At 68.3% G+C, this 56163-nt stretch carries 54 protein-coding genes (1 of these 54 only partly in view); 28 read left to right on the top strand and 26 right to left on the bottom strand.

Annotation, left to right across the window (positions count from 1 at the left end):
• The 4 genes in view from BN2660_RS11910 to trxB are tightly spaced (at most 2 nt apart) and all read right to left on the bottom strand, a layout consistent with a single transcriptional unit that may run on beyond the window.
• Nucleotides 1-672, bottom strand: partial view of a metalloregulator ArsR/SmtB family transcription factor gene (locus BN2660_RS11910; protein ID WP_091232126.1) — the 5' portion only. It extends 321 nt beyond the left edge of the window; 672 of the gene's 993 nt are visible here — the first part of the coding sequence; the start codon lies at nt 670-672; its stop codon lies off the left edge, out of view.
• Between the two features lie 2 nt (nt 673-674).
• Nucleotides 675-1769 carry an ACR3 family arsenite efflux transporter gene (arsB, locus tag BN2660_RS11905; RefSeq protein WP_091232122.1) on the bottom strand — a complete coding sequence of 365 codons (1095 nt, stop codon included), beginning with the start codon at nt 1767-1769 and terminating at the stop codon, nt 675-677.
• Nucleotides 1766-2092 carry a thioredoxin gene (gene trxA / locus BN2660_RS11900; protein WP_091232119.1) on the bottom strand — a complete coding sequence of 109 codons (327 nt, stop codon included), beginning with the start codon at nt 2090-2092 and terminating at the stop codon, nt 1766-1768. The genes arsB and trxA overlap by 4 nt, the downstream gene beginning before the upstream one ends.
• On the bottom strand, nt 2089-3066 hold the full coding sequence (trxB, locus tag BN2660_RS11895) for a thioredoxin-disulfide reductase (protein ID WP_091232116.1): 978 nt from the start codon (nt 3064-3066) through the stop codon (nt 2089-2091). Before trxB ends, trxA begins: the two co-directional genes overlap by 4 nt.
• A 126-nt stretch (nt 3067-3192) precedes the next feature.
• On the opposite strand from trxB, the gene BN2660_RS11890 reads away from it, so the two are divergent.
• On the top strand, nt 3193-3594 hold the full coding sequence (locus BN2660_RS11890; RefSeq protein WP_091232114.1) for an arsenate-mycothiol transferase ArsC: 402 nt from the start codon (nt 3193-3195) through the stop codon (nt 3592-3594).
• 51 nt (nt 3595-3645) lie between these two features.
• Here the strand turns inward: BN2660_RS11890 and BN2660_RS11885 are convergent, their stop codons facing one another.
• Nucleotides 3646-4947 carry an NAD(P)-binding domain-containing protein gene (locus BN2660_RS11885; protein WP_091232111.1) on the bottom strand — a complete coding sequence of 434 codons (1302 nt, stop codon included), beginning with the start codon at nt 4945-4947 and terminating at the stop codon, nt 3646-3648.
• A 143-nt stretch (nt 4948-5090) separates the two neighbouring features.
• On the opposite strand from BN2660_RS11885, the gene BN2660_RS11880 reads away from it, so the two are divergent.
• The 4 genes from BN2660_RS11880 to BN2660_RS11865 all read left to right on the top strand — a co-directional run bounded on the left by BN2660_RS11880 (nt 5091) and on the right by BN2660_RS11865 (nt 10799).
• Complete coding sequence (locus BN2660_RS11880; protein ID WP_045280579.1) at nt 5091-5372, top strand: ArsR/SmtB family transcription factor; 282 nt, start codon at nt 5091-5093, stop codon at nt 5370-5372.
• A gap of 53 nt (nt 5373-5425) precedes the next feature.
• Nucleotides 5426-6544: an MFS transporter gene (locus tag BN2660_RS11875; RefSeq protein WP_255305150.1), complete on the top strand. Its 1119-nt coding sequence runs from the start codon at nt 5426-5428 to the stop codon at nt 6542-6544.
• A 99-nt stretch (nt 6545-6643) separates the two neighbouring features.
• Nucleotides 6644-9703, top strand: coding sequence for a DEAD/DEAH box helicase (locus BN2660_RS11870; protein ID WP_091232107.1), 3060 nt, complete (start codon nt 6644-6646; stop codon nt 9701-9703).
• Between the two features lie 196 nt (nt 9704-9899).
• A complete protein-coding gene (locus BN2660_RS11865) occupies nt 9900-10799 on the top strand; it encodes a hypothetical protein (RefSeq protein ID WP_091232104.1) in 900 nt (299 codons plus the stop codon).
• A gap of 269 nt (nt 10800-11068) precedes the next feature.
• Here the strand turns inward: BN2660_RS11865 and BN2660_RS11860 are convergent, their stop codons facing one another.
• From BN2660_RS11860 to BN2660_RS11835, 6 genes are all read right to left on the bottom strand, one after another.
• A complete protein-coding gene (locus tag BN2660_RS11860; protein ID WP_176697176.1) occupies nt 11069-12184 on the bottom strand; it encodes an acyltransferase family protein in 1116 nt (371 codons plus the stop codon).
• A gap of 100 nt (nt 12185-12284) precedes the next feature.
• Entirely contained in the window at nt 12285-12884 is a 600-nt protein-coding gene (locus BN2660_RS11855; RefSeq protein ID WP_091232097.1) for a DUF305 domain-containing protein, read from the bottom strand.
• A 67-nt stretch (nt 12885-12951) separates the two neighbouring features.
• Nucleotides 12952-15015 carry a heavy metal translocating P-type ATPase gene (locus BN2660_RS11850; protein WP_091233642.1) on the bottom strand — a complete coding sequence of 688 codons (2064 nt, stop codon included), beginning with the start codon at nt 15013-15015 and terminating at the stop codon, nt 12952-12954.
• A gap of 207 nt (nt 15016-15222) precedes the next feature.
• The gene (locus tag BN2660_RS11845; RefSeq protein WP_091232094.1) at nt 15223-15702 is read right to left on the bottom strand and encodes a MarR family winged helix-turn-helix transcriptional regulator; all 480 of its coding nucleotides are present in this window, start codon (nt 15700-15702) and stop codon (nt 15223-15225) included.
• Between the two features lie 62 nt (nt 15703-15764).
• On the bottom strand, nt 15765-16223 hold the full coding sequence (locus tag BN2660_RS11840; RefSeq protein ID WP_255305149.1) for a MarR family winged helix-turn-helix transcriptional regulator: 459 nt from the start codon (nt 16221-16223) through the stop codon (nt 15765-15767).
• A 1-nt stretch (nt 16224) separates the two neighbouring features.
• Nucleotides 16225-17937, bottom strand: coding sequence for an MDR family MFS transporter (locus BN2660_RS11835; protein ID WP_091232091.1), 1713 nt, complete (start codon nt 17935-17937; stop codon nt 16225-16227).
• Nucleotides 17938-18043: 106 nt separating this feature from the next.
• On the opposite strand from BN2660_RS11835, the gene BN2660_RS11830 reads away from it, so the two are divergent.
• The 7 genes from BN2660_RS11830 (at nt 18044) to BN2660_RS11800 (ending at nt 25157) form a co-directional block, all read left to right on the top strand.
• Nucleotides 18044-18436 (top strand): ester cyclase, encoded by a 393-nt coding sequence (locus BN2660_RS11830; RefSeq protein WP_091232088.1) that lies wholly within the window; start codon nt 18044-18046, stop codon nt 18434-18436.
• 76 nt (nt 18437-18512) lie between these two features.
• Complete coding sequence (locus tag BN2660_RS11825; protein ID WP_176697175.1) at nt 18513-18974, top strand: MarR family winged helix-turn-helix transcriptional regulator; 462 nt, start codon at nt 18513-18515, stop codon at nt 18972-18974.
• Between the two features lie 46 nt (nt 18975-19020).
• A complete protein-coding gene (locus BN2660_RS11820; RefSeq protein ID WP_091232083.1) occupies nt 19021-19443 on the top strand; it encodes an organic hydroperoxide resistance protein in 423 nt (140 codons plus the stop codon).
• 45 nt (nt 19444-19488) lie between these two features.
• Complete coding sequence (locus BN2660_RS11815; RefSeq protein WP_091232080.1) at nt 19489-20466, top strand: zinc-binding dehydrogenase; 978 nt, start codon at nt 19489-19491, stop codon at nt 20464-20466.
• A 99-nt stretch (nt 20467-20565) separates the two neighbouring features.
• On the top strand, nt 20566-22995 hold the full coding sequence (locus BN2660_RS11810) for a glycosyl hydrolase family 95 catalytic domain-containing protein (RefSeq protein ID WP_091232074.1): 2430 nt from the start codon (nt 20566-20568) through the stop codon (nt 22993-22995).
• Nucleotides 22985-23968, top strand: a complete 984-nt coding sequence (locus BN2660_RS11805; protein WP_091232071.1) for an acetylxylan esterase — start codon at nt 22985-22987, stop codon at nt 23966-23968. The genes BN2660_RS11810 and BN2660_RS11805 overlap by 11 nt, the downstream gene beginning before the upstream one ends.
• A 22-nt stretch (nt 23969-23990) precedes the next feature.
• The gene (locus BN2660_RS11800; RefSeq protein WP_091232068.1) at nt 23991-25157 is read left to right on the top strand and encodes an ROK family transcriptional regulator; all 1167 of its coding nucleotides are present in this window, start codon (nt 23991-23993) and stop codon (nt 25155-25157) included.
• A 94-nt stretch (nt 25158-25251) separates the two neighbouring features.
• On the opposite strand, the gene BN2660_RS11795 is transcribed toward BN2660_RS11800, so the two are convergent.
• The 3 genes from BN2660_RS11795 to BN2660_RS11785 all read right to left on the bottom strand — a co-directional run bounded on the left by BN2660_RS11795 (nt 25252) and on the right by BN2660_RS11785 (nt 28895).
• A complete protein-coding gene (locus BN2660_RS11795; RefSeq protein WP_091232065.1) occupies nt 25252-26880 on the bottom strand; it encodes an extracellular solute-binding protein in 1629 nt (542 codons plus the stop codon).
• A 66-nt stretch (nt 26881-26946) separates the two neighbouring features.
• Nucleotides 26947-27924, bottom strand: coding sequence for a carbohydrate ABC transporter permease (locus BN2660_RS11790; RefSeq protein ID WP_255305148.1), 978 nt, complete (start codon nt 27922-27924; stop codon nt 26947-26949).
• A complete protein-coding gene (locus tag BN2660_RS11785; RefSeq protein ID WP_176697174.1) occupies nt 27921-28895 on the bottom strand; it encodes an ABC transporter permease in 975 nt (324 codons plus the stop codon). The genes BN2660_RS11790 and BN2660_RS11785 overlap by 4 nt, the downstream gene beginning before the upstream one ends.
• Before the next feature lie 165 nt (nt 28896-29060).
• Here BN2660_RS11785 and BN2660_RS11780 point away from each other — a divergent pair, with 165 nt between their 5' ends.
• From BN2660_RS11780 to BN2660_RS11770, 4 genes are all read left to right on the top strand, one after another.
• Nucleotides 29061-31268: an alpha-galactosidase gene (locus tag BN2660_RS11780; RefSeq protein WP_091232061.1), complete on the top strand. Its 2208-nt coding sequence runs from the start codon at nt 29061-29063 to the stop codon at nt 31266-31268.
• Nucleotides 31269-31357: 89 nt separating this feature from the next.
• Nucleotides 31358-32206 carry an alpha-amylase family protein gene (locus BN2660_RS16795; RefSeq protein WP_255305147.1) on the top strand — a complete coding sequence of 283 codons (849 nt, stop codon included), beginning with the start codon at nt 31358-31360 and terminating at the stop codon, nt 32204-32206.
• Nucleotides 32092-33981: a X2-like carbohydrate binding domain-containing protein gene (locus BN2660_RS11775; protein WP_255305183.1), complete on the top strand. Its 1890-nt coding sequence runs from the start codon at nt 32092-32094 to the stop codon at nt 33979-33981. Before BN2660_RS16795 ends, BN2660_RS11775 begins: the two co-directional genes overlap by 115 nt.
• Before the next feature lie 77 nt (nt 33982-34058).
• On the top strand, nt 34059-34460 hold the full coding sequence (locus tag BN2660_RS11770) for a RidA family protein (RefSeq protein WP_091233627.1): 402 nt from the start codon (nt 34059-34061) through the stop codon (nt 34458-34460).
• Nucleotides 34461-34469: 9 nt separating this feature from the next.
• Here BN2660_RS11770 and BN2660_RS11765 read toward each other — a convergent pair whose 3' ends face one another.
• From BN2660_RS11765 to BN2660_RS11745, 5 genes are all read right to left on the bottom strand, one after another.
• Complete coding sequence (locus BN2660_RS11765; RefSeq protein WP_091232058.1) at nt 34470-35546, bottom strand: DNA polymerase IV; 1077 nt, start codon at nt 35544-35546, stop codon at nt 34470-34472.
• Nucleotides 35547-35608: 62 nt separating this feature from the next.
• Nucleotides 35609-36001, bottom strand: coding sequence for a DUF1304 domain-containing protein (locus BN2660_RS11760; RefSeq protein ID WP_091232056.1), 393 nt, complete (start codon nt 35999-36001; stop codon nt 35609-35611).
• A gap of 39 nt (nt 36002-36040) precedes the next feature.
• Nucleotides 36041-36934 carry a CPBP family intramembrane glutamic endopeptidase gene (locus tag BN2660_RS11755; protein ID WP_091232052.1) on the bottom strand — a complete coding sequence of 298 codons (894 nt, stop codon included), beginning with the start codon at nt 36932-36934 and terminating at the stop codon, nt 36041-36043.
• The gene (gene trmB, locus BN2660_RS11750) at nt 36931-37656 is read right to left on the bottom strand and encodes a tRNA (guanosine(46)-N7)-methyltransferase TrmB (protein ID WP_091232049.1); all 726 of its coding nucleotides are present in this window, start codon (nt 37654-37656) and stop codon (nt 36931-36933) included. The genes BN2660_RS11755 and trmB overlap by 4 nt, the downstream gene beginning before the upstream one ends.
• A gap of 44 nt (nt 37657-37700) precedes the next feature.
• Nucleotides 37701-38540 carry a DUF3097 domain-containing protein gene (locus tag BN2660_RS11745; RefSeq protein ID WP_091232046.1) on the bottom strand — a complete coding sequence of 280 codons (840 nt, stop codon included), beginning with the start codon at nt 38538-38540 and terminating at the stop codon, nt 37701-37703.
• A 120-nt stretch (nt 38541-38660) separates the two neighbouring features.
• Here BN2660_RS11745 and BN2660_RS11740 point away from each other — a divergent pair, with 120 nt between their 5' ends.
• The 4 genes from BN2660_RS11740 (at nt 38661) to BN2660_RS11725 (ending at nt 42839) form a co-directional block, all read left to right on the top strand.
• Nucleotides 38661-40694 (top strand): TPM domain-containing protein, encoded by a 2034-nt coding sequence (locus BN2660_RS11740; protein ID WP_176697173.1) that lies wholly within the window; start codon nt 38661-38663, stop codon nt 40692-40694.
• Between the two features lie 55 nt (nt 40695-40749).
• On the top strand, nt 40750-41493 hold the full coding sequence (locus BN2660_RS11735; protein ID WP_091232038.1) for a PspA/IM30 family protein: 744 nt from the start codon (nt 40750-40752) through the stop codon (nt 41491-41493).
• Between the two features lie 66 nt (nt 41494-41559).
• A complete protein-coding gene (locus BN2660_RS11730; RefSeq protein WP_091232034.1) occupies nt 41560-42363 on the top strand; it encodes an arginase family protein in 804 nt (267 codons plus the stop codon).
• Nucleotides 42360-42839: a Fe-S oxidoreductase gene (locus BN2660_RS11725; protein WP_091232030.1), complete on the top strand. Its 480-nt coding sequence runs from the start codon at nt 42360-42362 to the stop codon at nt 42837-42839. The genes BN2660_RS11730 and BN2660_RS11725 overlap by 4 nt, the downstream gene beginning before the upstream one ends.
• Here the strand turns inward: BN2660_RS11725 and BN2660_RS11720 are convergent.
• From BN2660_RS11720 to BN2660_RS11710, 3 genes are read right to left on the bottom strand one after another with little or no spacing between them, the layout of a single operon-like run.
• Nucleotides 42797-43267, bottom strand: a complete 471-nt coding sequence (locus tag BN2660_RS11720) for an SIP domain-containing protein (protein WP_091232026.1) — start codon at nt 43265-43267, stop codon at nt 42797-42799. The genes BN2660_RS11725 and BN2660_RS11720 overlap by 43 nt on opposite strands.
• Before the next feature lie 33 nt (nt 43268-43300).
• Nucleotides 43301-44029: a tyrosine-protein phosphatase gene (locus BN2660_RS11715; protein ID WP_091232023.1), complete on the bottom strand. Its 729-nt coding sequence runs from the start codon at nt 44027-44029 to the stop codon at nt 43301-43303.
• The gene (locus BN2660_RS11710; RefSeq protein WP_091232020.1) at nt 44026-44502 is read right to left on the bottom strand and encodes a carboxymuconolactone decarboxylase family protein; all 477 of its coding nucleotides are present in this window, start codon (nt 44500-44502) and stop codon (nt 44026-44028) included. The genes BN2660_RS11715 and BN2660_RS11710 overlap by 4 nt, the downstream gene beginning before the upstream one ends.
• Before the next feature lie 178 nt (nt 44503-44680).
• Between BN2660_RS11710 and BN2660_RS11705 the strand changes: the two genes are divergently transcribed.
• The 6 genes from BN2660_RS11705 (at nt 44681) to BN2660_RS11680 (ending at nt 50620) form a co-directional block, all read left to right on the top strand.
• Nucleotides 44681-45595, top strand: coding sequence for an alpha/beta fold hydrolase (locus BN2660_RS11705; protein WP_255305146.1), 915 nt, complete (start codon nt 44681-44683; stop codon nt 45593-45595).
• Nucleotides 45596-45693: 98 nt separating this feature from the next.
• Nucleotides 45694-47214 (top strand): ABC transporter substrate-binding protein, encoded by a 1521-nt coding sequence (locus tag BN2660_RS11700; RefSeq protein WP_091232011.1) that lies wholly within the window; start codon nt 45694-45696, stop codon nt 47212-47214.
• Nucleotides 47215-47227: 13 nt separating this feature from the next.
• Nucleotides 47228-48175 (top strand): ABC transporter permease, encoded by a 948-nt coding sequence (locus BN2660_RS11695; protein ID WP_091232008.1) that lies wholly within the window; start codon nt 47228-47230, stop codon nt 48173-48175.
• Nucleotides 48175-49041, top strand: a complete 867-nt coding sequence (locus BN2660_RS11690) for an ABC transporter permease (protein WP_091232004.1) — start codon at nt 48175-48177, stop codon at nt 49039-49041. Before BN2660_RS11695 ends, BN2660_RS11690 begins: the two co-directional genes overlap by 1 nt.
• The gene (locus BN2660_RS11685; protein WP_091232001.1) at nt 49038-49829 is read left to right on the top strand and encodes an ABC transporter ATP-binding protein; all 792 of its coding nucleotides are present in this window, start codon (nt 49038-49040) and stop codon (nt 49827-49829) included. Before BN2660_RS11690 ends, BN2660_RS11685 begins: the two co-directional genes overlap by 4 nt.
• Entirely contained in the window at nt 49826-50620 is a 795-nt protein-coding gene (locus tag BN2660_RS11680; protein WP_091231998.1) for an ABC transporter ATP-binding protein, read from the top strand. The genes BN2660_RS11685 and BN2660_RS11680 overlap by 4 nt, the downstream gene beginning before the upstream one ends.
• A gap of 6 nt (nt 50621-50626) precedes the next feature.
• Here the strand turns inward: BN2660_RS11680 and BN2660_RS11675 are convergent, their stop codons facing one another.
• From BN2660_RS11675 to BN2660_RS11665, 3 genes are read right to left on the bottom strand one after another with little or no spacing between them, the layout of a single operon-like run.
• Nucleotides 50627-51244 carry a GNAT family N-acetyltransferase gene (locus BN2660_RS11675; RefSeq protein WP_091231996.1) on the bottom strand — a complete coding sequence of 206 codons (618 nt, stop codon included), beginning with the start codon at nt 51242-51244 and terminating at the stop codon, nt 50627-50629.
• Between the two features lie 4 nt (nt 51245-51248).
• Nucleotides 51249-51959, bottom strand: coding sequence for a uracil-DNA glycosylase (locus BN2660_RS11670; RefSeq protein ID WP_091231993.1), 711 nt, complete (start codon nt 51957-51959; stop codon nt 51249-51251).
• Nucleotides 51960-51962: 3 nt separating this feature from the next.
• The gene (locus tag BN2660_RS11665) at nt 51963-52745 is read right to left on the bottom strand and encodes an SDR family oxidoreductase (protein WP_091231991.1); all 783 of its coding nucleotides are present in this window, start codon (nt 52743-52745) and stop codon (nt 51963-51965) included.
• A 147-nt stretch (nt 52746-52892) separates the two neighbouring features.
• On the opposite strand from BN2660_RS11665, the gene BN2660_RS11660 reads away from it, so the two are divergent.
• On the top strand, nt 52893-54215 hold the full coding sequence (locus tag BN2660_RS11660) for a bifunctional o-acetylhomoserine/o-acetylserine sulfhydrylase (RefSeq protein ID WP_091231986.1): 1323 nt from the start codon (nt 52893-52895) through the stop codon (nt 54213-54215).
• Nucleotides 54216-54327: 112 nt separating this feature from the next.
• Complete coding sequence (locus BN2660_RS11655) at nt 54328-55536, top strand: homoserine O-acetyltransferase MetX (protein ID WP_091231983.1); 1209 nt, start codon at nt 54328-54330, stop codon at nt 55534-55536.
• Here the strand turns inward: BN2660_RS11655 and BN2660_RS11650 are convergent.
• Nucleotides 55533-56147, bottom strand: a complete 615-nt coding sequence (locus tag BN2660_RS11650) for an NUDIX hydrolase (protein WP_255305142.1) — start codon at nt 56145-56147, stop codon at nt 55533-55535. The two genes, BN2660_RS11655 and BN2660_RS11650, sit on opposite strands and share 4 nt — an antisense overlap.
• Between the last annotated feature and the right edge of the window lie 16 nt (nt 56148-56163).

Below are 56163 nucleotides of genomic sequence, written 5' to 3'. Positions count from 1 at the left end.
CAGATTATTGACGAGCGCGGCGGCGAGCTGCGAACGTCCAGCGTTGGCAACGCAGACGAAGAGAACTTGGGGCACAGCGGAGTCGCGGTCGCGTGTGAGGTCGGTGAGTCGCTGACGTGCGAAGCGTTCGGTCAGTGGCACGAGTGCTGAGGTGACTCTCGCGGTGCGGGCGAGGGCGGTGTAGGACTCGCGGACGATGGTGAGCACGACGTTGGGGTCGAGTTCGGGGACTTCTGCTGCGAGTTCATCCGCGAGATGGGTCACCCGGGCGTCGAAGTCGGGGCGTGGTTCATCGCGGCCGTCAGAGACACTCCATGGTGCGAGCGTCGCGGGCGCGAAGGATTCCAGCAGGGCCGTGACGGCGCTTCGCCGGTTCGGGTTGATTCGATACCAGACCCAGGTTCCACGCCGCTCCGAGGTGAGGACCTCGACGTCCTTGAGCACCTTCAGATGGTGAGAGACCGTCGGCTGGGAGACCTCGGCGAGCTCGGCGAGATCACAGACGCACGACTCCCCTCGAGGGTCGGATGCGATGGCAGACAGCATCCGAAGACGGAGCGGATCCGACAGCGCCTTCAGAGTGGAGGCGACCGAGGTTGCCACATCGACGCCGATTGCGTGGCTGGCGACGGGACTGCAGGTGTCGCCCTGGGTGGTCAGCACGGCGTTCATGTCTACATCCTTTCAGCGGTGAATGGATCGGTGTGGAACCAGCGCCGGGCTGCCCAGAGAGAGACATAGACGAGTCCGACGAGAACCGGTACTTCGATGAGCGGGCCGACGACTCCGGCGAGGGCCTGGCCGGATGTGGCGCCGAAGGTGCCGATGGCGACGGCGATGGCGAGTTCGAAGTTGTTGCCGGCCGCCGTGAACGCCAGCGTCGACGAGCGTGCGTATCCGAGCCCCAGTGCCTTGCCGGTGAAGAGGCCGATAAACCACATGATCCCGAAATACGCCAGCAATGGGAGGGCGATGCGAGCGACGTCCCAGGGGCGGCTCGTGACCTGTTCGCCCTGGAGCGCGAACAACAGCACGATGGTGAAGAGGAGACCGTAGAGGGCCCAGGGGCCGATCTTCGGGAGGAAGCGGTCTTCGTACCAGTCGCGTCCCTTCGTCCGCTCCCCGATGAAGCGGGAAGCGAATCCGGCGACGAGGGGAATGCCGAGGAAGATCAGCACGTTCAGCGCGATCTGCCAGACCGAGATCTCGAGGCCTTGGGAGTCGAGGCCGAGCCAGTCGGGCAGAACCGTCAGGTAGAACCAGCCGAGCAGCGAGAAGGCGATGACCTGGAGTACCGAGTTGATGGCGACGAGCACTGCCGCGGCTTCGCGGTCGCCACAGGCGAGGTCGTTCCAGATGACGACCATGGCGATGCAGCGGGCGAGGCCGACGATGATGAGCCCGGTGCGATACTCGGGCAGGTCCGGGAGGAGCGTCCAAGCGAGAACGAACATGAGCGCCGGACCGATGAGCCAGTTGAGCACCAGGGAGGAGATGAGGAGCTTCTTGTCTCCGGTGACCGCGGCGACTTTGTCGTAGCGGACCTTGGCGAGAACCGGGTACATCATCACCAGCAAGCCGAGGGCGATGGGAATCGAGATTCCACCGACCTCAAGATCGGCCAGGAGACCGGAGACGCCGGGGATGAAGCGACCGATGACGATGCCGCCGACCATGGCGAGACCGATCCAGAGCGGCAACCAGCGGTCGAGGGTCGACAGACGGCGCGTGGTGGTCGGGACGGTGGCGGGTGCGGTGGCGGTGCTCATGCGAGGAGAGCCTCCATCTTCGTGGCGATGATGGGCTTCGGGTGGGCGCCGATGAGTGTGTCGACCCGCGTGCCTCCCATGTAGAACCCGAGGGTGGGAATGGACGTGACACCGACTGCCGTCACAGTCTCAGGGCTCTGGTCGGCGTCGAGCTTGACGATCTTCACACGGCCGTCGTACTCGGCGGCGAGCTGATCCAAGAGGGGTGCGACCTGCTTGCACGGCCCGCACCAGGTTGCCCAGATGTCGACGACGACGCGGATCTCGGAGTCGATGACCTCGGCCTGGAAGGTGGCATCGGTGACGGTGATGGGCGCGCTCATGCGAAGACCTCCTCGGTCTCGGTCGGTACTGGTACGGACTCGTCAAGGGCAGCGAGGTAGTGCTGGGCGTCTTGTGCTGCGGCGCATCCGGTGCCTGCGGCGGTGATCGCCTGGCGGTAGGTGTGGTCGACGAGGTCGCCGGCGGCGAAGACTCCCGCGAGGTTCGTGCGGGTGGAGGGGTGCTCCACGAGCACGTAGCCGTCGGCATCCGTGTCGACGAGGCCGGTGACGATCTCGGACCGCGGGTCATGGCCGATGGCGACGAAGATTCCGGTGGCCGAGAGCTGTCGCTCTACGCCTGTGACGGTGTCGCGTAGCGTGACGGCCTCGACCTTCTCGGCGCCCACGAGCCCGGACACCTCGCTGTTCCAAGCGACCTCGATCTTGGGATGGTCGAGCACCCGCTGTGCCCTGATCTTCGACGCCCGGAACTCTTCCCGGCGGTGCACGACGGTCACCTTCGAGGCGAAGCGGGTGAGGAACAGAGCCTCCTCCATCGCGGAGTCTCCGCCGCCGACGACGATGATCTCCTGGTCACGGAAGAAGAAGCCGTCACAGGTGGCGCACCAGGAGACGCCGTGACCGGTGAGTCGATCCTCGTCCGGCAGGCCGAGTTTGCGATAGGCGGAGCCCATGGTGAGGATGACGGCGCGGGCGAGGAAGGTCTCCCCAGCGCCGGTCTCGACCGTCTTGATAGGCCCGTCGAGGTCGACCCGGATGGCGTCGTCGAGGAGGATGCGGGAACCGAAGCGCTCGGCCTGAGCGCGCATCGACTCCATCAGTTCGGGTCCCTGCACGCCGTTGACGAAACCGGGGAAGTTCTCGACCTCGGTCGTGGTCATCAGCGCCCCGCCCGCGGTCACGGAACCGGCGAGGACCACGGGGGCAAGGCCTGCACGCGCGGCGTAGACCGCGGCGGTGTAGCCCGCAGGCCCGGACCCGATGATGACCAGCTCAACCTCTTGAATCGACATGTGTCTATATTGACATCCGTCGATACCGAATGCAACTGTTGCTAACGGAGTTCACTTGCTCTTCACCTGGCGAACAGATCATGCAGGTGGAGCATTCGAGACAGTCAAGAGACCAGAGGACCACAGATGACCCACCCCAAGACGGTTCTGTTCATATGCAAGCACAATGCGGGGCGCTCCCAGCTCGGCGCCCATCTCCTGACACACATCGGCGATGCGCGACTTGTCGCGACGAGTGCGGGAATCACGCCAGCCGAGACGATCAACCCGGCCGTCGCGACATCGCTGCACGAACTCGGAATCGACACGGCAGCGGCCACGCCCCGGGCAGTGACAGCGGAAGACCTCGACGCGGCCGATGTCGTGGTCCTGATGAAGCCGGGCCTCCCGCTGCCGGGCACGGTGCGCGGAGAGCTGGTCGAGTGGTCATTCCCGGATCCCTCGAACGGGGAGGCCGACGGGGTGCGCGAGCTCCGCGACGCCATCGACGCGAAAGTGCGTGGTTTGGCGGCTCGGCTCGTCAGCTAAGTGCTGAGAGGTGGGGCTCGGTTCGGGAGCCCCACCCCTCATGAGTTGCAATCAGCCGACAGCGACAGGCCGCGCACCGATCTGGATGGTTGCGGGAGCAGCACAGCAGCTGCCCGCGTTGTCATCGAAGTCACCGGATCCACCGCACACACCGGTGTCGGGGAGAGAGAGTTCGTTGCGTGCGGCCGCCTCGTGGTCGCCAGCGAGGTGCGCTGCGACGCTACGGACCTGCTCGAAACCAGTCAACGCCAGGAACGTTGGGGCTCGCCCGTAGGACTTCACTCCGACGATGAAGAACCCTTGCTCCGGCTGCGCCAGTTCTTTCGCTCCCGTCGCCGACACCGATCCGCAGGAGTGGATGTTCGGGTCGATCTCGGAAGCGATACCTGCGACCGCCTCGAGAGTGGGATCGAGGTCGATCCTGAGCTCTCGCAGCATCCCGGTGTCAGGGCGGAAGCCCGTGAGTGCGAATACTCGCCCGACATTCGTCACCTCGCGCCCATCTTCGGCGACGAGTGTCAGACCATCGACTCCGTGCTGGAACTCGGCGACACGGAAGCCTGTCACCAGGTCGACGATCCCCTCGTCGATCACCTTGCGGGCGCGAGAGCCGAGCGCGGCGCGCTCCGGCAGCTCGTCCCCGACTCCGCCGCCGAAGACGTTGGCGGCACTCCCTCGGCGCAGCAGCCAGGTCACGCGCGTTCCCGGCGACCGGCGGGCCAACTCACTCAGACGCAGCACGGCATGCGTGGCTGAGTGCCCCGCCCCGACCACCACGACGTGCGAACCGGCGAGGTCCGACACATCGGATGGGATGCGGTACGAGATCAGATCGGACGCCGCGGCTTCGCCGAGGGCTGGGAACCCATCCGCCCCAGCGGGATTCGGGAGGCCCCAGGTGCCGCTGGCATCGATGACCGCGCGGGCGAGGAGGCGGGATTCGTTGCCCGCGGCATCGACGGTGTGGACGACGAACGGCTGGCTCCGGCGGCCTGCGTCGACGACTTTGTCGCGGCCCTGGCGGGCGACTCCGGTGACGGTCGTCGCGTAGCGGATCCGCTCGCCCAGGACATCCGCGAGTGGCGTCAGGTAGTCGCTGACCCACTGCGCGCCGGTCGGATACCCCGAGGCGGGTGCGTTCCACCCCGTGGGCTCGAGCAGGCGGCGCGCCGCGGCGTCCGTGAGTTCTGGCCACGCCGAGAACAAGCGCACGTGTCCCCACTCGGAGACTGCAGCTGCTGGGCCGTGCCCGCGCTCGACGACGAGGACATTCTCGTCCCGTTCGACCAGGTGTGCCGCTGCGGCGAGGCCCTGCGGCCCTGCTCCGATGACGACGACAGGAAGCTCAGACATCACATCTCCTCAAATCGAAAAACTTCAATATGAAGACTGTCGTCTATCTATCGAAGATTGTCAATACGTGCCAGACTAGTCCCGTGAGCTTGCCAACGACAATCGAATCGACCAGCTGCTGCGTCCCGCCAATCACCCCCTCCATGACCGTCGCGGATGCCGAGCGGGTTGCACGCGTGTTCAAGGCGCTCGGCGATCCAACGCGGGTGAGGCTCCTGTCTCTCATCGCCGCCGGGGCTGGCGGTGAGGCGTGCATTTGCGATCTGACCGAGCCCGTGGGGCTTTCGCAGGGCACAGTGTCGCACCATATGAAGCTCCTCGCCGACGCCGGCCTCGTCACGCGTGAACAGCGCGGCAAGTGGGCGTACTTCGCTCTCAACGGCGACGCGATGGATGCCGCTGCCGACTCGCTCCGCGCGGTGTGACCTCAGCGAGTGCCCCTCCGCCACACCTGGGCGGTCGGCTAGCCGCGCTGTCGGTGGGGCAGGTCATCAGTTGGGGAATCCTGTTCTATGCACTGATCGTCGCCTCTCCCGCGGTCGCGGATGACACCGGGTGGCCGGTGGCCCTGGTCACGCTGTCGTTCTCGTCGGGCCTGGTCGCCTCCGCCGTCGCTGGCGTATTCGTCGGGAGATGGCTCGACGAGCGGGGGCCGCGCCTCATCATGACTGTTGGCAGCGTCGTCGGCCCGCTCGGCATCGTGCTCGTCGCTCTCGCACCAAACCTTGCAGTCTTCACAGTGGGGTGGGTCATCGCGGGACTCGCACAATCGGCAGTGCTCTACCAAGCGGCGTTCACTGTTATCGCTCGCCGGTACGGGGCTCGACGCCGCGGGGCGATGACGATCTTGACGTTGGCCGGCGGGCTCGCTTCGACGATCTTCGCGCCGATTGTCGCCGGGCTGCTGGGGGTAACCGACTGGCGGACCGTGTTCCTGATACTCGCCGGTTTCCTGCTTCTGACCACCGCGCCGCTGCACTGGTTCAGCCTGGAGCGCACCTGGTCACCCGTTCGCCACGACGACGCCGCGGAGGTTCACACGGTGGGCACGGTCGTGCGCACCCGACGATTCTGGATGCTCGAGCTCTCCATGTTCACCCTGGCTGCTGCGCTCTTCAGCGTGACCCTCGCGCTGATCCCGCTCTTCACGGAGAAGGGCATGAGCTACGAGCTCGCCGCCTGGGCCCTTGGACTCCTCGGCGCCGGTCAGGTGATCGGGCGACTCCTCTACGTCGCCGTCCCGCACACTGCCCCACCATGGGTTCCCCTTATGGTGACCGCCGGCCTCAGCGTCATCTCTCTCACCTTGCTGGCCCTGATTCCCGGGCCTCCGTGGCTGCTGATCTCTATAGGTATCGCTGCGGGTGCTGTGCGAGGCGCTCAGACGCTTGTCCAGGGTTCCGCCGTCGCGGATCGCTGGGGCACCCAGAACTACGGCGCCATCAACGGGATCTTCGCTGCTCCGATCACGCTCGTCGGAGCGTTCGGCCCGGCACTCGGTCCGCTTCTCGCAGTAGCCACCGGTTCGTACTCCGCCATGGCCCTCATCGCCGTCGGGCTCGCGGCGATCTCGCTCGCCTTCGCTCGGTTCTCCTAGGCAGTCAACCTAGATCTAAATAATCCCGGCTCAGGGGGCGCGTTATGTAGCTAAAGTCGCTATTGTCCAAGTGCCAGTGCAGATACGTGGGGGCCCGAGATGACGGACACCAGCGCGCAACCCGACGCCAACGCTCACTCGTCACACACGTCGCTATATGAGAGCGACCTTGCGGAGTTCACCCTCCTGCGGAGTCCTGACGTGCCCGTATGGCGGCGTCCACAGATCGGCGCGCTCACCGCAGTCACTAGCAGGTGGACCATCGCGCCGGAGGAACGGCTGCTTGTCTCCCTGCCGACCGGATCTGGGAAAACAGGCGTGGCTACTGCGCTTCCCCACATAGCGCGGTCGCGTCGAGTGCTCGTCATCGTGCCGAGCACAGAGCTGCGCACCCAGATCGCAGACGCTTTCCGCTCTCAACGGGACCTACATCGTGTCGGAGCTGTCTCAGGATCCTGCCCTCGCCCCTCGGTCAAGGAGATTCGCGGCCGAAACATCGACTGGACTGAACTCGAACACCACGATGTGGTCGTAGCGCTTCCCGCCTCTATCAGCCCACACCACATGACGTCAGAGCAGCTCCCACCCCCGGACTTCTTCGACCTGCTTATCTTCGACGAGGCTCACCACACGCCGGCCGACACGTGGAGGAAGATCCTGGAGCACTTTCCGATGGCGCGCGCTGTGCTCCTCACCGCCACGCCGCGCCGAGCCGACGGCAAGCTCCTACCCGGCACTCACGCGTACCACTTCCCCTTACGCGCGGCAATAGCTGATGGCTTGTTCCACCCGATCCGCCCCGCGATCTTGCCAGCCCCAGAGCCGCTGACCGATGAGGCGAAAGACATCGCCATCGCTGATGCAGTCGTCGAGACACTGTCACGACCCGAGCATGAATCGAGTGTCGCGCTGATCCGAGCACGCACCGTGCACCGCGGCACCTTGCTTTACACGATATACACCAAGCGCGGCCTCGCAGTTGAACTCATCACGGGGACCACCTCGCCCAAGGACCGCGAGTCAATGATCCAACGGTGGACTGACGGGACGCTTCGAGCGCTCATAGCGGTCGACATGCTGGGCGAAGGCGTCGATATCCCAGGGCTGAGAGTCGTCGGTTATCACGACAAGCACAAGTCCGTGCCGGCGACGATGCAGTTCATCGGCCGGCTTGCACGAGCCAACGAGACCTACCCCCAGGAATCGGTTCTCATCACCGTGCACGACGAAGACGTCTACCCCGCGCTCAAGGGTGCTCTCCGTGAACTCTATCTCGAAGACTCAGACTGGGTAGAGATTCTTCCGACGCTTATCGATGACGACGTTCGGCGCGAGCAGCAGGACCGGACCTATCTTGCTGCGTTCGACGATGTTCCACTGTCACTCTCATTACGCTCGGTTCGCCCACTGGCCCGGGCAAGTATGTATGAGGTACCCCTCGCGATGGACTGGACGCCGGGCTTCAGCGACGGCGTCCCAGTGGCGCTGCGGGCCGGAGAAAGGATCATAGGCCGACAGATTGTGTATTCCGGGTTGAATGACATCGGCTCGCAATTGGTTGTCATCACCGCCGAGCCGGACCAGCCGAAGTGGTATGCCGGAGCGGAGCTACGACGTGACGTCTACGACCTTGCCGTCGTGACGTGGCTTGCGAGCTCCAAGGTCGACAAGCCACACCTACTTTTCGTCAACGCCCAAGACAAAGGCCTTCTGAACGCCGTCCGCGGAACTCTCGACCCGAGCGAGATTCTGAGGAACGCGAACCCTGCCGGGCTTCAAGCTGCGTTCGACACCCTGGAGCGGCTGTCAGTATCGTCTGTCGGGGTGAGGAACACCTATGCAGCTGCACGCGGCGCTCCCGCCTACGCGACCTTCGCAGGCAGCGGAATCGACCGCGGTCTCCGCGAGACCGACACGAGCTCGCGCGCCCTCGGACATGCGATGGCGCAGGTGAGGTCATCGACCGGTGAGTCGACTACTGCGGGACTCGCAGCGGAGAAGTCGAAGTATTGGGAGACCCGTTATCTCGGCTTACGCGAGTACGACCTGTTCGCGACAGATCTGGCTGGCCGTTACTGGTTTCCGGTCGAAGCAGATACCGGGCCCCTCCTGCCCAACGTGTCCAAGGGCAAACGCACCGACGCTTTCCCGCCCGACCCCATCTCCGCGGAGATCAATCCCGCGCTGTTCGGAGCCGCGTATACAACACCGGATGGCACTCCCATCGAGAGCGTGGACATCGAGCCAAGCCCCGAGGGCGCGAACGGCGCCTCGGAGCTCTATCTTCGGGTGTTCAATCCACATGCCCCGGAGACGGACATTTGGGTTGGACGACAAACCATCGATGGGCGTTTTGCCACCGTCCGCGGGGAGCCTCTCCTTCAGCGAGGTGCTGGCAACCAGACCACCTTCCCCGAACTCTTCGGTGCACAACCTCCGACGATCTACTTCCTGAACGGCATCTCTGTCGCCGGCGGTACGACGTTCGATCCGCCCCGCCCCGACCGCTTCTTGCCTGACATCGAATACGTCCCACTCGATTGGATGAACACCAACATCACAGTCGAAACCTACAGTCATGCCCAGGAAGCTTCCGTGCACTACCGGGTCGAGCAGGACCTAGTCGACGCTCCCTCTCCCGCCGGTGGGGATCGATGGGTGCTCCTCAATGATGGCAGCGGGGAGATTGCGGATCACGTTGTCATCGAAAGGCGCTCCAACGGACGGCTGCGCGTCGAGCTGTGGCACTCAAAACCGGCTGCCAAGGCGGCGGCGGGTGTTCGTGTGCGGGATATCGAGCAGGTCGCACAGCAGGCTGCGAAGAGCCGCAGGCACATCACAGATCGGGGATTCTGGCATCGAGTCGGTCGGCGGCTCGATGGGCAGGAGGGCCCGGCTATGAGGCTGCTATCCGGCGACCTCGACTCCCTTCGCGCGCTGAGCGGGCTGGATCCAACTCGCGCCAACGAGTCCGTGGCTGACAACCCGCCGATGCTCGAATCCAGAATCGTGGTGGTTCAACCCGGGCTGAGCATCTCAAAGCTGCGAACAAAGCTGCAGAATGGCGACTATCGCGCAGGCCAGGTTCGCGAGTACCTGACGTTCTTGCACAACGCGGTCGGCGGCCTGAGCCGACTCACCATAGTCTGCTCGGAGTGACGCACCCCGAGCAAAAGTGAACTCGCAGCACTGCGGCTCGTCCAGGTCAGCGCCGCCAAGGGTGACGCCTCGATCCGATGACCTGCGCCCACCGCGCGCTCTGAATGACGAACGTTTCCCGGCCACTAGGGACTCAAGTGAAGATGCCGCCGACTAGCTCGGCACCGGGAAGTGCTCGCGCCGATAGGGTCGAGCCATGGAGCACCCGCCCCGGCTCGAGAGAGGCCTCATCCGCGTTCCAGTCACTGACGCAGACGAACTCGATGCTTCGCGCGTTCTCACCGAGCGGCTGCATCAAGTCGATGCGCTCCTAGAGCGCTACGCGACCATCGCCCAGCTTCGAGCCAAGCCTACTTCCGAGCTCGGCGACGACGACCGACGCACAAGCTGGCTTCACCTCAGCCACTTCGTTTCCTCTTGCATGTCCATGGCTACCGACTCGCTCGCCTCGACGAAGCAGCTCCTCCTCCCAGATGGTGAGCAACTCGAACACCGGGTCACCGCCCAGTTTCCGCTTCTGCGCAGCGCGCTCGAATCCGCCGCCACTGCGCTGTGGCTCCTGCGACCGGACTCTCAACGCGAGCGCATCGTTCGGCTCCTCCAAGTCCGGGCCACCGACATCGAGTTCGACCTGACCCTCGTCAAAGCTGCAGCGGGTCTCGTTGACCTCAGCACATCCCAAGGAAGATCGACCTCACAGGCCGCCATCCGCGGTGCGGTCGCCCGACGGAAGCGCCATCTGGAGCAGATGTCGAAGATAGCAAGTGCCGCGGGCATCGACTCAGCCGAATACATCAACGGTGCCCCGGGGTACGGTGACATCGTCGAACAAGCGACCGACTACCCCGACCTCAACGGCGCCAACGCCTCGACAGTTTGGCGTCTGATCTCGGGCCTCACTCACCCCTCCCCGCTCCGCATGATGAGCACCAGCAAGCATGGCGACACCGTCGACAACGACGATGGCACCCTCTACGTCGTTGCTTCTATGGATCTGGGCAACACGACCACCTCCCTACTTGCCGCGATGACGACTTATCGGCAGGCCACCGAAACCCTGGCTGCGCGTATCGCCCGCGTCCACACTCGCCCATGACTATCAGGATCACTGCTCGTACCCGCCAATCGGCATAAGCACCGCGGCCATGAAGTAGCTCCGCGGAACGTCGGGCTGAGGCCACCTGTTCGACGGTCGACGGAACTTAGAGGATTATCTCCCGGCCCGTAGAGGATTGCCGCGAATCACTGCGCCAGAATGCCCCGGAATCACGCGGCAAACCACCTTATGCGTACAACCCACATCAGCGAAAGGCCGCTCTTCGGAGCGGCCTTTCGTCGTACGGGGCGCCGGTGTCGGCGCCGGGCTCAGCGGGCGGTGCTGCCGGCGAGGACCGGGTCCAGGTTCCGGAGGCGCGCACGTGCATCGAGGTGGCGCTTCCAGGCGTTCATGGGCCGCTCGACGGCGAACCAGCTCACCGTCGCCGCGACGATCGTCAGCACGACGGCCAGCGGTGCCCACGCATCGACCCCGGCGTCGCGGAGCCACCAGGTGATGGGGTAGTTCCAGAGGTAGGCCGCGTAGGAGATGACGCCGAGCCCGAGCAGCGGCTTCCACACGGCGGTGACGGTCGGGATCACGCGGAGCTTCCAGATCACCAGGACGGTCAGGGCTCCGATGAGGGCTCCGCCGACGAGATAGAACACGACCGACTCCTTCGCTCCGGGAACGAGGGCGAGTGCCGCGAGACCCGCGCCGCCGACCATGGCGCCGATGGTGGCGCGTCGGCCACGGAGGTGACGGTCGATGGACGCCTGCCCGAGTTGTGCGGCTGCACCGATCACCATGGCGATGGTCCAGATGGCGGGGTGGTCATAGGCCCGGTCGATCCGATCGGATGTGCTCAGCACCGTGGCGACGAGCCACAGGATGAGTCCTCCGGAGGCGAGCGCGATGACGATCCGCATTCGGCGGAACCGGATGCCGACGGCGAGGATGAGCGGCCAGATCAGGTAGAACTGCTCCTCGTTCGCGAGCGTCCACAGGTGGCTGAGGTTCGCACTGCCGTGATCGAACCCGGGGATGTTCATCGTGTAGGTCAGCGAGACGAGCACCGACCGGACGACGGAGCCTCTGGTGCCGGAGACGTCGAGGATTCCCTCGACGATGATGAACCCGATGAGCAGGAACACGAGCGCGGGGATGAGTCGGATCGCACGGTTGCGGTAGAAGCGTCCGTACCGGACCTTCCCGTACTGGCGCAGGTCGGCGACGAGCAGTCCTGTGATCAGGTACCCGCTGAGGGTGAAGAAGATGACGACGCCGACGATGCCACCGCCGCCGACCGCTTCGGGCCACGAGTGTCGGATCAGCACGAGCAGGATCGCGACGCCTCGGAGAAGGTCCAGACCTTCGATGCGGTGTTGCGTGGATACTCGACTCCTCGCCGAGTCTGTTTCGCGCGCGAACGCACGCGACGTCATGCTCCCCATCGTTCCCCCAGAACGGTCAGCGCTCCCCAGCGGTGCTGACCGCAACTCTAGGGGACGCCTCCCCAAGAAGGGAAGGTCGTCTTTCCCCCATTCAGAGGGTCGCGAGAATATCCCTCATTGCGGCGATCTCGGTCGTCTGCGTCTCGATGATGGTATGCGCGAGGGCGATGGCGTCGGGATCGCGGCCGTTGTCGACCTCCTCCTGCGCCATCGTGACGGCACCCTCGTGGTGACGGATCATCTGCTCGAGGAACACCCGACCGGCATCCTCACCGCTGGCATCCGCGAGCTCCTGCATGTCGGTCTCGGACATCATCCCGCTGCCGTGATCCATGCCGTCTGCGCCGGAGACATCGGCGCCCCACTCCTCGAGCCACTCGTTCATCGTCCGGATCTCCGGCTCCTGGGCGGCCTTGATCTCCTCGGCCAGGGCGACGACGCGATCGTCGACGCCGTCCTTGCCGAGAAGCATGTCGGACATCTCGACGGCCTGCGCGTGGTGCTCCTTCATCATTCTCGCGAACATGATGTCGGCGTCATCGGCCTCCGCGGATGCCGGAGCGCTGCTGCTGCCGCCCCCGTGGTCCATGCCCGGCATGTCGCCGTCGCCGGCGCCCCCGCCGGCGCAGCCGACCAGGGCGAGGAGGGCGGTGAGGGTGAGGGCGGCGCTCGCCCCAGAACGGTTCTTCATGGTGATCCTCCGAGGTTCGATGATGGACGCGCCAGAATGGCGCGAAGGGCGATGGTGCGCACAGGGGCTACCGATCGATGACGGCACCCGGGGTGAGGTCCAGGCGGCGCAGGAGCTGAGCGTTGAGCGCGACGACGATGGTGGACAGCGACATCAGGACCGCGCCGACGGACATCGGCAGCACGAAGCCCAGCGGCGCGAGGACACCGGCGGCCAGCGGCACGGAGATGAGGTTGTATCCTGCGGCCCACCACAGGTTCTGCGTCATCTTGCGGTAGCTGGCCCGGGAGAGCTCGATCACGGACAGGACGGATCTGGGGTCGTCGCTGGCGAGGATGACTCCGGCCGAGGCGATGGCGACATCGGTGCCCGCGCCGATGGCGATCCCCACGTCAGCCTGTGCGAGAGCAGGTGCGTCGTTCACGCCGTCGCCGACCATCGCCACCTTGCGCCCCTCGGACTGCAGTTGCTTCACCCTGGAGGCCTTGTCCTCCGGCCTGACACCCGCGAAGAACCGGTCGATGCCGAGATCGGCGGCCACGGAGGCTGCGACCGCTTCGGCGTCACCGGTGATCATGACCACCTGGACACCGCGACGACGCAGCGCGCTGACGGCCTCTCGGGATTCCGGCCGGATCTCATCGGACAGACGCAGGGCCCCCACGACCGTGCCGTCGACGAGGACGTGCAGGATGATGGCGCCCTCCGTGCGCCACGCGTCCGCCACGCCGAGCTCAGACGCGTGCTCCTGCTCGAGCATGTTCGGCCCACCCACCTGCACGGTACGGCCGTCCACGCGGGCGCGCACGCCCACGGCCGGAGACGATTCGAAGTCCTGGGCACCGGGGACGGCGAGATCCTCCTGTGTCGCCGCGGCGACGATGGCGCGCGCCAAAGGGTGCTCGGAATCCGCTTCCGCGGCGGCAGCGAGAGCCAGCAGCTCGTCGGCGGTCATGTCGCCGGCCGGTTCGACGGCGGTCACGGCGGGAGCGCCCTTCGTGAGGGTGCCGGTCTTGTCGAACAGCACCGTGTCGACCGTCCGCATGCTCTCCAGCGCGAGGCGGTCCTTCACCAGGACGCCGGCGCGAGCGGCGCGTTCGGTCGCGATCGACACGACGAGGGGGATCGCCAGGCCGAGCGCGTGCGGGCAGGCGATGACCAGCACTGTGATGGTGCGGATCACGGCCTGGTCCGGCAGCCCGACGAGCGTCCACACCACGGCCGTGACGACGCCCGCTCCCAGCGCGAACCAGAACAGCCATCCGGCGGCGCGGTCGGCCAGGCGCTGCGCTCGTGACGACGAGCTCTGGGCCTCGGTGACGAGCTTCTGGATGCCGGCGAGCGCGGTGTCCGGCCCGACGGCGGTGACCTCCACCCGCACTCCGGAGTCGGTGGCGACGGTTCCCGCGACGACCTGGTCTCCGCCGACACGACGCACCGGGCGAGACTCCCCCGTGATCATCGACTCGTCCATGCTCGCAGAGCCCTGCACGATGCGACCATCCGCAGGAACCCGGCCCCCGGGGCGGACGACGACGACGTCGCCCACCCGCAAGTCGGACGGTGCGACCGTGATCGTGCCGTCGCCCTCGAGCTTCTCCGCCTCGTCGGGCAGGAGTGCGGCCAACGAGTCCAACGCGGAGGTCGTCTGAGCGAGGGAGCGCATCTCGATCCAGTGGCCGAGGAGCATGATGACGATCAGCAGCGCCAGTTCCCACCAGAAGTCCAGCTCGTGATGCAGCACCCCGGCACTCGCGCCCCAGGATGCGAGGAACGCGACGGTGATGGCCAGGGCGATGAGCAGCATCATCCCGGGCTTGCGCGCACGAAGCTCGCTCACCGCGCCCGTCAGGAAGGGGGCGCCGCCCCACACGTACATGACGGTTCCGAGCACCGGGGACACCCAGGTCGCCCACGCCGCATCGGGCAACGGGTAGCCCAGCAGCATCGAGAACATCATGGAGAAGCCCACCACCGGCACGGCCAGCACGAGCATGATCCAGAACAGGCGACGGAACTGCCCGACGTGGTCCCCGTGACCGCTGTGACCGTCGTGGCCGCCGTGATGCGCGTGCGCGCTCTGATCGGCCTCGTGGCTCTCGTGACCTGGGGTGGGCGCCCCATGCGTCATCGCGGTGTGATCGTGCGGGCTCATGAGGAGCCTCCTTCGCTTGTGACGAGATCGATGTCTTCGCGGTCCCTGTCGGACCCACTATACCCCCCGGGGGTATTACTGGCGCCACGATCCCTGATGTCGAGGTCCGCCGTCGAACGCCGCGTCGCCCGCCTCGCCGTGCACAGAGAAGAACCCCGCTCTTCCGAACGGGGTTCTCACATGTCATGCCGGGTCTGCGCCCAGCGAGGACAGCAGCGCGGTGAAGTGCTCCAGGTCGGCGGCCGTCCAGCGGCGCAGCCGATCCCCGAGGCGTTTCTCGTACCGGGCGCGCGCCACTGCGATCCGCTCCTGCGCAAGGTCCGTGGCGACGAGCACCCGTGCGCGGCGGTCCTCCGGATCGTGCACGCTCTCGACGAGTCCCAGCTGCTCGAGTTGGCGCACGTGCCGGCTCACTGCCGACTTGTCGGTCTGCAGGCGCTCGATGATGGCGCCGGCCGAGGTGGCCTTGCCCGACGCGATCGACGTGAGCACCTGGTAGCCCAAGGGCTGCAGGTCCGGATGCACCGTCGCGGCCGCCTCACGCCAGCTGACGCGGATGCGGGCGAACAGTCGTCCGAGTTCCTGCTCGACCCGGTTCACTGCGTCGTCCAGATCGGCGATCGGTAGGCCGGGATCGGCGATGTCGTCGGGCACGGCGCTCATACCCGCCAGCTTACGGCGACGCCCCGCTGCCGATCGCGGCAGCGGGGCGTCGAGAATGCGCCTCAGACCTCGGCGAGGAGCCGGAACGCCTTCGACGCCGCAGAGACTTCGTCGGGAGTCAGCTCGCCGATCACGGTGCGCAGCCGCGCGGCGTGCTCGCGCCGGAGCTCGATGAGCACCTCCGACGCCGCCGGCGTCGCGGACAGCACACGCAGCCGACCGTCGCGCTCGTCGGGCCGCGACTCGATCAGGTCGAACTCCTCCAGCATCCGCACCTGGCGGCTGACCATGGACTTGTCCATCTCGAATCTCTCGGCCAGCTCATGCGCGTTCGCGGTTCCCGCGCGATCGATGAACGTCAGCAGTTTGTAGCCCGCGACCGCGAGGTCGGGATGGACGCGCACGGCCGACTCCTTCCAGAGCGACCTCGTCCTCACGAAGATGAGGTTGAGATGCGCCTGGAGGTCGCCGAGCGCCGTGTCCACGTCGTGCGACGGGATCGCGTCCGAGGAGGCGATCACCTCAGCGTCCCTTCTTCCGATCGTCGCGCTCGAGCACGGTGACCGAACCCGTGGCGGGCGTCGACGACTCGCCGGCGATCCGGATGGTCCCCGTCGACATGGTGGCGCCGACCTCGGCCTCCGAGACCTCGAGCACCGACTCCTCAGCCTGCTCGCGCAGCTGCTCCGCGGCGTTCTTCGTCGACAGCGGCTTGTTCCTGATGAACGCGATCGCGATGATGGCGATCACCGCGAGCGGGATGGCGATGATGAAGGCGTCGGCGATGCCGTGGCCGTAGGCCCCCTCGACGATCGAGCGGATCGTGTCAGGCAGCTGCGTGACCTTCGGCACGTCGCCCGAGGCGAGGTGCTTGAGTGCGTCGACCTCTTCGGGCGTGGTCGGCGTGAAGCCGTCGAGCGCATCGGTAATGTAGTTCGCCACGCTGGTCGAGAGCGACGCGCCCATGACGGTGACACCGATGGTGCCGGCGATCGTGCGGAAGAAGTTGACGTTCGACGAGGCGGCGCCCAACTGCTGCGGAGCGGTGTCGTTCTGCACGATGAGGGTGAGGTTCTGCATGACCATGCCGAGGCCCGCGCCGAGCACGAACATGTAGACGGCGACCAGCGGGAACGGGGTGTCGTAGCGCAGGGTGGCCATCAGGCTGACGCCGACCGTGGTGAGCACGGAGCCTGTGAGCATCCAGCCCTTCCACTTGCCGAACCGGCTGACGAGCTGACCGATGATGATCGACGCGCCCATCTGCCCGACGATCATGGGGATCGTCATGAGACCCGACTCGGTGGGCGTGGCTCCGCGCGCGAGCTGGAAGTACTGCGCCAGGAACACGGAGGTCGCGAACATCGAGACGCCGATGGCGATGGAGGCGATGACCGAGAGGGTGAACGTGCGGTTGCGGAACAGCGACATCGGCACGATCGGTTCCTTGACGAAGAACTCGACGGTGATGAAGGCCGCGATCGCGACACCCGCGATGACGGCGAGCATGATGCTCGTCGAGGAGTCCCAGTCGAACTCGCTGCCGCCCATCGAGACCCAGATGAGCAGGGTCGAGACGCCGACGGCGAGCAGCACGATACCGAAGTAGTCGATCGAGACCTTGCTGTCGCGCTGGGGCTTGGGCAGGTGCAGGGTGAACTGCAGCAGCACGATGGCGAGGATCGCGAAGGGCACGCCGACGAAGAAGTTCGAGCGCCAGCCCCAGACGTCCGTGAGGAGTCCGCCGAGCAGCGGGCCGCCGATGGTGCCGAGCGCCATGATGCCGCCGACGACGCCCATGTACTTGCCGCGCTCACGCGGCGAGATGATGAGAGCGACCGCGATCATCACGAGCGACATCAGTCCGCCCACGCCGATGCCCTGGATCACCCGGACGGCGATCAGCATGTTCGTGTCGGTCGAGAAGCCGGCGATCACGGTGCCGACGGTGAAGATGATGAGAGACAGCTGCACGAGGATCTTGCGATCGACGAGGTCGGCGAGCTTGCCCCAGATGGGCGTCGAGACGGCGGTCGCCAGAAGGCTGGCCGTGATGACCCAGGTGTACTGGGACTGCGTGCCGCCGAGGTCGGCGATGATGACCGGCATCGAGGTCGACACCACGGTGCCCGACAGCACGGCGACGAACATGCCGACGACGAGTCCGGAGATCGCGGTGAAGACCTCGCGGGGCGAGCGCGCCGCCTCGGAGGGTGAAGAAGAGATGGATGTCACTGTGAAGATGCTCCCGCGTACTAGTTGAGTTGGATCAACTATATCTCGATAGTTGCGAAAGCGCAACTATCGACCCCACTGCGGGGCGATGCGAGAGGATGAGCGAGTGGAGCCGTGGGAACTGCGAGAGTGGCACGCCGATTTCATCGACGCCTGCAACCGGCACGATCTGAACGCCGTGCGCGAGTTCGTGGCCCCCGCCGTGCGGCGCGCACACCTTCCTGGTGGGGTCGACGCCTGGATCTCGGACTTCGCGGACCTCTTCCACGCCTTCCCCGATTGGCAGTGGAAGCGGATCCGGCTCGTCATCGAGGACGACCGTCTCGCCGCGCACCTCCGCGGCGGCGGGACGCATCTCAGCGACTTCCGGGGCATGGCCGCCACCCGGCGGAGGGTCAATGTCGCGGAGTTCTCGATGTCCCGAGTCGAACACGGGCGCATCATCGAGTACACGAGCTCCGACACCGAATCCCTGATCCGGTCTCAGCTCGGGTCGTGAGCCCGCCAGCCCGAGGCGTCGCTCGAGCCACCGCCGATAGATTGTGCACAATTCAATAGCCTGCAATACTCGTCTGATGGCCGTGACCGATGAGATGGTGTGCTTCTCGCTGTACTCCGCCGCGCGAGCGACGACCCAGGCGTACCGTTCGCTGCTCGCACCGTGGGGCCTCACCTACCCGCAGTACCTCGTCCTCGCGATCCTGTGGCACGAGGGAGAGCAGACGATCGGCTCGCTGGGAGACGCCATGCAGCTGGATTCCGGCACGCTGTCTCCCCTGGTCCGCCGCATCGAGCAGGCGGGCTACGTGCGCAGGACGCGCAGCGCCCACGACGAGCGGGTCGTCCTCGTGCAGCTCACCGACGCGGGTCAGGCGCTGCGCGCCGAGGTCGCCCCGATCCAGACGCGCGTGGCCGAGCTCGCCGGCGTGCACGACGACGCGCACCGCCGACGACTGATCGGCGAACTGCACGGACTCACGGAACTGCTGCAGCGCGTCGCCTCCGATGCCGCCGCGATCGCCCGTGACGATCTCTGACCACCACCCACGATCTGTGTCGATGACACACGGAAGGATCCACACGATGGAAGCTCTGTACACCGCCGAGGCACTCGCCACGGGCGCAGGACGAGACGGACGCGTCGCCACGAGCGAGGGACGACTCGAGCTCGACCTCGCCGTCCCCAAGGAGCTGGGCGGCAGCGGCGACGGCGCCAACCCCGAGCAGCTCTTCGCCGCCGGATACGCCGCCTGCTTCCACTCCGCCCTGCAGACCGTCGCGCGGGCGCAGAAGGTGAAGCTCACCGACACCTCCGTCGGCGCTCGCGTGCAGATCGGCCCGAATGGCGAGGGCGGCTTCGGACTCGCCGTGCAGCTCGAGGTCGTGATCCCCGACCTTCCGCACGATCAGGCTCAGGCGCTGGCCGACGCTGCGCACAAGGTGTGCCCGTACTCGAACGCCACTCGCGGCAACATCGACGTCCAGATCACGGTCTCCGACGACTGACCCGCCGCGAACAGACACACCCCCGACCTTTCAAGGAGAAACCTTATGCGCGCACTCATCCACGACAGCTTCGGCGAACCCGAAGACGTCCTCCACATCGCCGATCGCCCCCTGCCCGAGCCCGGCCCCGGCCAGGTGCGTCTGAAGATCGTGCTGTCGCCGATCCACAATCATGACCTGTGGACGATCCGCGGCACGTACGGCTTCAAGCCCGACCTGCCCGCGGCATCCGGCACCGAGGCGCTGGGCATCGTCGACGCTCTCGGAGAGGGCGTCGACGGACTGACCGTCGGGCAGCGCGTCGCCACCGGAGGCACGTTCGGAGCATGGGCCGAGTACGTCGTCGCGACAGCCGCCGGGCTCATCCCCGTGCCGGAGTCGCTGAGCGACGAGAGCGCGGCCCAGCTCGTCTCGATGCCCTTCAGCACCATCAGCCTCTTGGAGTTCCTGAGCGCGAAGGAAGGCGACTGGATCGTCCAGAACGCGGCGAACGGCGCGGTCGGACGCATGCTGGCGCAGCTCGGAGCCGCGCGCGGAGTGAACGTGATCGGCCTCGTGCGCCGCTCTGCGGGAGTCGACGAGCTCCGCGAGCAGGGAATCGACCGCGTCGTGGCGACCGACGACGAGGGCTGGCGCGACCGCGTCGCCGAGATCACCGGCGGCGCGCATATCGCCTTCGGCATCGACTCGGTTGGCGGAACGTCTGCGGGCGACGTGCTCTCCCTCCTCGGAGAGGGCGGCACCCTCGTGGCCTTCGGCGCGATGTCCTCCCCGACCATGGAGATCGCCTCCGGCGACGTCATCTTCAAGCAGGCCACGGTGAAGGGGTTCTGGGGCAGCAAGGTCATCCAGACCATGGATGCCTCGACGCGAGGCGCCCTGTTCGGCGAGCTGATCCAGCGCGTCACGGATGCCACGCTCACTCTTCCGGTGGCCGGGGTCTTCGACGCGGCCGATGCGGCGGACGCCGTGCGCGCGAGCAACACGGCCGGGCGCGTGGGCAAGGTTCTCCTCTCGTTCTGAAACCCCCGAGACGGGTCGCACGCGGTATTACTTGACATCGGTAATTAATACCGCATACGCTGACGGTGCCATCGAATCGATCGACCACACCGGAGTGCGATGACCGACACACTGCGCCTCAGCTGGGATGCCCCCGCTCCTCGCTGGGAGTCGGCAACCCCGTTGGGAAACGGCCGCATCGGCGCCATGGTCTTCGGCGGCGCGGACGGCCGTTTCCAGATCAACGACTCGACCGTCTGGTCGGGTCATCCGGACGCCCCGGCGCAGGCTCGCGAACGCGTGCTCGCCCGGGGTGCCGGCCCCCGGCGGCTCGCCGAGGTGCGCGCAGCCCTCGACGCCGGGGATGTCCGCCGCGCGGAAGACCTCCTGATGGCCTTCGAAGGTCCGTACTCCCAGGAGTTCCTGCCCCTCGCCGACCTTCGCGTGACCGTCGAGGCAGCCGCACCCGAGACCCCGTCCCGCGTCCTCGACCTCGATGACGCGACGGTCACCGAGTCGTTCCGGGTCGCCGAAGGCGGCGTCCGGCGACGCTCGTGGGCATCGGCCCCCGCCCAGGCGCTGATCGTGTCGCTCGAGGGCGACGTGGAGTTCGACGTCACGCTCGAGCTCTCCACGCCGCTGCGCGGCGAAGCCATCGTGTCGACGAGCGGGATGCTGCTCGACGTGCAGGTGCCGGTCGACGGCGCGCCGCTGCACGAAGCGTCGATCGAGCCCGGCCACCGGTACGCAGACCCTGACGCGAAGGACGAGTACGACGCGTACGCCGCCGTCGCCGTCTCTCTCGACTCCGACGGCGAGAGGGAGACCACACCTGGTCGCCTCGTCGTTCGCAGAGCCCGCCGCCTGCTGATCGCCCTGTCCACATCGTCGCGCGCCGAGTCGTGGTGGGCCGACGCCGACGGGGACTGGCGGACCGCCTCACGCGAGGCGATCCGGGATCGCGCCCGAGAGAGAGCGGATGCCGCGTCACGCCGTGACAGCGCCTCGCTTCTCGCCGAGCACGTCGCCGACCGGCGACGCACCACTCGGGCGCGGTTCGCGATCGGCAGTCGGCGCGAGGGCACCTGGGATGCCGAGCGCGAGGTCCTGCACGGCGACGACCCGTTGCTGCGCGCCACGGTCGCGGCCGAATACGGCATGTACCTGCTCGCCTCGAGTTCCCGCGCCGGCAGTCCCCCCGCCAACCTGCAGGGGATCTGGAACGATCAGCTGCGCCCCGCCTGGTCGTCGAACTACACGATCAACATCAACACCGAGATGAACTACTGGGCGGCACCCGTGCTGCTCTCGCCGGACGTCTTCGAACCGCTGATCGCTCTGGTCGAGCGAGTGGCGCGAGACGGGGCCGACACGGCGCGCGAGCTGTACGGTGCGCGCGGATGGGTCGCCCACCACAACACCGACATGTGGGCGTGGAGTCTGCCGGTCGGCAACGGTCGCGGAGCCGCGAGCTGGGCCATCTGGATGATGGGCGGCGTCTGGCTCTCGCACAACCTGTGGGACGCCTACGAGTTCAGCGGGGACCGAGAGCTTCTGCGCACTCGGATCTGGCCGCTCCTCCGAGGCGCAGTGGAGTTCTGCCTGGACTGGCTGGTCGCCGACTCCGACGGAGCCCTCCGCACCTCACCCTCCACCTCGCCCGAGAACTCGTACCGCTCGGCCGACGGCCACCCGACGCCGCTCGGCCTCACGGCGCAGTCGGACCTGACTCTGATCGGCTCGCTCTTCGCCCGGTCGCTCGTCGCCATCGCGGACCTCGAGCTCGACGATGCGATCGAGGCGGAGGTGCGCGATGCTCTCGCCCTCCTCGCGCCGCTCCGCATCGGCTCCGACGGGCGCCTCCTCGAGTGGTCCGACGAGGTGGTCGAGCATGAGCCGCTCCACCGCCACCTCTCCCCCGTGACCGGCCTGTACCCGCTCGACACGATCACCGCGGACGGCACCCCGGAACTGTTCGTCGCCGCGGTGCGCTTCCTCGACGGGCGCGGCCCCGGCGCCATGGGCTGGTCGTGGGCCTGGAAGGTCGCCCTCCGGGCGCGCGCCGGTCAGGGCGAGACGGCCGCGGCTCTTCTCGAGGAGGCGCTGACGCCCTTCGACGGCGACGCGTCCCGGCACGGGCCGGTCGACGGCTCGGAGTGGGGCGGACTGCTGCCCAACCTCTTCAGCACGCATCCGCCTTTCCAGATCGACGGCAACCTCGGCTTCCCGGCTGCCATCACCGAGATGCTCGTGCAGAGTCACGGCGGGATCCTCCGTCTGCTGCCCGCACTGCCTTCGGGATGGACGGAAGGGCGAGCGCAGGGCATAGCCGTCAGACCGGGGCTCCTGCTCGATCTCTCGTGGGAGCACAGTCGCGTCCTGGACGCCGTGCTGCACAACCCCGCACCGGGATCCCGCACGATCGAGGTCCTCGACGGCGAACGGCGGATCACCGTCGAGGTGCCCGCCGGCGCATCCGTCGCGATCCCCGGTCTCGGAGAGACCGAACCCGCCGCCGATTCCGTCGAGGAGGAATCGCGTGCGCGGTGAGCCGGCGACGGTCGACGTCCCCACCACGCAGACCGAGCCCGACGACTTCGACGCGTTCTGGGCGGAGACGCTCGCTGTGACACGGAGCCTGCCCCTCGACCTCAGGCTGGCGCCCCACTCGACCCGTCTGACGCAGATCGACGTCTACGACGTGTCGTTCCGCGGCTTCGGCGGCACCCCGATCCGCGCGTGGCTGCGCCTCCCCCGCGGCGCCAGCGGACCGCTGCCCGGCATCGTCCAGTTCTTCGGATACGGCAACGGTCGCGGTCACGCGTTGCGGGACCTTCGCTGGGCGTCGGCGGGGTACGCACACCTCGTGGTCGACGCGCGCGGGCAGGGTCATGGCGACACCGACGACGACCACGCCGACGGCGGTCCGTCTGCGGGCGGATTCCTCACCCGCGGCCTTCGCTCCCCGCAGGAGTACTACTACCGACGGGTCTACGCGGATGCGGCCCGCGCCGTCGATGCACTGCGGGCGATCGAGTTCGTGGACCCGGCGAGGGTCGGAGCGGTAGGCGCGAGCCAGGGCGGCGGCATCGCTCTCGCGATCGCCTCTCTCGTTCCCGATATCGCCGTCGCCATCGTGCAGGCGCCGTTCCTCTGCGAACTCGACACGGCCGCGACGCTGAGCTCGGAGCATCCGTACACCCTTCTGAGGCAGTACTTCGCCGACCGTCGAGCAGACACCTCCGTCGCTCTCGACACGCTGCGCTACTTCGACGGCGTCAACCACGCGAAGCGCGCCACGGCGCCGGCCCTGCTGAGCACGGGCCTCCTCGACGGGATCGCCCCTCCCTCGACGGTCCTCCCGGCGTTCACGGCGTACGGGGGCGAGAAGACCATCGTGCTGTGGCCGCACAACGGCCACGAAGCCGGCGGCGACCTCGACGAGGAGAACGCCCTGGAGTTCGCGGCCCGACATCTGTCGCCGGCCGTACCGGCGCGCGAATCGGCCGATTCGCTACGATAGCCGACACCGACTGAAGGACCTGATGGACCACGACACCGCCGCGCGCACGACCCTCATCCGCTCGGCCTCCGACGCGGGTTCGCGGGTCTTCGAGACGATCCTCACGCGCAGCCCCATCAGTCGCATCGACATCGCACGGGAGACCGGACTCTCTCAGGCGGCCGTGACCAAGGCGGTCGCACCGCTGGTCGCGGCAGGACTGGTCGACGCGCCCCCGGCCCCGCACCGGGACGGAACTCCGGGACGCCCCGTGAGCCCCGTGTCGATCGTCCTCGAGTCGATGGTCATGATCGGCGTGAAGGTCAACGTGGACGAGGTGATCGCCGTGGCGACCGACCTGGCGACCACCGTCCTGGCCAGCGGAAGAAAGGCTCTCTCCGAAGACGATCCGCACGCGGTGATCGAAGCGATCGTCGAGGTCGTGACCGATCTCGAGACGGCGCTGGGTGCGGCAGCATCCGCCATCGCCGGGGTCGGCGTCTCCGTATCGGGAGACGTCGACGGCTCGAGCGGCATCGTGCGGGAGTCCAACATCATGGGCTGGGCCGACGTCCCTCTCGCCGACCTGCTGCAGGAGCGCCTGCCCTGGCCCGTGACGCTCGAGAACGACGTCCATGCGCTGACGATCGGCGAGCACTGGTTCGGCGTTGGTCTCGGCACGGCATCCTTCGCCATCGTCACGATCGGCCGCGGCATCGGCAGCGGCCTGCATCTGAACGGCGAGGTCGTCAGCGGCGCCTTCGGTGTCGCCGGCGAGATCGGCCACCTCCCCCTCGCCGACCCCGCTCTGGTCTGCCCCTGCGGTCGGCGCGGCTGCGTCGAGGCCGCGGCATCGACCGGCGCGATCGAGAACGCGGTCTCCACCGCCCTCGGACGACCGGTCGCGATCGCCGAGGCTGTCGCGCTCGCACACGCCGGCGACCCCGATGCCGACGCCGCGTTCCGTGCGGCGGCCGCGCTCATCGGCACGGCCATCGCCACGCTCGTGAACCTCACCGGCCCCGAGGTCGTCATCATCGGCGGCGAGGGGGTCTCGGACTTCGATCTCTTCGAGAAGACACTGCGCGACGCCTTCGAGGCCCACGCGTTCGGTGCCGCGGTGCGCTGCCGCATCGTGACCCGGCCGCACACCTTCGAGGACTGGGCCCGCGGCGCCGCCGCAGCGGCCATCCAGTCCCTCGTCCGCTGACCCGTCGTCCGAGCGCACCGCTGTCGCACGTCGCACGCCTTCCCCACGCAGAAGTGCGTGGGGCGGAATCGTCCGCCCCACGCACCTCCCGTCGTCAGATCGCCTCGTACAGCTCCTGCAGCAGCTCGAGGTAGCGGGAGAGGCCGAGTCCCTCGAGGTCGGCCGCGTAGGCGTCCCACGTCGCATCGTCCTCGATGTCGCGCTGGCCCGTGACGAACTCCGCCTGAGCCTGCGTGATGTACGTCGAGATGTTGGTCTGCAGCTCGGCGAGCTCGGCCGACGTCTCGGGATCAGGCCACAGCTTCTCGACCGGGAAGAGCAGGCTCTCGTCCGGTGCGTAGGGCTCGTACGCCTGCGATGCGTAGAGCAGACGACGCTCGTAGCCGTCCGGGGAGTAGATGTCCTCCGGGACGACCTGCGAGTTGCGGTACTCGAGCGAATCCCAGTACTGCCCCATCGAGCGCCAGGCGGCGTTCGACGTCTCGTCGTAGGTGAGCGGTGTGAACGTCGGCTCGAGCTCCGGGTCGAGTGCGACGTCGCCCTCTTCGGCAGGGACCCACGCCTCGCCCTCGGGACCCATGGCACCCAGGCGGTCGCCCTCGTCGGTGACGAGGTAGTCGATGACCTTGATGGCCTTGATGCGCTCGTCCTCTGTCGACTTGTTCGTCAGCGCGAACATGCCCAGCGGGCTCACCGGCGATCGGTACGTCGCGTACTGCGTGCCGTCGGGGCCCTTGACTGGCGGCACGGCGTCGTAGTGCGTGTCCCGGCCGTCCGGCGAATCGGCGGTGACGATCTCGTACGGATGCAGGACCGCCGCCGCCCCGAGGATCTCCGCCCCGGCGTTGTCGCCGAGAGCGCGCAGCGCCTCGCCGTTCTGCGTGAACGACGCGGTGTCGATCAGGCCCTCGTCGGCGAGTGAGGAGATGTACTGGAGTCCGGCGCGCCAGCCGTCGGTGGTGGCCGAGAGCGTGACCTCGTCGCCGTCGAGCACCAGCGGCGGCGGGCTCGACGGCGAGCCGTACGGAGCGTAGGTGAAGGCGTTCATGAAGTAGTTGATGACCGGCTCCGACGCGGAGGCGCTGAGCGCGACCTCGTCGGGCTGCCCGTTGCCGTTCGGGTCGTCGTTCTTGAAGGCGCGCAGCATGTCGCGGAGCTCTTCCGTGGTGGTCGGCTGCTCGAGCCCGAGCTTGTCCAGCCAGGTGCTGTTGACCCAGAGCTTCGACGGGTAGCTGCAGTGGTAGCACTCGGTCCATTGCGTGATCGCGTAGATATGACCGTCGGGCGCGGTGACCGACTGCTTCCAGTCGGGCTTCTCCTCGAACCGCTCCTTGAGGTTCGGTGCGTACTCGTCGATGAGGTCCTCGAGCGGGAGGAGGACGCCCTGCTGGCCGTACTTGAGGATCTCGGCGCGCGAGAACGCGTCGACCCACGGCACGAGGAAGTAGGCGTCGGGATAGTCGCCGCTGGCGAGCGACACCTGACGCTTCTCCCCCGCGACGCTTCCGTCGTAGGTGGTCGTCTGCCAGTCGAAGTCGATGTCGAGCTTCTCCTCCAGCAGCTGTGTGAACTGGTTGTCCTCGAGCGAGCCGTTCTCGCCCTGCGGGCCGAACGCGACGAGCTGACCGTTGTCGTCGCTGGGCGGGGTGCAGGCGGCGAGCGCCAGTCCCGTCGCGACGACGGTCGCCGCAGCGATCGCGCCTCGTGTGATGCGGTGTGTCATGCCGGAATCTCCTTTGACCGGTTCCTGTGTGCGGGTGTGCGTGGTGGGTCTGTGGGAGGGGTCGTGTCAGCCCTTGACGGCGCCGACCATGATCCCCTTGTTGAAGTACTTCGCGACGAACGGGTAGGCGACGAGCATCGGGATCGTGGCGATCACGACGGTCGAGTACCGCAGCAGGTCGGCGAGCTCGCGGCGACGCAGCTGCTCGGCAACGTCCCCTCCGCCGCCGGCGTCGTTGAGGATCAGCAGACCTCGGAGGACGAGCTGGAGCGGCTGCAGGTCGGCGTTGCGCAGATAGAGCAGGGCGTCGAAGTAGGAGTTCCACTGCATGATGGCGTACATCAGGGCGATGACCGCGAGCAGGGGCTTGGCGAGCGGGACCACGATGGTCCAGAGGATGCGGAGCTCCGATGCCCCGTCGAGCTGGGCCGCCTCGTAGACCTCGTCCGGCACCGAGGAGCGGAAGTACACGATCGCGATGATGACCTGCCAGACGCCGATCGCGTTCGGCAGGAGCATCGACCAGCGCGTGTCCAGCAGTCCGAGGGACTGGACGACGAGATACATCGGGATCACGCCGCCGGTGAAGAGCATCGTGAAGACGACGCCCCCGGTGATGACCTTGCGTCCGAAGAGCTGTGCACGGGACAGCGGGTAGGCGATGGCCACCGTGCCCAGGACGCTGATGAGCGTGCCCACGACGGTGTAGAACAGCGAGTTGCCGAATCCGCGCAGGATGGCCGGGTTGCCCAGTGCCTCCTCGTAGCCGCGGAACGTGAACTCGACCGGCCAGAACAGCACCCGCCCCGAGGAGACGGCCTGAGGGCTCGAGAGCGAGCTGGCGAGGATGTTGAGCAGCGGCAGCAGCACCACGAGGAGGAAGACCGTGAGCAGGATGTACGCGGCGACGACGAAGACGCGGTCGGCCCTCGTCTCCCTGACCTTGACGCCCCGGGTGAGCGGATCGCGTCTGGGGCGCCGCCTGTCGTTCCTCGCGACGACGATCTCCTCGGTGAGAAGCGCCTCGGTGTTGATCGTGGTCACCACAGTCCGTTTCCCGTCACTCGCTTGGACACCGTGTTCACCACGAGCAGGAGCACGAGGCTGATGACGGCGTTGAAGAGTCCAATCGTCGCTCCCAGACTGAAGTTCGCGTTGAGGATGCCGGTCTTGTACACGTACGTCGGGATGATCTCGGAGGTCGAGAGGTTCAACGCGTTCTGCAGGAGGAACGCCTTCTCGAAGCCGATCGCCATGATGTTGCCGACGCCGAGGATGAGGATGATGGATGCCGTCGGCAGCAGCGCCGGGATGTCGACGTTCCAGATCTTCTGCAGCCGGGACGCTCCGTCGATCTTCGCGGCCTCGTAGAGCGAGGTGTCCACCGAGGCGAGGGCCGCGAGGTAGATCACGGCCGAATAGCCGGTCGTCGTCCAGATGTCGGTCGCGACGTAGATGTGGCGGAAGAAGTCGGCATCGGCGAGCAGATCCACCTGCCCGGCCCCGAAGAAGCTGAACGTGCGGCCGAGGAGGCCGACCCGCGGGGACAGGAGCAGGATCGTCATGGAGACGACGACCACCGTGGAGATGAAGTACGGGGCGTAGGTGACCAGCTGGACGGTGCGCGTGAAGAAGCGCAGGCGCACCTCGTTCAGAGCGAGCGCGAGGATGATCGGCAACGGGAAGCTGGCGATGAGCGTGTACGCCGCGAGGATGAAGGTGTTGCCCACCAGTCGCGGGAAGACCGGATTGCCGAAGAGGTTCGTGAAGTTGTCGAATCCGACCCAGGGACTCCCCCACACGCCGTCGATCGGGTTGTAGTTCTTGAACGCGATGATGGCGTTCGCCATGGGCACGTACCGGAACACGATGAACCAGATCACCGGCAGAAGGAGCAGCAGGTAGAGCTGCCAGTAGCGGCGCAGGCTCCGTACGAGTCTCGACCGTCTGGTGGAGCGGCGGGGACTCGGTGGCGAGACCTCCGTGGGTGGTGCGTGCTCAGCACTGAGCTTCATGATCGCCCTCCTGGGCATGATTACTTTACGTCGTAATAAAACCACGACGTCGGGCAAATGTAAACGATGGGTTTTCCACACCCCGATGTGCGGCCACTGCTTGCACGTCCATTCCAAACGTGGTTTATTGACGTTGTCAAGTAACTACCGGAGGGTCTCCATCCCATGACTTCCCGTGCCGACACCGTCGTCGCACTCCGCGCCTCTGGCGTCGCCTTCGTCCTCGAGATCACCGATCCGATCCCCCGCATCCTGCACTGGGGCACGGATCTCGGAGAGCTGACCGAGTCGACGGCATCGGCCCTCGCTCTGACCGCCGGCCCGGCTCAGCTGAACAACTCACCCGACATCCCGCGAGCCTTCTCGGTGCTCCCCACCGAGTACGAGGGGTGGTCGGGCACCGCGGCGATCGCAGGCAACGCCGGTGGCCGGGGAACGACCCCGCGGCCGCGGCTCGTGCGCCATGACGTGACCGTCCCGGCGCACGGTGCCGGCGGTTCGATCACGCTCGAGTTCGAGGATGCGGTCTCCGGCATCCGCACCGAGCTGCGCTATCGCCTCGACGCGCACGGGGTGCTCGCGGTGGACTCGTCCCTGGTGAGGGAGGCCGCGCTGAGCCCCCGGATCGGATCGACCGCGTACTCTCTCGACGGCGTGCTCGCGCTGATGCCGCTCCCGGAGCGTGCGACCGAGATCCTCGACTTCACCGGAAAGTGGTGCCGCGAGCGCTCGCCGCAGCGGACGCCGTTCGGATTCGGGACGCACCTGCGCGCGGCGTACCGCGGCAAGCCCGGCCACGACTCCCCGTTCCTCGTCGCGACCGGCACGGCGGGGTTCGGTTTCGGGCACGGCGAGATCTGGGCGGTCCACCTCGCGTGGAGCGGCGACCAGCGCTACCTCGCCGAGCGCCTCACCGAGGGAGCCGGCGCCTTCTCGTCGGTGCTCGGCGCGGGCGAGGGCCTGCATTCCGGCGAGATCATCCTCCACGACGGCGATCGTTACGACGCTCCCACCGCGCTGTTCGTGTGGGCTGACAACGGACTCGACGGGGTCACCGACCGCCTGCATCGACGCCTGCGCGCACGCCCCACGCATCCGAGAAGGCCGCGTCCCCTCGTCCTCAACACCTGGGAGGCGGTCTACTTCGACCACGATCTCGAGCGCCTCACCGCCCTGATCGAGAAGGCCTCCGAGGTCGGCGTCGAGCGCATCGTCCTGGACGACGGGTGGTTCCGAGGCCGTCGCGAGGCGGATGCCGGGCTCGGAGACTGGTACGTCGACGGCGATGTCTGGCCGCAGGGCCTCGGCCCGCTCGCCGATGTCGTCCGCTCCCACGGGATGCAATTCGGGCTGTGGGTCGAGCCGGAGATGATCAACCTCGACTCCGACCTCGCCCGCGCGCACCCCGACTGGGTGCTGGGCCCGGCCGAGGGACTGGGACCGGAGTCACGGAACCAGCACGTCCTGGACATCGCGCGACCCGATGCGTACGCGTACCTGCTCGAGCGCATCGACGGTCTCGTGGCCGAGCATTCGATCGACTATCTCAAATGGGACCACAACCGCGACCTCCTCGAGGCCGTCGCCCGTGGCGACGACGGAGACCGGCCGAGCGTGCATCGTCAGACGCTCGCCCTCTACCGGCTGCTCGACGAACTGCGTCTGCGGCATCCGGGGCTCGAGATCGAGACCTGTTCGGGCGGCGGAGGGCGCATCGACCTCGGCATCCTCGACCGCACCGACCGCGTGTGGGCCTCGGACTGCAACGACCCCGTCGAGCGGGTGCAGATCGAGCGCTGGACGAGAACCGTCGTGCCGCCGGAGCTCATCGGCTCGCACCTCGGCGCCGCGCGCTCCCACACGACCGCCCGGAACACCGACCTGTCCTTCCGCCTGGTCACCGCCCTCACCGCGCACGCCGGCATCGAGCAGGACCTGACCGCAGTGGACGAGGCGGAGCTCGCCGTGATCGCACACTGGGCGTCGCTGTACCGCGAGTTCCGCGGCCTTCTGCACACCGGCCGGGTGGTGAACGGCGATCTGGCGGACGACGCGACCGCCCTCACCGGCATCGTCGCGCAGGACGGTTCGGCGGCGCTCTACACGTGGAGTCGATTCGTCACATCGTCCGCGGGTCAGTCCGGACGCATCCGCATTCCCGGGCTCGATCCCGCGTCGGCGTACGACGTCGTCGTCCGCGAGGACCTCGGACGCGCGAGCAGGCACCAGGGCGACGACCCGGCATGGGTGACCGCGGCCGTCGCCGGGCCCGTGCGTCTCTCCGGCTCGGTCCTGACACAGGCGGGCGTTCCGCTGCCGACTCTCAACCCGCAGCAGGCGATGCTCATCGACGTGCGCCGCGCGAACGCCTGAGCCCGACCCGTGAGCCACCCGACCCATCGCATCCCATCCCATCCCATCCCATCCCATCCCCGACAGAGCAGTCGAACGAGAGGAACATGATGAGCACTCACCGTCCCAGACGGCGCGCCGCACGGATCACGGCGGCCCTCGCCGCCACCGCGCTCGCGCTGACACTCGCACCGGGCGCCGCCTGGGCGACGACGCCCGCGCCCGCGCCGACCGAGGCGCCCGCACCGGAGCCCTCGACGCCACCGGAGGAGGTGTCTCCCGGCAGCGAGGAGGTCGAGGAGCCTGCGCCGCCCCCCGCTGAGACCCCTGCGCCCGAGACCCCTGCACCCGAGACGCCCACGGCGCCGACGCCGCAGACCGAGCCCGACGATGCCGCACGCGATGCCGCACCGCCACGGAACGGCGAAGACGGCATCTCCGAGCTCTCCACGAAGCCGTACATGGGGTGGAGCAGCTACAGCATGCAGGTCTACGAGGGCGGCCAGTGGATCACGGCCGACCAGATCATCGCCCAGTCCGACGCCATGCACGACACGCTGCAGGAGTACGGGTACGAGTACATCAACATCGACGCGGGGTGGAACGGCGGTCAGGACGAGTACGGTCGCCCGATCCCGAGCGCGACGCTGTATCCCGACGGCCTCGACGCCGTGATCGACCACATCCACGACAACGGCCAGAAGGTCGGCCTCTACCTCATCCCCGGCATGAGCCTGGAGACCGCGCAGAAGGCTCTCCCCGTCTACGGCGCTCCCGGGTGCACGACCGAGAACCGCTCGAGCAGCCTCTCCAGCAGGGCGACTACTGGGGGTTCGGCTACCGCCTGGACTTCGACAACCCCTGCACCACGAAGTACATCGACTCGATCGCCGACCTGCTCGGCGAGTGGGGTGTGGACTTCATCAAGTTCGACAGCGTCACCCCCGGATCCGGAGTGAGCGATCTGTCGATGGATGCTCGCGAAGAGGTCGCCGCGTGGTCGCAGGCGCTCGAGCGCAACGACATCTGGTTCGAGCTCTCGTGGGCGGTGGACATCGAGTACGCCGACTACTGGAAGCAGCACGCCGACGGGTGGCGGATCGACTGGGACGTCGAGTGCTATTGCGGTGACGAGGCCCTGACCACCTGGGAGAACGTCGCCCGACTGTTCCCGCGGCTCGCCGACTGGTGGCGCCACGCAGGACCCGCCGGCTGGAACGACCTCGACTCCCTCAACGTCGGGAACGGCCGGATGGACGGCCTGACGAAGGATGAGCGCCGCACCGCCGCCACGCTCTGGGCCACCGCGGCCGCCCCCTTCTACCTGGGCAACGACCTCACGGACCTCGACGAGTACGGGCTCGAGCTCGTGACGAACGAGGAGGTCATCGCGGTCAACCAGGCAGGTGTGCCGGCGCGACCCGTCTCGACGGCCACCAAGCACCAGGTCTGGTACGCGCTCAACCCCGACGGCACCTACACGGTGGCGCTCTACAACCTCGGTCGCGCGGATGCGGACATCACCGTGAACTGGTCGGACATCGGACTCGACGGCTCGGCGAAGGTCCGCGACCTCTGGGCCGGCAAGAACCTCGGGAGCGCCGACGGCGGCTTCACCGCCGAGAGCGTGCCGATCCACGGCGTCCGGCTCCTCAAGGTCACGCCCGAGAAGCAGTCCGTGATCACGGTCAATGACGACGCCCTCCGGGTGGCGTACGACGGAGAGTGGGTTCGCAACTCCGGCTACGAGGTCGCCGCGACGTCGCAGCCGTTCACCGTCGCGGTCACGGACACGCCGGGTGGGGGCACTCCGGCGCCGCCCGCGACGGGGCTGCAGGTGACCCTGAACGACGACGACCCGCGGATCGCCTACAGCGGCTCATGGGGTGACAGCAACAACCGCGGGCTCGGCGATCACGCAGACGACGTGCACTACGCCGAGGCGAACGGCGCGGCCTTCGAGTACACCTTCCAGGGAACCGGCATCCAGTACGTCACCGAGAAGCACGAGTCGCAGGGCGATGTGGAGATCTATCTCGACGGACAGCTCGTCGACACGGTGAGCACATACCTCGCGCCGGCCGACGGTCGCATCTCGCAGCAGGTCGTGTACGACGTGTCGGACCTCCCCTCCGGCAGCCACACCCTGCGCGTGGTGAAGAAGTCGGGATCGTTCATGCTGCTCGACAAGCTGGTGGTCACACTGGACAGCCTGCTGAGCAGCACGTCCGGAGCGTTCAACAAGGCGGCTCCTGCGGACATCGCGGTCGACGTGCTCCGTGACCCGAGCCAGTTCACGTCGATCAGCGTGGCAGGCGAGACCCTGGTGCGCGACACGGACTACACCGTCTCCGGCAGCACGGTGACCCTGTCCTCGGGGTACCTCGCGACCCTGGCGGTCGGCGACGCGACGCTGGAGTTCGGTTTCGTCGGCGATCACCTGGGCGACGTCCACGCCGTGACGGCCGACGGCGACTCGGTGTCGTTGACGTTCCGCGGGACCGCCGTGTCGTGGATCGCGCCGAAGGGACCGGACCAGGGCACCGTCGATGTCTTCATCGACGGCAAGAAGGTCGAGACCGTGGACACGAACCACGGATCCCGCGTCTCGAACGAGGTGCTCTTCTCTATCTCAGGCCTCAAGGACAAGGAGCACACGATCGAGATCGTGAAGGCGTCTGGCGACGTGCTGCGCACCGACGTGTTCCAGTACACGGTCAAGAAGGCGGGCTGAGAGGGTGCGGGGCGGATCCGAGCGGTCCGCCCCGCACCCCCTGGCCCGTGTCGGCGGCCGGGCGCATACTCGGCGTCATGGACATCACACTCGCGCAACCGGCGGGGCTCGTCGTCAGCCCCGCGTTCAGTCATGTGGCCGTCGTCCCTCCCGGCGCCACCACCGTCTACGTCGGCGGCCAGAACGGCGTCGACGACACCGGAGCCGTCGTGTCGACCGATGCCGGAGAGCAGGCCGTGCGCGCGGTGGAGAACGCCCGCATCGCGCTCGAATCCGTCGGTGTCGGCCTCGACGACGTCATCAGCTGGACGCTCTTCATCCACCAGGACGCCGACCTCGGTGCCGCCTACGGAGCCGTGGCCTCGCTGCTGGCGCGTGACGGCGCACCGCCGCTGGTGACGGCGGCTCTGGTCGCTGGTCTCGCGGTGCCGGGCGCGGTCATCGAGGTCAGTGCGATCGCCGCCGTCATCCGGGAGTGATGTCCGGCGTCAGATCCGTCCGCGTACGGGAGTGCGCTCGACCGGGTCGCCGCCCTCCGGCATGGCCATCTCGGCCCGCACACCGAGCAGTCTGACCTCGCGCTCCCGGTCGAGCGTCGCGCCGAGGGCGACGGCCGCCGCGACCACATCGCCCCTGCTGGTCGTCGGAGCGTCGAGCTTGCGACCGAAGGTCTTCGTCTCGAACGGCGCGTAGCGCACCTTGAGGTGCACGCGCACCACCGGGCGGCCCTCGGCGGCGCAGTCGTCGAACGCCTGGCCGGCGAGCTCGACGAGCGCCCGCTCCACCTGCTCCACGGTCGTGAGGTTCTGCTGGTAGGTGGTCTCGCGGCTGTGGCTCCGCGCCACCCACGGTGAATCGTCGACCACCGCCGGCCCGACCCCGGAGCCGAGCTCCCGATACCAGACGCCCATCTTCGGTCCGAACTCCGCCACCAGCCGCGTCTCGTCGGCATCGGCCAGCTCGCGGACGGACGTGATCCCCTGGGAGGCGAGTCGTTTCTGCACCTTGGGGCCGATTCCCCACAGGTCACGGGTCGACTTCTCCCCCATGACCGCGAACCAGTTGTCGCGGGTGAGCCGGAACACGCCGCGCGGCTTGCCGAACTCGGTCGCGATCTTGGCCCGCACCTTGTTGTCGCCGACGCCGACGGAGCAGTGGAGCCCGGTGGCCGCGAGCACGGCGGCCTGTGCGGACCGCGCGACCTCCTCGGGGTCGTCCGTGGTCACGCCGAGGAAGCACTCGTCCCAGCCGATGACCTCCAGCACGATGCCCGGCAGCGCGCGCAGGGCCGACATGACGCGGTCCGATGCCTCCTCGTACGCGGCGTGATCGACCGGCAGGAAGACGGCGTCCTCCGGCGCCTTGCGTGCCGCGATCTTGAGCGGCATCCCCGATCCGATGCCGAAGACCCGCGCCTCGTACGACGCCGTCGAGACGACCGCACGCTCGGTGGGGTCACCCCGACCGCCGACGATCACGGGCAGGCCGGCCAGCTCGGGCCGTCGCAGGACCTCCACGGCGGCGATGAACTGGTCCATGTCCACGTGCAGCACCCAGTCGGCCATGCACCGAGTCTGCCGGGAGCCACCGCCCGGTGTCATCCCCTTGCGGGCGATGCGCCCGGGAGTCAGGCGACCGCGACGCCGATCGCGGTCGCGATGACGGCGAGAAGCGGGAGCGTGCCCTGCATCAGGGCTGCTCGGGCCTTCGTGCGGTCCGACAGGACGAGCACGAGAGCCGCCGCCAGCATCATCCCGGTTCCCGCGAAGACGAGGGTGAGGCCGACGGTCTGCAGGCCGATGATGACGAATCCGACACCGAGGAGGGCGGTCAGCGCGAGGAAGAGGTTGTAGAAGCCCTGGTTGAACGCGAGCTGCTTCATGGTCACGGCATCCGCCTCGCTGGCGACGCCGAAGATCTTCCTCGTCTCCGGCTCCGTCCACTTGAGCGACTCCAGCGCGAAGATGAAGACGTGGAAGGCGGCGGCGGCCGCTGCGAGGACGAGTCCGACGATGAGCATGTGTCGATCGTACCGACCGGCCGCGCCACGACCGGGAGCTCAGACGAGGAAGATCGGCAGCAGTCCGGGGTTGTGAGCGTGCACCAGCACGCCGAAGACGACCGCGTCGAACAGCAGATGCACCGTGACGACATAGGCGAGGGAGTGCGTGCGCAGGAAGATGAATCCCTGCAGGAGCGCGAACGGGATCGTCAGCAGCGGGCCCCACTCGCGGTAGCCGAGCTCCCAGAGGAAGGACACGAACACGACAGCCTGGAGCAGGTTGGCCACGGCATCCGGGAAGTGCCGGCGGAGCAGTGCGAACACCGTGCAGATGAAGAAGAGCTCATCCCAGATTCCGACCGCGCCGACACCCACGAAGAGCCGCGCGATGAGATCGGGCGTGTCGACCACCGGCCAGTTCTGGTACACGCCGCTGGTGATGAAGTAGAACGGCAGGATCAGCCATCCGAGCAGGAGGACGGCCGCGAGCCAGCCCCACTGGAGCCTCCCCCAACGCCGATGTGCCCGCCACGGGAAGCTGATCGCGCGGTCCTTGAAGGCGAACCGCGACACGAGGTAGGGCACCGCCACCGCTCCGCCGAGCGCGAGGGTGAAGCGCAGCATCGCCAGGTTGTCGAGCTCGGCAGCCAGAGGGATGATGCTGACGATCAGCAGGCCCAGGGCGATCAGGGCGAGATCGCGGGTCAACGAGGGCTGGCGGCGGGCGCCCCCGACCGGCGATGTCCCCGGTCGAGCGTCGCCACCCGCGGCCCCAACGACCCCTGGCGACCGACCGCGTTCGACCACCCAGGCCGAGCCGACGCCGAGCGCCAGGAGCAGCCAGCCGAGCCACGCCGTCTCGAGCACGAAGAACGCCGGGGCCGCCGCACACACCAGCACCGCGGGCACGAGCTCGATGCGCACACCCGTGGCGCGGCCGAGGTCGGTCATCCGCGGGGCTTCCGCCGGTAGACGAGGTCGCGGATGTCGCGTCCCTTGGCGATCCCCTTGCGCTCGAAGGCGGTCATGACGCGTCCGTCGAAGCGCTCCGCCCACTCGCCGTCGAAGGCGCGCTCGAAGTGCGGATCCTCGTCGAGGACCTCGCGCATCTGCAGCGCGTAGTCCTCCCAGTCGGTGGCGAGCCTGAGCAGACCTCCGTCACGGAGAGCCCGCGCCGCCGATGCGCCGAAGCCGGTGCGGACGAGCCGTCGCTTGGTGTGCTTCTTCTTGTGCCACGGATCGGGGAAGAAGATCCACACCTCCGCCGCCGCCTCCTCAGGCAGGTAGGAGGAGAGGACCTCGGGGGCGTTCGCCTCCACGACCCGCATGTTGCGCGCACCCTCGCGATCGGCGTCGAGCATCGTCCGTGCGAGGCCGGCCCGGAAGACCTCGACCGCGAGGAAGTCGTCGTCGGGGCGCGACGATGCGGCCGCCACGATCGCATGCCCCTGCCCCGAGCCGATCTCGACGTACAGGTCTGCCTCCCGGCCGTACTCGACGGTCGGGACGAGCCGCGCCTCGGGGTGCACGGAGGTCCACGCGACGTCACGGGGAACGTCGAGGAGGTAGTGCGGGCCGAGCTCGTCGAAGGCGCGCTCCTGCGCATCGGACATCCGGCCGCTGCGGCGTACGAAGGACACCGGTTCGTCACGGAAGGTACGGGGTTCGGGCATGTTCCCAGGGTAGTCGGCGGTCTCTCGCGCCGCCGACGGCGGGGTCAGGATGCCGGAGCCGTGACGAAGTCGATGAGCTCCTCCACCCGTCCCAGCAGCGCGGGCTCGAGATCACGGTATGTGTGCACCTTCGAGAGGATGTGCTGCCAGGCCCTGGCCGTGTCGGCCTGGGTCTCGTGCGGCCAGCCGAGAGCACGGCAGACTCCGGTCTTCCAGTCGGTGCCGCGCGGGATCTCCGGCCATCTCGCGATCCCCAGGGCGCGCGGGGTGACGCACTGCCAGACGTCCACGAACGGGTGCCCGACGATGCGGATGTGCCGGCCGTGCGGTCCGCGGGCGACGGCTTCGGCGATCCTCGTCTCCTTCGAGCCGGTGACCAGGTGGTCGACGAGCACCCCGTAGCGACGAGTGGCGCTCGGAGGCTCCGCGGCGAGCAGCTCGTCGAGGAGGTCGACGCCCTGGAGGAACTCGACCACCACTCCTTCGACGCGGAGGTCGGCGCCCCACACCTTCTCGACCAGTTCTGCGTCGTGCTTGCCCTCGACGAGGATGCGGCTCGGTAGCGCGACCCGCGCCCGCTGCTCGCCCACGGCGAACGATCCGGATGCCGTGCGCCTCGGTCCCTGCGTCCTGGCCGCCGGAACGGAGAGCCGCACCGGCGATCCGTCGATGAGGAACCCGCCGCCCAGGGGGAACAGCCGCTTGCGTCCGCGTCTGTCCTCGAGCTCGACGGTACCGCCCTGCACCCGGGTGACGGCACCGCAGAAGCCGTCGTCGGCGACCTCGACGACGAGGTCGAGTTCGGCGGGCACCTGAGGAACCGGCTTCGCGGCCCGCTCGCGCCAGCCCGCCGCGAGCACATCCGATCCGTACCTGTCGTCCATGCCCTCCAGCGTATGTGTCTCCGCTGAGGGCGAACGGCGATCAGCGCGCTGAAGCTGTCGCGTGTCGGACTCTGTGCATAGACTCGTGCCATGGGGCGGCTGTCTGTCAGAGGTAACACGATGAAGACTCGGTGGCTCACGCTGACCGCGGTCGTGGCGGCTGCGGCGGTCGGAGTGCTGTCCGCGTCATCGGCCTCGGCGACCGACCCGGTCACGCTCGACGCCGGATATGTGACGGACGACGCCGGGGCGCTCAGCTCCTCCGAGAAGGCCGCCGTCGAGTCGCGGCTCCAGACCCTCACCGAGAATTCGAACGCCGACCTCTTCGTCGTTCTCGTCGACGAGTTCACCTCGCCCTCCGACAACGTCGGATGGGCAGACACCGTCGCCGAGAACAACAACCTCGGTCCCGAGCAGTACCTGCTCGCGATCGCGGTCGAAGGGCGCAGCTACTACATCTCGGCCGCCGCCGGCGGGCCGCTCAGCGACGGGAAGCTCGACGACGTCGAGGAGAAGATCCAGCCGCTCCTGGCGCAGGACGACTGGGACGGCGCGATCCTCCTCGCGGCAGACGAGATACAGGGCGACGGCGGGGCCGGCGCGATCCGGGCGACGCTCATCGTCGCGGGGATCATCGCCGCGGGCCTGATCCTCTGGCTGGTGATCGCTCTGGTCCGGCGATCGCGTCGTGCCGCCGAGATCCGACGTCGGGGTGCGATGCCGGAGACCCCCGACCCCGACGACCCCTTCTCCACCCTTACCGACGATCAGGTGCAGACCAGGGCGGGTGCCGCTCTCGTGCAGGCCGACGACGCGATCACCTCGAGCCGCGAGGAGCTCGGCTTCGCCGTCGCCCAGTTCGGAGAGGCGGCGACGTCCGAGTTCAGCGGCGCCGTCGAGGCCGCCGAGGCGAAGATGGCCGAGGCGTTCGACCTCAAGCAGAAGCTCGACGACGAAGTCGAGGACACGGTCTTCGACCGCCGCGCCTGGCACATCCGGATCATCGGCCTCTGCGACGAGATCGACGACATCCTCGATGAGAACACCGAGGCGTTCGACGCCCTGCGCAAGCTGCAGGAGAACGCTCCGCAGGAGCTCGAGCGGGTGCGCAGGGAGCGACAGGCGCTCGAGCCCTTGCTCACCGACGCTCCGCAGCAGCTGGCGGCGCTCTCCGCGGAGTACGACCCGGCGGCGCTCAGTACGATCGCCGACAATCCTGCTCAGGCGGAGGAACGAGCGGCGCTGGCTGATCGCGCGATCGGTGCGGCGGCGCAGGCCCTCGCCGCCGGCCGCTCCGGAGAGGCCGCATTCGCGATCCGCACCGCCGAGCAGTCCGTGGCGCAGGCGACCCAGCTCATCCAGGCGATCGGCGCGCTGGGGGGCGAGCTCTCGGCCATCGAGGCGCAGGCGCAGTCGCTGGTCGCCGAACTGCAGGCCGACCTCGTCACGGCACAGCGGATCCCCGACGTCGGAGGGGTGATCGCGACGGCCGCCGCCGCCACGACTCAGCAACTGCAGCGCGCCCAGGCCCATCTCGCGGGCGCGTCGCGGAGTCCGCAGCTCGTGCTCGAGGCCCTCACCGCCGCCAACGCGCAGATCGACGGAGCCATCGCCCAGGGGACCCAGGCCGTGGAACGCGCGCGCCGGGTCCAGCAGATGCTCGAGCAGACCCTGTCGCAGGCCGGCTCCGAGATCCGGGCTGCCCGAGACTTCATCGAGACGCGTCGCGGCACCGTCGGCTCGACCGCACGCACGCGACTGTCGCAGGCCGAGGCGACGCTGACGCGCGCGCTCGACCTGCGTGCGTCCGACCCCGACGCCGCATTGACCGACGCCGGCCGCGCCCTCGACCTCGCACGTCAGGCCACGGCGTCGGCGCAGGCCGACGTGACCGCGATGAGCCCGAGCCGATACGAGAGCGACGGCTGGGGCGGCGGTGGCATCTTCGGCGGCAGCTCCGGCGGATCGGGCCTGGGCGGTGACATCCTCGGCGGCATCATCGGCGGACTCCTGTCCGGCGGTGGAGGCGGCGGAGGCTCGTCACGGAGCAGCAGCTGGCGCTCGAGCGGCGGCGGCGGATTCCGCAGCTCCGGTTTCGGCGGCGGCAGCCGCTCCAGCGGTCGCAGCGGCCGTTCCGGAGGAGGACGCTTCTGACTCCCCCCGCGACCACTCACAGACCTCGACTACGACCCTCTGAAAGGAACAACGCATGACCAAGCAGTCCATCTTCGGACGTATCTCGACCCTCGTCCGCGCGAACATCAACTCGCTCCTGGACTCTGCGGAAGACCCGCAGAAGATGATCGACCAGCTCGTTCGCGACTACACGAACAGCATCTCCGACGCCGAGTCCGCGATCGCCGAGACCATCGGCAACCTGCGCCTGCTCGAGCGCGACCACGAAGAGGACGTCCAGGCGGCCACCGAGTGGGGCAACAAGGCCCTCGCCGCGAGCCGCAAGGCCGACGAGATGCGCTCCAGCGGCAACGCGGCTGACGCCGACAAGTTCGACAGCCTCGCCAAGATCGCCCTGCAGCGTCAGATCAGCGCGGAGCGCGAGGCCACGGGCGCCGAGCCGCAGATCGCCGCGCAGACCGAGATCGTCGACAAGCTGAAGACCGGCCTCAACGGTATGAAAGACAAGCTGGGCGAGCTGAAGAACAAGCGCAGCGAGCTCCTCGCCCGTGCCAAGGTCGCCGAGGCGCAGACCAAGGTGCAGGATGCGGTGTCGTCGATCAACGTGCTCGATCCCACCAGCGAGCTGGGCCGGTTCGAAGACAAGGTCCGCCGCCAGGAGGCCCTCGCACAGGGCAAGGCGGAGCTCGCGGCCTCCAGCCTCGACGCGCAGTTCGAGAGCCTCGAGGACCTCGGGGAGCTCACCGAGGTCGAGGCTCGCCTCGCCGAGCTGAAGGCCGGAGGCTCCGCGCCTCGCCAGGCCATCGAAGGCTCCTGAACCACCCGCGGATGCCCCGGACACACCTCGTCCGGGGCATCCGCTCGTTCGTAGTTGGAGGCACTCATGGTGCGATTCCTCGTGGTTCCGCAGTGGCAGGGCTCCCCCGCCGCCCGGGCGATGCTGCTGATGGACGGCGCATCGGCGATCGCGGGTGATCTCCCGCGCGCCGCGACATCGGTGCTCGACGTGCCGATCGAAGCCGGGGAGTCCCTCGGCACGGGTGTCCGCCGGCTCAGCGCACTCCTGCGCACCCGCGAGCTCGTCGCCGAGAGCATGACGACCGACACGGTCGTGATCGGCGGCGACTGCAGCGTCACCGTGGCTGCGCTGGCATCCCTCCCCGGCGGCACCGACGACCTCGCTGTCGTGTGGTGCGATGCGCACGGCGACATGCACACTCCCGAGACGTCCCCCTCCGGAGCCTTCTCGGGCATGGCTCTTCGCGCCGTACTGGGTGAGGGCGAACCGCAGCTCGCGCTCTCCCCCGCCATCCCCCGCGACCGGATCGTCACGGTCGGTCTGAGGAACCTCGACGATGCCGAGGTCACGGCGACCGAGGACCTGCGCGGGCTGACGGTGGAGGACCTCGACGATCCCGACGCACTGGCCGACGCCGTGGCCGCCACCGGGGCGGCACGGGTGTGGGTGCACATCGACGTGGACGTCCTCGATCCGGCCGCCATCACAGGGGTCTCCTCTCCCGCGCCGTTCGGCCTCGCGCCTGCCGCCCTCAGCGCGGCCATCCGCGCTCTTCGGCACCGCGTCCCCTTGGCGGGCGCGACGATCGCCGGGTTCGCCCCGCGCACCCCCGCCGACGCGGTCGACGACCTCGGTGCGCTGCTCCGTCTCGTCGGAGCCGTCGCATGACACACGACTGGCGTCCCGCGGCGGAGCAGGCGCTCACCCGCGGAAGACGACTCGATCGCCGCATCCCCTCGTTCCTGCTGCGGTCTCCCGTCAGCCGCGCCGGCTATTGGTGGGGCACGGCGGTCGGATGGATCTGGGGCTCGCTGTGGAGCACAGGCCCCGTCGAGCGTCGCAACGGGCTCTGGGTGTTCCAGGGAATGCCGAACTGGACCTTCAACAGGGGCGGCGTGTGCGTCGGCGGATGCTTCCTCACCGGCTCTCGTCGTCCGTCAGACGCGGTGCTGCGGCACGAAGCCGTGCACAAGGAGCAGTGGCTGCGGTACGGCGCCCTGATGCCGGTGCTCTATCTCTTCGCCGGACGCGACCCTCTGCGCAACCGCTTCGAGATCGAAGCGGGACTCGAAGACGGGAACTACGTGCGACGCGCCGACGGTCAGCGGTCGGCGGGGAGCAGTCCGAAGCGCTCCGGCGCGTAGATCCGGCTCGCGCTGACGTCGAGGCTGCCCGTGAGGTGCTCGACGATGTCTGCGGTCCCGAGGAATCCGCCGAGCAGGGTGACCCGCGTCTCGAATTCGTCGTCGCAGAGCATCTCGTCGGCCCAGGCGCAGGTCGCGCGGGACAGGGCCTGACCCGGCGCGCACGAGCGCCCGGTGCCGGGAGCGCCGGAGCGGTCCCCGCGAGCGAGCCACGTGACGGTCATCCTCGCGGGAGCATCGATCACACCGATGTCCGACTTCTCGGGGACCTCGATGAAGATACGACCGGAGGCGCACAGCGGAAGCGTCGCCAGGAACGCCTCGAGTTCGGCCAGGGAGTTCTCGTCCGCGGTGACCAGATTGTGCGCACGACGACGCGCTGCGCGACGCTCAGCGCGCGTGCTGCGGGTTTCGAGGGAGGTGCTCATCGTGCCTCCATCGTACACCAGAAGAAGGGTTGCCTAACCTTGCTGAACCGAATCGCTCGGTTCGACGAGAGTGTCTCGCAGGGCGGTCAGCTCGGCGTCGGTCATCCCGTTCGCGCGCAGATATCCGGCAGCGGACCCCCAGCGCTCGTCGACCTGCTCCAGGAGTGCGCGCATCACCGGCGCCGGCGACTGCGTCGCGAGAGCTGCTGCGTGCACGGCGTCAGGATGCCGATCCCGGAGATAGGCGAGGATCCGGCGCGACCGCTCCGGAGGCAGCTGCGACTCGGTGAGCGCATAGTCCTCGATGATCGCTTCTCGATCCGCGCCGACGGCTGCGAGCGCGAGGGCGACCGTGACCCCCGTCCGGTCCTTCCCCACCGTGCAATGGATGAGGGTGGGCTCGCCCTCCGCGATGATCCGAATGGCCGCGACGAGCCGCTCCGCGCTCTCTTCGAGGAGGTGGAGGTAGAGGTCGTCCAGGCTCGTGTCCGCTTCGAAGAACGACCGCACCGAACCGAGGAAGAGCGGGAGATGCGTGGTATCCGGCCCTTCGATCTCCGTCGGCTCTGCGGCGACCTCCTCGCCGTCCCTGAGATCGACGATGTGGGACACTCGCTGACGCAGCTCCACCGCTCCGGCTGTCGTCACCGCGGAGAGCTGACCGGAGCGCAGCAGGACGCCCGGGCGGATGCGCCCGCCGGCCGCGGGCATGCCGCCGACGTCGCGGACGTTGTTGACCCCCTCGATGTCGAGAACGCTCATGCGCGAGCCTGCGGGACGCGCGGCGGCACGGGATAGCGCCCGGCGATCACCACGCGGTTGAACGCATTGATCGACACGCACGCCCAGCTGAGGGCTGCGTACTCCTTCTCTGTGAAGATCGCGCCGACCCGGTCGTACACGTCGTCCGAGATCCCCTCCTCGGAGATGAACGTGAACGCCTCCGCGAGCTCGAGCGCCGCCTCCTCGCGCTCACTGAACACGCCGCTCTCGCGCCACGTCGCGATCTGCATCAGGGTGTCGGTGTCGAGGCCTGCGGCGAGCGCACGGTCGACGTGGATGCGCGTGCAGAATCCGCACCCGTTGAGCTGCGAGCAGTGGATCATCACGATCTCCTTGAGGCGATCGTCGATGCCGTTCGCCGCGCAGATCTGACCGACTGTGCGCGAGAACGCGTCGAGCGCCTGGTACGCGGCCGGCTCGGTCTTGGACAGGTGCACTCGCGTCTCGCTCATGGCTCCATGATATTCCGAAGTGCAGGGTTGCTCGCGGAGAGGTGCCGTCCGGTCGGGAATGCAGAACGCTCTTCGCGAGGCGCGGATTCTGTGGTTTCTGCAACGTGAAGACCCGGTGTGGCTTGGCACACTGCTCCCGAGTTTCCGACCAGTGCTCTCTCCGGAGCAGAATGAATGCGTGGCGATCGACATCGACGAGTTCAGCTATCTCCCCGCGCAGGCCGAAACGCTGGGAGTCCCCGTGCCCCGCGTCGAGAGGATCGGGCTCGATCTCGCCGACGGGCGCCGACTCAGCGCTCTGCGCTTCGGCGACGGAACGCCGCGCATCACCCTGCTGCACGGCGCGGGACTCAACGCCCACACCTGGGACACGACTGTCCTGTCGCTCCAGCGACCCGTCCTCGCGATCGATCTCGCCGGCCATGGCGACTCCTCCTGGCGGTCCGATGTCGACTACACCCCTCGCACTCTGGCCGCCGACGTCGCGGCCGCGCTCGACGTGTGGACGGACGTGCCGCAGGTGATCGTCGGCCAGTCGCTGGGCGGGCTCACCGGTGCAGCGGTCGCGGCGGCACGGCCGGATCTCGTCGCCGAGCTCGTGGTCGTCGACATCACGCCGGGCATCGACACCTCGGCCGGCCCCGCCGCTCTTCGTGAGTTCTATGCCGGCCCCACCGACTTCGCCACCCGCGACGAACTCGTCGACCGGGCGATCTCCTTCGGTTTCGGCGGTACGCGGTCGGATACGGAGCGCGGGGTCTTCCTCAACACCCGTGTCCGCGCCGACGGGCGCGTCGAGTGGAAGCACCACTTCGCCCACCTCGCGGCGCAGGCCCTCGCGACGTCCGACGCCGCCGACCCGGCCGCGGCTCCGGTGCTCGACGGGTCGGGCTGGGAGGATCTGTTCGGCGTCTCCGCGCCGCTCACGCTCGTCAGGGCGACGCACGGATTTGTCGCCGAGGCGGATGCGGACGAGTTCGCCACCCGGCTCCCCCATACCCGCACGGTCGTGCTGCAGGCGACGCACAACGTCCAGGAGACGGCGCCGGCCGAGCTCGCCGCTCTGATCAGGGCATCCGCCGCGGCCGCGTGATTGTGACGTTCCGTTCCACATCCGCCCGCACCACCCCCGACATCCCTAGGCTCGATCCATCGGCACACAGCACCTGCCGCACCGAGAGGAAACACACCATGTTCCGACGTACGCGACGATTCGCGCTGATCTCCGCACTCGCGGCGAGCGCGGTCATCCTCAGCGCCTGCTCCGGCACCGCGGAGCCCGAGGCGACGACGCCGATCGGCGAACCCGACCCCGACGCCGCACTCCAGGTGGGATTGGTCCTCGAACCGACCAACCTCGACATCCGGCGCACGAGCGGTGCCGCACTCGAGCAGATCCTCATCGACAACATCTACGAGGGCCTGGTCACTCGCACGCCGGAGAACGAGATCGTCCCGCGGCTCGCCTCGGACTACGAGGTCTCGGACGACGGACTCACCTACACGTTCACGCTGAACGAGGGGATCACCTTCCACAGCGGAACCGCCCTCACCTCCGCCGACGTGGTCTCCTCTTACGAGGCGGTGCGCACCGACGCCACTCTGCAGGGCAACGCCGATTTCGCTCCCGTGGCGTCCATCACGGCGCCTGATCCGACCACGGTGCAGATCGTCCTCTCGGAGCCGAACCAGAACTTCCTCTTCTCCCTGACCGGTCCGGCCGGCCTGGTGTTCCAGACCGGCGACACCACCGACCTCAAGACGGCGGAGAACGGCACCGGCCCGTTCACCCTCACGCGGTGGAACAAGGGAAGCGCGATCACGTTCGCCCGCAACGACGCCTACTGGGGCGAGCCGGCTGGCGTGGCCGAGGTCGAGTTCCAGTACATCCCCGACTTCACGGCCGGGGTCAACACGGCACTCGACGGCGGCGTCCAGGTCCTCACGGCGGTGGACCCCAACCTCGCGCCTCAGCTCGAGGAGACCGGCGACTTCACGCTGACCACCGGCAAGACGACCGACAAGGCCACCCTCGCGTTCAACAACGCCAAGGCTCCGCTCGACGACGTGCGCGTACGCGAGGCGCTGCGCCTGGCGATCGACCACGAGGCGCTGGTCGAGGCCGTCGGATCGGGCACGACGCTGTACGGCCCGATCCCCGAGCTCGACCCCGGCTACGAGGACCTCTCCGACGTCATCTCCTACGACCCCGAGAAGGCCAAGGCACTGCTCGCCGAGGCAGGGCAGGAGGATCTCGAGCTCACCCTCACCATCCCGGGCTTCTACGGCACGACTGTCCCCAAGGTGCTCATCTCCGACTTCCAGAAGGTCGGCGTCACCCTCGAGGTCGACTCCGTCGAGTTCCCCACCTGGCTCGAGGACGTCTACACGAACAAGGACTACGACCTGAGCTTCGTGCTCCACGTCGAGCCGCGTGACCTGGGCAACTTCGCGAACCCGGACTACTACTTCGGCTACGACAACGCCGACGTGCAGTCGCTGTACACCGAGGCTCTGGCCGAGGTCGATCCCGAGAAGTCGGCAGAGCTGCTGGCGGAGGCCGCACGCATCGTCTCCGAGGACCACGCGGCCGACTGGCTCTACAACGGTGCCACAATCACCGCCGTGAGCCCGCTCGTGTCCGGCTTCCCCGAGGACTCGGTCAACTCGCGGATCGACCTCTCCGGCGTCACGGTCGCCGGCGAGAAGTGACGACGCGCACGTCGTGATCCGCTACGCGCTCGCACGAGGAGCTCTGCTCATCGCAGGGCTCCTCGTGTCGAGCGTGCTGATCTTCCTCACCCTCCGCGTGCTCCCCGGCGACGTGGCGCAGCTCATCGCGGGCACCCAGGCCTCCGCCACCGAGGTGGACGCGCTTCGCGAATCGCTGGGCCTGGATCGCCCCCTCCCCGCGCAGTACGCGGAGTGGATCGGCGGCATCTTCCGGGGCGACCTGGGCACCTCGCTGCTGTCCGGCGCCTCCGTCGGCGAGGAGCTGCTCCTCAAGTCCCAGGTGACGGTCCCCCTCGGCCTGATGTCCCTGCTCATCGCCGTGCTCATCGCCGTACCCTTCGGCATCCTCTCCGCTCTGCGTCGCGGCAGCAGGGGCGGTACCACGCTGAGCGTCGGAGCGCAGGCGCTGGCCGCCGTGCCCGTCGTCTGGGCCGGCATGATGCTGATCGTGGTGTTCTCGGTGTGGCTGGGCTGGCTCCCCCCGCAGGGATTCCCCCGCACCGGCTGGAGCACCCCGGGAGACGCGATCGAATCCCTGCTGCTCCCGGCTCTCACGATCGGCATCGTCGAGGGAGCGATGCTCATGCGCTTCGTGCGCAGCGCCACGTTGCAGGCGGCCAGCGAGGATTTCGTGCGCACGGCCGCGGCCAAGGGCCTCACCCGCACGCGGGCGCTCATCTCGCACGGCATCCCCGCTGTCGGGCTGTCGATCATCACGGTGCTCGGGTTGCAGGTCGCGGGCATCATCGTCGGATCGGTCGTCATCGAGCAGCTGTTCACCCTGCCGGGGATCGGACGGATGCTGGTCGCCGACGTCGGCACTCGGGACCTGATCAAGGTGCAGAGCGAGCTGCTCGTGCTGACCGGGTTCGTGCTCGTCGTCGGGTTCCTCGTGGATCTCCTGCACCGCGCCGTCGACCCGCGACAGAGGGAGACATGATGCCGCGCTGGTTGTCGAGGCTCTGGCGCACGTCGACCGGACGGTTCGGTCTGATCGTGGTGGCGATCGTCGCGACGGCCGCCCTCGTGTCTCTGTTCTGGACACCGTTCGATCCCCAGGAGTCCGACCTCCGCAGCCGATGGGGAACGCCCGGCTGGCCGCACCTCCTCGGCACCGACGACACCGGCCGCGACATCTTCAGCCTCCTGATGGCCGGTGCGCGCACGACGGTGTTCGTCAGCGTCGGCGCCGGGATCATCGCGACGCTGCTCGGCGTCGCCCTCGCGGCTCTCGGCGCTCTCACCGCGCGCTGGGTGCGGGAATCGGTCGCGGTCCTCGTCGACATCCTCATCGCCTTTCCGGTGCTCCTCATCGCGATGATGATCTCCTCTGTCTGGGGCGGGTCGCTCTGGGTGGTGATCTGGGCCGTCGGCATCGGCTTCGGCGTGAACATCGCGCGCGTGACACGACCGGAGCTGCGCCGGGTGCAGCGGAGCGACTTCGTGCTCGCCGCGCGCGCCTCCGGGCTCACGAGCGGTCAGAGCCTCGTACGGCACCTGCTCCCCAACGTCGCTCCGGTGTTCATCGTCCAGCTGTCGTGGTCGATGGCGGTCGCCGTCCTCGCCGAGGCCGGCCTGTCGTATCTCGGATTCGGCGCATCCGTGGTCGAGCCGAGCTGGGGGCTCCTGCTCTCAGATCTGCAGCGCTACATCGGCGTTCATCCCCTGTCGGTGATCTGGCCCGGGCTCGCGATCACGGTGACCGTTCTGGCCCTGAACCTGCTCGGCGACGGTCTCCGCGAGGCGACGGACCCGACGCTGCGCCACCGAGCCGCAGAGACCCACACCCCGGCGGTGATCGCATGAGCCTCGAAGTCGACAACCTCGTGGTCCGCATCGACGGGCGCCCCGTCGTCGACGGAGTGTCCTTCGACGTTCCGGATGGCACCCGTCTGGGGCTCATCGGAGAGTCCGGATCCGGCAAGTCCCTCACCGCCCTCGCCGTGCTGGGTCTCCTGCCCGACGGGGCAGTGGCGAGCGGCAGCATCCGCTGGAACGGCACCGAGCTCATCGGCATGCCGGATCGGGAGCTCGCGACGCTCAGGGGCGACGACGTCGGCATCGTGTTCCAGGAGCCGCGCACGGCATTGAACCCCATCCGCACGGTGGGCAGGCAGATCGCCGAGTCGATCCGCATCCACGAGGGGGTGGGCCGCCGCGAGGCGCGCGCTCGCGCTGTCCAGGAAGCGGCTCGCGTGCGCCTGCCCGATCCCTCGTCCATCGTCGATCGCTACCCGCACCAGCTCTCCGGCGGCCAGCGGCAGCGCGTCGCGATCGCCATGGCCCTCGCCTGCCGCCCTCGGCTGCTGATCGCCGACGAGCCGACCACTGCGCTGGACGTCACGATCCAGGCCGAGATCCTGACGCTTCTGCTCGGGCTCGTCGAAGAGGAGGGCATGTCCCTCGTGTTCATCACCCACGATCTCGCGGTGCTGGCCCAGGTCGCCACCGACGCGGTCGTGCTCGACGGAGGTCGGGTGATCGAGGCGGCGCCGATCAGCACTCTGCTGACCGCCCCCACGGCACCCGTGACCCAGGCCCTTCTCCGAGACGCGACCGCGACGCTCTGGCGTCCCGAGGGAGACGAGCGATGAACCTGATCGAGGCGAGGGGGCTGCAGAGGGACTTCGTCGTCCCCCGGCCGACGACATTCGGACGCGCTCGCGTGCAGACCGCTCTCGAGCCGACCGACCTCGACATCGTCGCAGGCTCCTCCGTGGGCATCATCGGCGAATCAGGGTCGGGCAAGTCGACGCTCGTCCGGCTGCTGCTGGGTCTCGACCGCCCGACGGCAGGCACCGTCGCCGTCGACGGGAGGACCGTCGACGCGGGTGCTTCGGCCAGAACGCTGCATTGGCTGCGCCGACTGACCGGCCTCGTGTTCCAGGACCCGTACGCATCGCTGGACCCGCGCATGACGGCGGGGCAGATCGTCGGAGAGCCGCTGTGGGCGCTCGACGTCGCCGGCGACCGCCGCGCGAGGGTTCTCGAGGTGCTGAGTCAGGTGGGGCTCGAGCCCGAGATGGCCGACCGCTATCCACACGAGTTCTCCGGCGGCCAACGGCAGCGGATCGCGCTCGCGCGTGCGATCGTCCACCGGCCGCGCATCCTCGTCGGCGACGAACCGCTGTCCGCGCTCGATGTCACCGTCCGCGCGCAGATCCTCGAGCTGCTGGTCGAGCTGCGCCGGACCGCCGACCTCACTCTGATCCTCGTGTCACATGACATCGGCGTGGTGCAGAACCTCTGCGACACGGTGGTGGTCATGAAAGACGGCGCGATCGTCGAACGCGGCGCGACGGCGAGCGTGCTCCGCGATCCCCGACACGACTACACCAGGGCGCTGCTGGCAGCGGTCCCGGTGATCCCCGCTCCCCCGGCCTGAGCGGCGTCAGCGCCCAGCGGACGAGCCGAACAGCTTGCGCCGGCGCACCGGCTTGAGCACGCGCTTCATGTACACGGTGCCCAGCTCACGGCCGAACTTGTGCCCGACCCGTCCCATGCGGCCCGCCTCCTCGAAGCCGAGCTTCGCGTGCAGACGGATGGAGGCGTCCGCCTTGGAGTCGCTGATCACCGCCACCATCTCGCGGATGCCGAGCTGCTCGCACGCGTCGATCAGCGCCTGCAGCAGCGCTGCGCCGAGACCTTTGCCACCCGCGCCGGGACCGAGGTAGATGGAGTCCTCGACCGTGTACCGGTAGGCGTTCTTCCCCGCCCAGGGCTGCGCGAGTGCGTAGCCGAGGACCACGCCGGACGGCGAGACCGCGACGAGGAACGGCAGCCCGAGCCTGGTCAGCAGTGCGAACTTCTCGCGCCAGTACGGGATGCTGCTGCGCCGCTCGTCGAGAGTCACGACCGAGTTGGAGACGAAGTGGTTGTAGATCTCCCTGACGTACGGGAGGTCGGTGGACCGGGCCGGCCGGATCGCGTAGGCGAAGACGTCGGGGGCCGACTGCGGCCGGAGATGGCGCGGCAGCACCCGGCGGCGATCACCGGGCTCGAACTGCATGCGATCAGCTTAGGGGGCGCTCTCCCTCGACGCGCCAGTCCACGGGAGGTGAACCGAGATCGTCGAGCAGGGCGTTGGCGCGCGAGAACGGCCGTGAGCCGAAGAATCCCCTGCTCGCGGACAGCGGCGACGGGTGCGCGGAGGCGATCACCGGGGTGTCGCCGAGGAGGGGCTGCAGGTTCGCGGCGTCCCGCCCCCAGAGGACGGCGACGAGCGGCTGCTCGCGGGCGGCGAGGGTCCGGATGGCGAGTTCCGTCACCGTCTCCCAGCCCCATCCCCGATGCGACGCCGCAGCACCGGGCCTGACGGTGAGCACCCTGTTCAACAGCAGCACCCCCTGGTCGCTCCAGGCGGTGAGATCGCCGTGGGGCGCCGGGGGGATGCCGAGATCGCTCTCGCGCTCCCGGTAGATGTTGCCGAGGCTCCGTGGGAGCGGCCGTACGTCACGGTCGACGGCGAAGGAGAGCCCGATCGGGTGCCCCGGGGTCGGGTAGGGGTCCTGTCCGGTGATGAGCACCTTGACCTCGTCGAGAGGACGCTGGAACGCCCGCAGCACGTGATCCCCGGCCGGCAGGTATCCGCGACCCGCGGCCTGCTCGGCACGCAGCCTCTCCCCCAGCGCGGAGATGACATCCTGCGCGGGGGCGAGCGCCTCTGCCCACCCCGGATCCATGAGCCCGTCGGCGGCGAGCTCGGCGAGAGTCATCGGAGGCATGGCTCAGCCGACGGGACGCACGCGCAGCGGACCGCGGGCGAGGAGGTGGTTCGCGGACTGCGCGACGGGACGCATCGTGATGAGGTCGAGGTTCACGTGGCCCGGCGCGTCGAGCGCGTAGGCGATGACGTCCGCGACGTCCTCCGCGAGCAGCGGCGCCTCGACGCCCGAGTACACGGCCTCGGCCGCGACCGAATCGCCGCCCAGGCGGTTCAGGGTGAACTCCTCGGTGTGGACCATTCCGGGTGCGATCTCGGAGACGCGGATCGGCTCGCCGTTCAGCTCGAGCCTCAGCGCGTGCACGAGCATCGCCTGCGCGGCCTTCGCCGCGTTGTATCCGCCGCCGCCCGGGTAGGCCACCTGCGCCGCGGTCGAGGTCACGAACAGCGTGTCGGCATGACCGTCCTGTGCTGCCGCACGACGCAGCAGGGGAAGCAGGCCGGCCACCAGCCGCTGACTCGACAGCACGTTGGCGTCGTACATCCACTGCCAGTCGTCGGTCGACGCATCCTCGACACGGTCGGTGCCTCGTGCCCCGCCAGCCACCTGCACGAGGGCATGGACCGGTCCCGACCGCTCGAGCTCCTGCACCAACGCCGCGACGGCATCAGGATCGGTGAGATCGCAAGAGATCGCCGACGCTCCGGTCTCCTCCGCGAGGGCGGACAGCCGGTCAGCGCGTCGGGCCACGCCGACCACCTCCCAGCCCCTGGCGCGGAGCGCACGCACCGTCGCCTTCCCGATCCCCGAGCTCGCACCGGTCACGACTGCACGCCTGATCACCATCCCTCCACCGTACGATGTTCCAGCCCGAATCGCGGGCGCACACTGTTACGTCACATTTCCCGGCCGTTGTTGACACGGAGCGATGTTCCGTACTCTCGCTGCAACGGCATCAGCCGTGTCGACCTTCCAACCGTTCAAGGGGAACACATGTCCGCACCCGAGACCTGGCGCTTCGAGACCAAGCAGATCCACTCCGGCGCAGCGCCCGACCCCGTCACCAAGGCGCGGGCCACCCCGATCTATCAGACGACGTCCTACGTCTTCGACAGCGCCGATCACGCCGCGAATCTCTTCGCCCTGGCCGAGTTCGGCAACATCTACACCCGTATCCAGAACCCCACCCAGGACGTCCTCGAACAGCGTCTGGCAGCCCTCGAGGGGGGAACCGGCGCCCTCGTCCTCGCCAGCGGCCAGGCGGCATCGACCTTCGCGGTGCTCAACATCGCCCAGGCGGGCGACCACATCGTCTCGTCGAGCTCCATCTACGGCGGCACGTACAACCTCTTCAAGTACACGCTCGCGAAGCTCGGCATCGAGGTCACCTTCGTCGAGAACCAGGACGACCCCGAGGAGTGGCGCCGCGCCGTCCGCCCGAACACCAAGCTGTTCTTCGCGGAGACGATCGGCAACCCGCAGATCAACATCCTCGACATCCGCACCGTCGCCGACGTGGCGCACGAGGGCGGCGTCCCGCTGATCGTCGACAACACGATCGCCACGCCCTACCTCATCCGCCCCTTCGAGCACGGCGCCGACATCGTCGTGCACTCGGTCACGAAGTTCCTCGGCGGACACGGCACCACGATCGGAGGCGCCATCATCGACGGCGGCTCCTTCGAGTGGTCGAAGAACGTCGATCGCTTCCCCGGCCTCACCGTTCCGGACCCCTCGTACCACGGCGCGAGCTACACCGCAGCGGTCGGAGACCCGCTGGCCTACATCATCAAGGCCCGTGTGCAGCTGCTCCGCGACCTCGGATCGGCGATCGCTCCGCAGAGCGCCTGGAACCTCATCCAGGGCATCGAGACGCTGTCGCTGCGCATCGAGCGTCACGTGCAGAACGCGCAGGAGATCGCCGAGTGGCTCGACGGTCGCGATGACGTCGCCTCGGTGAACTACTCCGGTCTACCCTCGTCGCCCTGGTACGCGAAGGCGAACGAGTACGCACCGAAGGGCGTCGGAGCGGTGCTGTCCTTCGAGCTCAAGGGCGGCGTCGAGGCGGGACGCGAGTTCGTCAACAGCCTGTCGCTGTTCAGTCACCTCGCCAACATCGGCGACGTGCGCTCGCTCGTGATCCACCCGGCGTCGACGACCCACGCGCAGCTCACGCCCGAACAGCAGCTCACCGCCGGTGTGACGCCCGGCCTCGTGCGCCTCTCCGTCGGCATCGAGAACATCGACGACCTCAAGGCCGACCTCGACCAGGCTCTCGCCGCTGCACGGCGCGTGTCGGAGGCCGCCCGCGCCTGACCGCGGAACATCGAGCGATGCCCCGGACCGGGTCCGGGGCATCGCTGCGTTCGCGGCGCACCCGGAGCGTAACGTTCGACCGACGCGGCGCGTGCCGGGCGAGAATGGACACATGGACTGGCAGACGACCTCTGAGGACACGGTGCCGTCGGCACCCGTGACGGAGGCCGACGTCCGGCTGCTCCGCGCACGCCCACCCGCGACCGGCGCCTGGCGCGACGGCGATGCTGTGGGCGGTCGGCGCTTCGCCGCGTTCGGGGCGTTCCACACCGAGAGCGGCGCCGAGCTGCCCGGCATCCGCATCGCCTACGAGTCCTGGGGCGAGTTGAACGCCGCCCGCGACAACGCCGTCCTCGTGCTGCATGCGCTGACAGGTGACAGCCACGTCCGCGGCGATGCCGGGGCCGGGCACCCCACGGCGGGCTGGTGGGAGGACGTCACCGGGCCCGGCGCGCCCCTCGACACGGACCGCTGGTTCGTGATCGCCCCGAACATGCTGGGCGGATGCCAGGGGTCGACCGGTCCTGCGAGCATCGCGCCATCGGGCTACGAGTGGGCCTCACGCTTCCCCTATCTGACGATCCGCGACCAGGTGGCCGCGCAGGTGCGCCTCGCCGACGCGCTGGGCATCGACACCTGGGCGGCCGTCGTCGGCGGGTCGATGGGAGGCATGCACGCCCTCGAGTGGGCGGTCTCCCATCCCGACCGGGTGCAGCGACTCGCGGTGCTCTCATCACCGCCCAGCACCACCGCCGATCAGATCGCTCTGAACACCGTGCAGCTCGAGACGATCCGCATGGACCCGCGCTTCCAGGGTGGCGAGTACTACGACCTCGGCGACGGCGACGGACCGCACAGGGGCCTGGCCCTCGCCCGCCGCATGGCGCTGCTCAACTACCGCAGCCCGATCGAGCTGAACCAGCGGTTCCAGCGCTCGTGGCAGTCCGACGTCTCCCCGCTCGGTCATGGCGGTCGCTTCGCCGTCGAGTCGTACCTCGACTTCCATGGCAACAAGTTCACCCGCCGGTTCGATGCGAACAGCTACGTGACCCTCGTCGAGGCGATGAACTCGCACGACGTCGGCCGCGAGCGCGGCGGCGTCGAAGAGGCGCTCGCGTCCGTGACGGCCACGACACTCGTCCTCGGCATCGACAGCGACCGGCTGTTCCCGGTCGACGGTCAGCACCGCATCGCCCGCGGCATCCCGAACACGCTCGACGGCGACGAGGCGGTCGTGCTCACGAGCGACTTCGGTCACGACGGCTTCCTCATCGAGACCGACGCCGTGGGTCGGCACCTGCGACGACTGCTCGCGGCCTAGTCGCCGTCTTCGACGAGCCGCCAGGGCAGCGAACCGGCCTCCAGCCGCAGCGGCCCCCATTCGAACGCCGCCCCCGAAGGCGAGCGCACGACGCGCGTGGAGAATTCCTCCGCCACCCCCGCGGACGCGAGGGCGGCTGCCGCGCTGTCGTACCGGCTCAGCCGGTGAAGGGTCACCCAGGTCGGCGGATACAGCGTCCACTCCCCCGATCCGTGCGCCGCCAGCGCCTCCGCCGGACTGATCCATACCGCGTCGACGACTTCCGCCGGCGACGTGCGGACGTCACCCGAGGGCGCCTCGGCGAGGAAGAACCAGGTGCGGATGCGCACCGGAGCCTCCGGGGGCGGCTGCCACCGCGACAGGACCACCGGCTCGGCGATCTCGAGGCCCACTTCTTCGCAGGTCTCCCGGATTCCTGCTCTGCGCGCGTCGTCGACCTCGGCCGATCCCGGTTCGCGATCGACATCCTCGACCCGTCCGCCCGGGAACACCCAGGCGCCCGCGAAGGACCCGCGATCCGGCCTCCGCATCACGAGCACATCGAAACCCCGGTCGGCAGGACGCAGGAGCACGACGGTGCCCGCCACGGGCATCCGGTCGACCTCATCCACTCTGACACCCTACGTC

Source organism: Microbacterium sp. 3J1 (assembly GCF_001049495.1).
Classification (GTDB): domain Bacteria; phylum Actinomycetota; class Actinomycetes; order Actinomycetales; family Microbacteriaceae; genus Microbacterium.
The sequence above is the reverse complement of the archived record's forward strand: the minus strand, read 5'-3'. Positions and strand labels throughout refer to the sequence as shown.

Bases quoted from the DNA above. Each gene is read 5' to 3' on its own strand.
- arsB (WP_091232122.1), bottom strand. From the start codon at position 1,769: ATGAGCACCGCCACCGCACCCGCCACCGTCCCGACCACCACGCGCCGT.
- BN2660_RS11710 (WP_091232020.1), bottom strand. From the start codon at position 44,502: ATGAGCGAGACGCGAGTGCACCTGTCCAAGACCGAGCCGGCCGCGTAC.
- BN2660_RS11755 (WP_091232052.1), bottom strand. From the start codon at position 36,934: ATGACCGACCTCGGCCGCGCCACGGGTGTGCGCATCGAGCTCGTGCCC.
- BN2660_RS11730 (WP_091232034.1), top strand. From the start codon at position 41,560: ATGGTGCGATTCCTCGTGGTTCCGCAGTGGCAGGGCTCCCCCGCCGCC.
- BN2660_RS11785 (WP_176697174.1), bottom strand. From the start codon at position 28,895: ATGAAGCTCAGTGCTGAGCACGCACCACCCACGGAGGTCTCGCCACCG.
- BN2660_RS11680 (WP_091231998.1), top strand. From the start codon at position 49,826: ATGAACCTGATCGAGGCGAGGGGGCTGCAGAGGGACTTCGTCGTCCCC.
- BN2660_RS11660 (WP_091231986.1), top strand. From the start codon at position 52,893: ATGTCCGCACCCGAGACCTGGCGCTTCGAGACCAAGCAGATCCACTCC.
- BN2660_RS11665 (WP_091231991.1), bottom strand. From the start codon at position 52,745: ATGGTGATCAGGCGTGCAGTCGTGACCGGTGCGAGCTCGGGGATCGGG.
- BN2660_RS11765 (WP_091232058.1), bottom strand. From the start codon at position 35,546: ATGGCCGACTGGGTGCTGCACGTGGACATGGACCAGTTCATCGCCGCC.
- BN2660_RS11855 (WP_091232097.1), bottom strand. From the start codon at position 12,884: ATGAAGAACCGTTCTGGGGCGAGCGCCGCCCTCACCCTCACCGCCCTC.
- BN2660_RS11825 (WP_176697175.1), top strand. From the start codon at position 18,513: ATGGCCGTGACCGATGAGATGGTGTGCTTCTCGCTGTACTCCGCCGCG.
- BN2660_RS11690 (WP_091232004.1), top strand. From the start codon at position 48,175: ATGCCGCGCTGGTTGTCGAGGCTCTGGCGCACGTCGACCGGACGGTTC.
- BN2660_RS11735 (WP_091232038.1), top strand. From the start codon at position 40,750: ATGACCAAGCAGTCCATCTTCGGACGTATCTCGACCCTCGTCCGCGCG.
- BN2660_RS11675 (WP_091231996.1), bottom strand. From the start codon at position 51,244: ATGCAGTTCGAGCCCGGTGATCGCCGCCGGGTGCTGCCGCGCCATCTC.
- BN2660_RS11780 (WP_091232061.1), top strand. From the start codon at position 29,061: ATGACTTCCCGTGCCGACACCGTCGTCGCACTCCGCGCCTCTGGCGTC.
- BN2660_RS11725 (WP_091232030.1), top strand. From the start codon at position 42,360: ATGACACACGACTGGCGTCCCGCGGCGGAGCAGGCGCTCACCCGCGGA.
- BN2660_RS11745 (WP_091232046.1), bottom strand. From the start codon at position 38,540: ATGGACGACAGGTACGGATCGGATGTGCTCGCGGCGGGCTGGCGCGAG.
- trxA (WP_091232119.1), bottom strand. From the start codon at position 2,092: ATGAGCGCGCCCATCACCGTCACCGATGCCACCTTCCAGGCCGAGGTC.
- BN2660_RS11685 (WP_091232001.1), top strand. From the start codon at position 49,038: ATGAGCCTCGAAGTCGACAACCTCGTGGTCCGCATCGACGGGCGCCCC.
- BN2660_RS11760 (WP_091232056.1), bottom strand. From the start codon at position 36,001: ATGCTCATCGTCGGACTCGTCCTCGCAGCGGCCGCCGCCGCCTTCCAC.
- BN2660_RS11810 (WP_091232074.1), top strand. From the start codon at position 20,566: ATGACCGACACACTGCGCCTCAGCTGGGATGCCCCCGCTCCTCGCTGG.
- BN2660_RS11655 (WP_091231983.1), top strand. From the start codon at position 54,328: ATGGACTGGCAGACGACCTCTGAGGACACGGTGCCGTCGGCACCCGTG.
- BN2660_RS11860 (WP_176697176.1), bottom strand. From the start codon at position 12,184: ATGACGTCGCGTGCGTTCGCGCGCGAAACAGACTCGGCGAGGAGTCGA.
- trxB (WP_091232116.1), bottom strand. From the start codon at position 3,066: ATGTCGATTCAAGAGGTTGAGCTGGTCATCATCGGGTCCGGGCCTGCG.
- BN2660_RS11670 (WP_091231993.1), bottom strand. From the start codon at position 51,959: ATGCCTCCGATGACTCTCGCCGAGCTCGCCGCCGACGGGCTCATGGAT.
- trmB (WP_091232049.1), bottom strand. From the start codon at position 37,656: ATGCCCGAACCCCGTACCTTCCGTGACGAACCGGTGTCCTTCGTACGC.
- BN2660_RS11800 (WP_091232068.1), top strand. From the start codon at position 23,991: ATGGACCACGACACCGCCGCGCGCACGACCCTCATCCGCTCGGCCTCC.
- BN2660_RS11700 (WP_091232011.1), top strand. From the start codon at position 45,694: ATGTTCCGACGTACGCGACGATTCGCGCTGATCTCCGCACTCGCGGCG.
- BN2660_RS11820 (WP_091232083.1), top strand. From the start codon at position 19,021: ATGGAAGCTCTGTACACCGCCGAGGCACTCGCCACGGGCGCAGGACGA.
- BN2660_RS11815 (WP_091232080.1), top strand. From the start codon at position 19,489: ATGCGCGCACTCATCCACGACAGCTTCGGCGAACCCGAAGACGTCCTC.
- BN2660_RS11715 (WP_091232023.1), bottom strand. From the start codon at position 44,029: ATGAGCGTTCTCGACATCGAGGGGGTCAACAACGTCCGCGACGTCGGC.
- BN2660_RS11890 (WP_091232114.1), top strand. From the start codon at position 3,193: ATGACCCACCCCAAGACGGTTCTGTTCATATGCAAGCACAATGCGGGG.
- BN2660_RS11850 (WP_091233642.1), bottom strand. From the start codon at position 15,015: ATGACGCATGGGGCGCCCACCCCAGGTCACGAGAGCCACGAGGCCGAT.
- BN2660_RS11770 (WP_091233627.1), top strand. From the start codon at position 34,059: ATGGACATCACACTCGCGCAACCGGCGGGGCTCGTCGTCAGCCCCGCG.
- BN2660_RS11870 (WP_091232107.1), top strand. From the start codon at position 6,644: ATGACGGACACCAGCGCGCAACCCGACGCCAACGCTCACTCGTCACAC.
- BN2660_RS11880 (WP_045280579.1), top strand. From the start codon at position 5,091: ATGACCGTCGCGGATGCCGAGCGGGTTGCACGCGTGTTCAAGGCGCTC.
- BN2660_RS11740 (WP_176697173.1), top strand. From the start codon at position 38,661: ATGAAGACTCGGTGGCTCACGCTGACCGCGGTCGTGGCGGCTGCGGCG.
- BN2660_RS11795 (WP_091232065.1), bottom strand. From the start codon at position 26,880: ATGACACACCGCATCACACGAGGCGCGATCGCTGCGGCGACCGTCGTC.
- BN2660_RS16795 (WP_255305147.1), top strand. From the start codon at position 31,358: ATGAGCACTCACCGTCCCAGACGGCGCGCCGCACGGATCACGGCGGCC.
- BN2660_RS11885 (WP_091232111.1), bottom strand. From the start codon at position 4,947: ATGTCTGAGCTTCCTGTCGTCGTCATCGGAGCAGGGCCGCAGGGCCTC.
- BN2660_RS11720 (WP_091232026.1), bottom strand. From the start codon at position 43,267: ATGAGCACCTCCCTCGAAACCCGCAGCACGCGCGCTGAGCGTCGCGCA.
- BN2660_RS11845 (WP_091232094.1), bottom strand. From the start codon at position 15,702: ATGAGCGCCGTGCCCGACGACATCGCCGATCCCGGCCTACCGATCGCC.
- BN2660_RS11865 (WP_091232104.1), top strand. From the start codon at position 9,900: ATGGAGCACCCGCCCCGGCTCGAGAGAGGCCTCATCCGCGTTCCAGTC.